Consider the following 57,671-nt stretch of genomic DNA (forward strand, 5'->3'; position numbering starts at 1 on the left):
AAATTGCTTCTCTAAATGCATTACCTCCACCAATTGGTCCATCCGGATGACCATGAACACCTCCGCCAGCGTTGATGACTTGCTCAATTCCAAAATCTTGAATTAATTGAGGCACAAGTGCTGGGTGAATTCCTGCAGAAGGTACCGGGAATGTCTCTTTTAATCCATTTGATACTGTTAAATTTTCAGCAATTTTTAAAGCTGTCTCTTTTTCTAATGCAACTGATCCATATGGTGAAGGGAAAAGACTAAAATCTGCACCAGCAATTCGTAAAAGTTTACCAAGTAATAATCCTGCGTCAATACCATAAATTGGAGAGGAACTAAACGCACCCGATACAGCAGGATGAGCCATAATTGGAATATTAATTGATGGATCTTCTGCCAAACCTTGCAGTACATCAATTCCATACGAGAACACATTTAATAAAAATACATCAGCACCAGCTTCGGCAGCACGTAATGCTTTTTCTTTTAATTCATATGTACGGCCAGTTAAATTCACCGCGTATAATGTTTTGTGTCCTGTTTTTTCATAAACTTGGTTCAAAATATTTTTTCCGTGAGTGACGCGATCCGTAATAGATGTAATTGTGTCAAAAAGGATCTCGTCATCTTTTATTAAATCTACGCCACCTAAAGCTTGCTTTTTTAATTCCTCTGAAATGTATTGAATATCTCTGCCGATAATTGATTTAAAAATGCTCATTAATAAAGGTCGATCATATACATCCAATTTCTCTCGAATACCTTTAATACCAAATTTTGGACCCGGAAAAAGAGCTAAAATGTCATCCGTAAAATTTAAATCAATTAGTTTAATTTCACCATCAAGGGATAGCTTACCGAAAACGGTTGTTAAAATTGCTGGTAGATCAGCTGAAAAATTTAAGCTAGGATAATAGATTTCAATAATCCCTTTTGTCGGTTTATAGCCTAGAAAGTTAACGACATTTTCTTCGCATTCTATTTCACGTACTGAAAGAACTTTGCCTTTATGCTTTTGTAATTGAATTTGATCATTTTGAGGTAAATTCGTCCATGAACCAACCGTTAAACCTAGCGCGATTGACTCTGCCTTTTTTTCTAAATGATGATTTTTATCATAAACTTGGTAAGTTGCTATTACTCCACTCATTTCAAAACCTCCAAAAAGTTTTAGTCAAACAAAAAACCTCTCCACTAAGGAGAGGTTTACCTACACCTTATCTGCCAGCAAATGCTGCGAGAATTAGCACCGTACTAGTTAACTAGCCGGTTGCCGGGTTTCATCGGGCTCGGTCCCTCCACCTACTCTGAATAAAGTAATATTTAATTTTGAATTCTTAATCTAATCGAATTATTTCATGAACAATCACAATTGTCAAACATTAAATTTTGAAAATATTTCAATCTCTTTTAATCTAGCAACTGCTTCCTTCAATCGATCAATATCTGATAGTAGGCCGACTCTTACATACCCTTCTCCATATTCTCCAAATCCATTTCCGGGAGCGACTGCAATATGAGCCTTTTCAAGTAAAAGATCAGCAAATTCCTGTGATGTAAAACCTGATGGGATTTTTAACCATGCAAAAAACGAACCTGCAGGTGCAGTTACTTCCCATCCAATTTCGTGACAGCCACTAATAAATACATTTCTACGCTCTTCATAAAGTGCTAATAGTTGTTTTACACTTTCTTGAGATTCAGTTAGCGCAGCAGCTGCAGCTTTTTGAACAGCAGGGAAGATGCTAACATAAAGATGATCCTGTAATAGATTAATTGCTGAAATAACCTCTTTATTTCCAACTGCAAAACCAATTCTCCAACCAGCCATATTATAAGTTTTAGAAAGGGTATAAATTTCAATCCCGCATTCCTTTGCTCCTGGAGTTTGAAGATAACTTAAAGGTTTTTTGCCGTCAAAACCAAATGCGCCGTAAGCAAAATCATGACAAACGGTAATCTGATTATTTTTTGCAAGCGCAACTGTTTCTTTAAAAAATTCTTCAGTTGCTATAGCACCTGTGGGATTATTTGGATAATTGATAAATAATATTTTACTAGCACCCAAAACATCTTGAGGAATTAATTTATAATCTGGTAAAAATTGATTTTCTTCAAGTAATGGAAGCATGTATGGAACTGTTTTTGAAAGAGATATACCAGACAAATAGTCTGGATAGCCTGGGTCTGGAACTAAAATTGTATCTCCTTCGTCACATAAACAAAGTGGTAGCTCTACTAATCCAGCTTTTCCACCGAATAATATGGCTACTTCTTCCTCTGGGTCTAAATCAACATCATACTCTCGTTTATAAAATTCTACAACAGCATTTTTTAAAGAGCTCATTCCTCTAAACGGAGAATAACGATGAGTTAAAGGGTTTTCAACAGACTTTTGTAGTGCTTTTATAATATGGTCGGGTGTAGGTCGATCGGGATTTCCTTGTCCAAGATTAATGACATCATGACCATTATTAATTGACTGATTCACTTTTTGGACTAGTGAAGCAAAAAATTGTTTTGGTAAATTGTTTAATAGTTTACTATGATTCAAGTTAATCACTCCAAAAATATAATAAAATTAATTTGAATAGATCGTTTCTTAATCGAATGATTTTCATGAACGACTGTTGCAATAACTTTCACCATCATATATGCTCGATTTAAAAATGTCTATAAAATTTAGAATAGGGTGAATAAATTGTGATTAAAATTGCGTGTATTCAATCTGACGTTATTTTAGGTGAATCAAAGACTAATTTAGAGAAAATGAAAACTCAAATAAACGAAGCTGTTAAAGAAAATATTCGTGTAATTGTACTACCTGAGCTATGGACAACAGGCTATTGTCTGGAAGAAATTGGTTTGCACACAGGTGAACAAGAAGTGATTATTTCTGAACTTCAGTCCATCGCAAAATCAAATAATGTAATATTGATTGCTGGTTCGTTCCCAATTGCAAGAGAAAATGGTGTTACGAATACATTAATTGTTATTAGCAGTACTGGTGAATTAGTAAAAACTTATGATAAAGTTCATTTGTTCCAGTTAATGAACGAGCATCACTATCTTCAATCAGGGGAAACAGATGGACTTTTTGAAATCGATGGATTAACAGCTGCAGGATTTGTTTGCTATGATTTGCGTTTTCCTGAATGGATTGGAGCACATTCTCAAAAGGGTGCAAAAGTTTTATTTTTTGTTGCCGAATGGCCAATTCAAAGAATGAATCATTGGGAAATCTTATTAAAAGCAAGAGCAATCGAAAATCAGTGTTATGTTGTTGCATGTAATCGAGTAGGAAAAGATTTAGCAAATACATTTGGTGGAGGATCAATGATCATTGACCCTTGGGGAGAGGTAGTAACCAAAGGTAGCATGAATGAAGAAATCGTTTATGGCGAAATTGATCCAAAAAAAGTCGATGAAGTACGCGGTACAATCCCTATTTTTGAAGACAGAAAAGAAGGAATTTACAAAAAGTTTTGAAAAAGTAATTGACAAATTAAAAATCAATAAACTAAAATACGAATATAAAATCAAATATGCGAACTCTTATTTCGAGTAGGCGGAGGGATTTGGCCCGACGATGCCCAGCAACCGACCATAATACCATTGTGAAATGGGGCGTATTGTTTACGCCTGAGCTTAAATGCTCAGTAAGGCACGGTGCTAATTCCAACAGAAAAGAAATTTTCTGGTAGATAAGAGACGAAAGCCAATTAGTATTGCCTCTTTTCGTCTCGGAAAAGAGGCTTTTTATTTTGCAAAATTCAAGGGGGATGAATTTAGTGACTGTCATTGAACGAAAAGAATATAGACCTTTAACAGAAGCAACTGCAATTACTTATTTACAAAAACTTGGCTATTTTAAAAATGAACTATGTGAATGTATAGAAATTGGGGATGGGAATTTAAATTTAGTATTTAAAGTTAATCCAGTAGGAAGCGAGAAAGGGTTAATTATAAAACAGGCTCTACCATATGCAAAAGTTGTTGGTGAAAGCTGGCCACTTACATTAAAGCGAGCTACGATCGAGAGTAATGCGACAAAAATATACAATGAGTTAATCCCATTACATGCACCAAAAATTTTAGAGCATGACGAAGATCAAGCCATAACTGTAATGGAGGATCTTTCACACTTACAAATTCTACGAAAAGGTTTCATTGAGAAAAAAAGCTATCCGTTTTTAGCTGAACATATCGGTGAATTTTTAGCAAAGTCATTATTTTTCACTTCAGACTTTGGAACTTCACCAGCTAAGAAAAAAGAGCTAGAGTATCTTTTTAATAATCCTGACTTATGTGATATAACAGAAAATCTTGTGTATACAGATCCATTTTTTAACAGTGAAACAAATAGTTTTGAAGAAGAATTAACAGAAGAAATTAAAGAACTATGGAATGATGCAGATTTACAAATTGAGGTTGCGAAACTAAAATTAGATTTCTTATCGAAAAAAGAAGCTTTATTACATGGTGATTTACATACGGGAAGCATTTTCGTATCTGAAACAGAAACAAAAGTAATTGACCCGGAATTTGCATTTGTCGGACCAATCGGATTTGATTTAGGGCAAATTCAAGCAAATTTACTTTTTCAACTTTTCAGCCGTACTGAACTAAAAAACGAAATTGTTGAACACATTTTAAACATTGAAAAAGTGTTTAATGAAACATTTATTCGACTATGGGAAGCGCATAGCGTTAGACCATTTAACCAAAAAGCTCTAATAAAAGAAAAGTTAGAAGGATATTGGGTGGATGCAATTGGGGTTATTGGATGTGAATTAATCCGAAGAAGTATCGGTCTTGCTCACGTTGAAGATATTGATTCACTGGAACATAATCAAAAAATTGAAGCAAAGAAAAAAGTCTTAAAATTCGGAGTTTATTGCATAAAAAATAGATTTACTATTAGGAATATTAGAAATTTACTTATTGGATTGGAGTAATAATCGATGACTACATTACAGCAAATACCTGAATCATTACAATGGAACGGTGAAAGTTTAAAAATTTTAGACCAAACTAAACTACCAACTGAAATACACTATTTTGATGCAACGACATTATTAGATGTACGTGAAGCAATCGTAAAATTACAAGTAAGAGGAGCACCAGCGATTGGTTTAGCAGCTGCATATGGACTGTATTTAGGTGTTCGAGAACTTGAAACTGAACAAATTGATGAATTTCATCAACAAGCTAGATTATTAGCAGATGAACTAATTAGTGCTAGACCAACTGCAGTAAATTTAGCATGGGCTGTTGAAAAACTAATTAGCTCTAGTAAAGAAGCAGTAACTGTATACGAAGCTAAATTATTCATCATGGAAGAAGCAATTAAATTACATGAAGCAGATGAGGCAACTTGCAAAGAAATCGGTGAAAACGCCTTAACATTATTACATGACGGAGCAGCAGTATTAACTCATTGCAACGCAGGGAGTATCGCGACAAGTCGATACGGAACAGCTTTAGCTCCACTTCACTTAGCAAAAGAAAAAGGCTGGGAAATTTCGGCTTATGCAACTGAAACAAGACCAGTATTTCAAGGTGCAAGACTGACATCTTGGGAATTGAACCAAAGTGGTATCCCAGTTACATTATTAACTGATAATATGGTCGGCTACTTATTACAAAATAAAAAAGTAGATGCTGTTATTGTTGGTGCTGATCGCATTACTGCTAACGGAGACACTGCAAATAAAATTGGAACATTACAATTAGCGATTTTAGCTAACTTTTACCAAATTCCATTTTATGTAGCTGCTCCTTTATCAACAATCGATTTAACAATCGAAACAGGGAATGAAATTGTAATTGAACAACGCGATCGTACTGAAGTAACGCATATCGGAAATGTTCAAATTGCCCCTGAAGGAATCAATGTACTAAACCCAGCGTTTGACGTGACGCCGAATGAATTAATAACAGCGATTATTACGGAAAAAGGCATTGTTTCTAGCGATTATAAAGAAACGTTTAAAAGTTGGGAGGAAGAGTAATGAAAAAAATTATTGCAACACTATCAATTGCATCAGTATTATTAACTGCTTGTGCAAATGAACAAAATGTAGTTTCAACTAAAAAATCTGAAAATGCTAGTACTGAAGTAAAGAAAGTATCCGCAAGTAGCAATGCTGAAATTCCTAAAGCAATAAAAAAGAAAACAAAAATTGCTTTAATTATGGAGTTTTCAATTGGAACTTTTTCTTCACAATATATCGATGGCGTAAAAAAACAAGTTGGGAAATTTGGCGGAGAGGTACAAGTATATAATGCTGATAATGATTTAGCAAAGATGGCCTCCAATTTAGATACAGCCGTCAATTCTAAGGTTGATGGAATTTTAATCGATCATGGGCGAAAAGAAACATTAGAAAAAGGTGTGAAAAAAGCGTTAGCTGCAGGCATTCCAGTTGTTTCTTTTGATAGTGATTTAAATATTCCTGGTGTTACAATAATTGACCAAGATGACTACAGTTTAGCATGGAAAAGTTTAAAGAGTTTAGCAGAAGGATTAAACGGAAAAGGGAATATCGCAACAATTTGGGTAGGTGGTTTTACACCGATGGAGCGCAGAAAAGTTATTCTTGATGCATTTTATAAACGTTATCCGAATATAAAAGAGGTTGCCAGATTCGGAAAAGCAAGTAGTAATACGATGCTAGATACACAAGCTCAGGTAGAAGCTTTATTAAAGAAATATCCTAAAGGTCAACTTGATGCTATTTTTGCAACTTGGGATGAGTTTGCAAAAGGAGCTACAAAAGCAATTCAACAAGCTGGACGTAATGAAGTAAAAGTTTACGGAATTGATTTAAGTGATGAAGATCTTCAATTAATTCAGGAAAAAAATTCACCGTGGGTTACTTCAGCTGCAAGTGATCCGGGAGAGATTGGAGAAGTTCAATCTAGATTCCTATATCAAAAAATAGCTGGAGAAGAAACGCCAGATATTTATTCTTTAGAACCTAAATTAATAGAGAAAGAGGAGCTTCCAAATACTCCAATTAAAGTTAGTGATCTAAGAAAATATAGTAATAACTGGATACCTTCACAAGCTGCAACTTCACCATGGATGGAGAAATTAGATAAGGGGAACTAAAGATGACTATTAAACTAGAATCTGTATTTTTTAGTTATGGAGAATCAGAGGTACTAAAAGATATTAATTTTACAGTCAAACCTGGAAAAATAGACGGTATGGCTGGTTTAAATGGTGCAGGTAAAAGTACGTTAATGAAGATTCTAGCTAATAGAATTCAACCAACAAATGGTAAGTGTAAAGTAACTGAAAATTCAACAATAGCATATGTCCCTCAAGAAGTTGATGAGGGACTTGTGCAAGGATTAACTGTAATTGAAAATTTAACAATTGCTTTGAATAGAGAAATTAAGAAATTCTTCTTCTCAAAAAAGAAAAGTGTTGAATTTGTTCAAAATCGACTATCAAAATGGAATTTGAATCTACCATATTACAAACAAGTAAGTGATTGTTCAATTTATGAAAAACAATTTATTTTAATTGCAAAAGCACTACTAAATGATGCATCCTATTTCCTATTTGATGAGCCCACTTCTTCCCTAGGAAATACTGAAAAAGAGCAATTTTTCTCATTCTTACATAATTTGAAAAAAATGGGGAAAGGTATTGTCGTCATTTTACACTCAATTGATGAACTTATTAAATTTACTGATGAATTAACAGTATTAAGAAGTGGAGAAATCGTGTATCAAGGTATCTCATCGACATTATCTGTTGAAGAAATAATTGGACAAATGTCTTCTGGTAAATTTACATTTAAAAAAACAATAAAAGAGTGCAATGAACCAGCTTTTCAGTTTCGTAATATCCGATTAAGTGAAACGAAACCTTCTATTAATATAGAAATAAATAAAAATGAAGTAATTGCCATTTATGGTGCAAATGGAAATAAGAAAACGAGTTTAGCAAAAACAATATGGGGCAATCGAAGCCAATATGAATTAATAATAGGAAGAAACTCATTTTTGATCAAGTCTCCTCAGCATGCATTTAAAAAAGGAATTGCATTTGTACCAGAGGATCGAAGAAAAGAAGGCTTATTTCTAAATCACTCGATTAGAGAGAATATCTCGTTCAACAAAAGAGGTTGGATAAACAAAAATCTCGAAATTGAGAGTTCTCAATTCTTAATCAATACTTTAAGTATTTTTCCAAAGGACACTGAAAAAGGAATTTTACATCTTAGTGGAGGAAATCAGCAAAAAGTAAGTATAGCAAAATGGATCTCACCGAATTTAAAGTGTCTTATATTAGATGAACCACTAAAGGGTGTTGATATTTATGCTAAACAACATATTTTCCAATACATTGATGAATTTTGTGCTAACGGTGGTTGTGTTATTTATTTCACGAATGATATTGAAGAAGCTAATGTGATAGGAGACAAAATATATACAATTATACAAGGTGAGTTATTGGAGGGTATACAATGACGCAATGGGCACAAACACAAGGTAGAAGATTATTTTTGGATTTTGGAGCGGTATTCCTACTTCTAGTCGTTATTGCATTTTTTTCAATGACATCGAATTCCTTCTTATCTTATAGTAATATTACTGATATTTTAAGATCGATTTCAATCGTAACATTACTGGCGATTGGAGTTACGTTTAGTTTAATCATTGATGGTTTAGATTTATCAGTTGGATCAACCGCGAGTTTAAGTACAGTTACAGCAGCTTATTGTTTAATTGTTTTTAGACAAGAGCTATTAATTACACTTTTAATTCCAATTGTTTTTGGTTTAATAGTTGGATTATTAAACGGTCTGTTTATAACGAAAGGGAAATTACCGGACTTATTAGTTACTCTTGCTATGATGTTTGTTGTAAATGGTTTACATTTAACCTTAACAAAAGGTTCATCGATCTATGAAGGAATGACAATTAATAATAAAGCAACTACAGGTCATTTTATTCCTTCGTTTTTATATCTTGGGCAAGGGTCATTTTTTAATATCCCAGTTGCAGTCATAATAATGATAATTTGTATTTTGAATACACACTTATTTTTAGAAAAGACAACTTGGGGAAGAGTATTCTTCTTTATTGGAGGAAATAAAACTGCTGCACACTTATCAGCAATACCCGTAAACAAATATCGAGTTTATGCTTATATTATTAGTGGGCTTTTTGCATCACTTGGTGGGATTTTACTTGCTAGTCGAGTGGGTACAGGGCAAGTTTCAGCAGGTACACCATTATTAATGGATAGTATTACAGCGGCATATATAGGAATCGCTATGTTTGGAAAAGGGAAACCAAATATAATCGGAACATTTTTAGGTGCGTGCTTAATGGGGATCCTTTTAAACGGATTCACGATGCTAAACGTACCATACTATGCGCAAGATATTATTAAAGGTATTTTATTATTAATTGCAATTTTGTTAGCCAAAAAAATTAAGAATTAGCTTTCAGACTGACCGAATTCGGATTAGCGGTGAATGATAAGCTGTCAAATCGAAGGACTAGTCAAATAACATAATATTTGAATACAAATCGTTATAATCTCCAAACTAATGGAGATTATTTTTTTTAAACAAAATAGTAGAATTTTAACTAAACTTGCATAGAATAAAAAACAAATATTTTCATGTTAGATTTTCTAACATCGTATTGACAGATTATCTAACATGAAATAAAATACTTATAGATGAACGAAAGGAGCATTGCTATGAATGATCAAGTAAGACGCTCAACGCCACTTTTCCCAATCGGAATAGTCATTTCGTTAACTGAATTATCTGCAAGACAAATTCGATATTATGAAGAACATGGTTTAATTCGTCCAGCTCGTACTGAAGGTAATCGTAGATTATTTTCTTTCAATGATGTCGATCGATTATTAGAGATTAAAACTTTTATAGAACAAGGCTTGAATTTAGCAGGAATTAAAGAAGTACTCAATTTAAAATCGTCAGAAAAATCCAAAGAAACAGTGGTTCAACAAGTCATTGTTGAAAAATCAATATCAGATGAACAGCTTCGAAAAATGCTTCGTCAAGAGTTATATCAAAATGGTAAATTAGGTAGAACTTCTTTACGACAAGGAGATATGTCTCGATTCTTTCATTAAGTTATTGATTAAGTCCGGATTATTCTAGCTTTTATATTTATATGGGGGGAAATATAAATGAAAAAGGAAACGATTTTAAATAGTGCCAAAGAACACAGTCTTGAATTTGTACAGTTATTTTTCACAGATGTAGAAGGGGTATTCAAACATTTAGAACTACCAATCACGCAAATTGAAAAAATACTTAATAATGAAACTATGTTTGATGGCTCTAGTATTAATGGATTCACAAAAATTGAAGCAAGTGATATGATGCTTTTCCCAGATTTGAATACTTGGAAAGTCGACACTAACGAAAAAGTTGGACTCTTCATTTGCGATGTTTATTATCCAAATGGTACACCTTTTGAAGGTGATCCAAGAAATGTGCTTAAACGAGCAATTGAAAAAGCGACTGACAAGGGATTTACTTCTTTTAATGTAGGACCTGAACCTGAATTCTTCCTATTTAATAAGGAGGGAAATCAGTTAGTTCCAAATGACAATGGTGGATATTTTGACGTAGCCCCCCTAGATAAAACAGTTACAATACGACGTGAAATTACAAAAGCACTTCAGGCTTTAGGGTTAGAAGTTGAAGCTTTACATCACGAAGTTGCAATCGGTCAACATGAGATTGATTGGAAGTACGCACCAGGTTTACAAACAGCTGATAATATTCAACTATTTAAATATACTGTTAAAACAATTGCTGAAAAAAATGGTTTAGTTGCTACATTCATGCCAAAACCAATTTTTGGAGAAAATGGCTCAGGTATGCATTGTCATATGAGTCTAGGAAATGATAATGGTAATGCCTTTTATGATCAGCATGATTCAATTGGATTATCTGAAACAGCACGACAATTTATTGCAGGTGTACTAACACATGCTCGTGCAAATGCTTCAGTTACAAATCCAACAGTTAATTCATATAAGCGTTTAGTTCCAGGCTATGAAGCACCAGTTTATGTAGCTTGGTCACAAAGTAATCGTACATGTACAATTCGTATACCTGCTGCTAGAGGTGCAGGTACAAGAATCGAAGTACGAAATCCAGACCCATCTGCAAATCCTTATTTAGCTTTAGCTGTTTTATTATCTGCAGGCTTGGATGGTATTGAAAGAAAATTAACACCTCCAGTCGAACGAAGTGAAAACCTGTATTTGATGGATGACGTAACTAGAAAAGCAGAAGGTATTGAAACATTGCCTGGAAGTTTACTTGAAGCAGTAACAGAACTTGAAAACAGTGAATTCCTGCAGCAAGTATTAGGGAAACACGTATTTTATTCATTCCTTCAAAATAAAAAAGAAGAATGGGATGCATATCGATTACGTGTATCAGAATGGGAAAAAGAAACATATTTAAACTGCTAATCACTAAACTTAAAATAAAAAAATAGAAAAGTGGAAGTAGGTTATCTCTACTTTTCTATTTTAAAGTGTGTTAGACTAATTTTGTTTGTTGCATACGAAAGGGGAACTTTTATAATGGCTAAGTTTACAAAAGAAGATATTTTCCGTATTTCAAAAGAACAAAACGTAAAGTACATACGTCTACAATTTACGGATTTACTAGGAATTATCAAAAACGTTGAAATTCCAGTAAGTCAGCTTGAAAAAGCTTTAGACAATAAAATGATGTTTGACGGTTCTTCAATCGAAGGATTCGTTCGTATCGAAGAATCAGATATGTATTTATTCCCTGATTTAGACACTTGGGTAGTATTCCCATGGACTGCTGAAAAAGGAAAAGTAGCTCGTTTAATCTGTGATATTTACAATGCAGATGGCACTCCATTTGAAGGAGATCCTCGTAATAACTTAAAACGTATGTTAAAAGAAATGGAAGCTCTAGGCTTCACAGATTTCAACTTAGGGCCTGAGCCAGAATTCTTCTTATTTAAATTAGATGAAAAAGGCGAACCAACTCTTGAGTTGAATGATAAAGGTGGTTACTTCGACTTAGCACCAACTGATTTAGGTGAAAACTGCCGTCGTGATATCGTTCTTGAACTTGAAGAAATGGGTTTTGAAATCGAAGCATCTCACCACGAAGTAGCTCCAGGACAACATGAAATTGATTTCAAATATGCTGGTGCAATTAAAGCTTGTGATGACATTCAAACATTTAAATTAGTTGTAAAAACAATCGCTCGTAAACACGGTTTACACGCTACATTCATGCCAAAACCATTATTTGGTGTAAACGGTTCAGGTATGCACTGTAACTTATCATTATTTACAAATGGTAAAAACGCATTCTACGATGAGACTGGTGAATTAGGTTTAAGTGAAACTGCTCGTCACTTCATCGCAGGGATCTTAAAACATGCTCCAAACTTTACAGCTGTTACAAACCCAACTGTAAACTCATACAAACGTTTAGTACCTGGCTATGAAGCGCCATGTTACGTTGCTTGGTCTGCAAGAAACCGTAGTCCACTAATTCGTATTCCTGCATCTCGTGGCTTAAGCACACGTGTAGAAGTACGTTCAGTTGACCCAGCTGCAAATCCATACTTAGCATTATCAGTATTATTGGCAGCAGGTTTAGACGGAATCAAAAATAAATTAGAAGCTCCAGCTCCAGTAGACCGTAACATCTACGTTATGTCTAAAGAAGAGCGCGAAGAAGTTGGAATCATCGATTTACCAGCAACTTTAGCAGCTGCACTAGATCTATTAAAAACTGACGAAGTAATCGTTGGTGCTCTTGGATCACACTTATTCGAACACTTTGTAGAAGCAAAAGAAATCGAATGGGATATCTTCCGTACTCAAGTTCACCCTTGGGAAAGAGATCAATACATGTCTGTATATTAATCAACTCAACCCTTGACGCTATTGGCGTTGAGGGTTTTTTATTTATGGGCAGTTTGTTGGTTTCATATTAATTAAATTACTCATGAATCGCCCACAGAAGAATATATACGAAATCAACTGCAAGATGATGAAGTGATGGAATAGTTAGGCATGATGTTAGCTCGATTTCTGATGAAGTGATACAGAAAAAGAAAAGAAAGTACAAAGAAGGCCTTTGAGGTCTAGCTAGTAAAAGTAATCCTTCAGGCGAACTGTTCAGCAGCCCTTTAGGGTTTGCCTAGTAACAAAGGCTTACACCCGCAGAGAAAACCACCCGTTATATGTAGTGACCCCATAAAGTTAGACTGGTTACTTCAATTAGGCAGCCTGTTGGGCATGAACTCGGTATTTTACTGGGCTCATGCCTTTTAATTTTGCCTTAATTCGTTTGTTATTGTAGTAATCTATATATTTAGCTTGTTCTTGTTTAAAGTGTTCGACACTGTTAAATTCTTTAAGATAGAGTAGTTCAGATTTCATGATACTAAAGAAACTTTCAATTACTGCGTTATCGTAACAGTTTCCTTTTCGTGACATACTCTGAGTGATTCCACGTTTAATAAGAGCACTACGATATTTTTTCATTTGATAGTGCCACCCTTGGTCTGAATGAATTAGTAGTGTATCGGAATCTGTTAAACGTTCAAGAGATTGTTCTAACATATTTGATACAAGTGAATAAGTTGGACGTGAACCAATTGTATAAGCAATTATTTCTCCATTATATAAGTCCAACATAGGTGAAAAGTATAGCTTTTCTCCAAATAATTTAAATTCAGTTATATCTGTAACCCATTTCTCATTTGGTTTTTCAGCTTGAAAATTTCGATTTAAAATATTGGGTGCAATCTTACCTACTTCACCTTTGTAAGAGCGATATTTCTTTACCTTCACAAGTGATTTTATCCCTAGTTCTTTCATAAGTCGTTGAACTTTTTTATGATTTACTTTATAACCACGATTCGTAAGCTCGTCTCGAATTTTACGATAGCCATAACGAAATTCGTGTTCCTCATAAATTTCTTTTATCAGCACTTTTAACTCTGCGTCTGGATCAGGACGTTCTAGATTTTTCATCCAATAATAAAACGTACTACGCGGAATACTGGCTAGCAGTAGAAGTTCTTTTAACGAAAACTCATGCCTTAATTCATAGACAACTTTTACTTTGTCTTGTTTCGTGATTTTTCCTTGTTTTGAACTAAGGCATTCAACTTTTTTAGATATGCATTTTCCATGCGTAAACGTTCTATCTCAGCTTGAAGTTCTTCAATTGATCCTACAACAGGTGTAGTTTTCTTTGTTTCTTTTTTCATGGAAAGTCGCCCCTTTTTCTTTGATTCTAGGGCGTCTTGTCCTTGTGTTTCAAATTGAGTCCTCCATTTTCGAATCGTTCTAGGGGAAGGAATACTGAAAATTGCAGCTGCTTCATTAGGTGACGTCCCGTGGTCATTCATATACTTTAATACGTTTAGTTTAAACTGTACCGAATAACTTGTATATGACTTTTTAAGCAATCCATTAATCCCATTTTCCTTATATTGAGCTACCCAGTTTCTCACTTCAGCATGGGACGTTCCAAATAACTTACCAATAGAACGAAAACTTTCCTTACCTTCTAAATAACGCATAACTACCGCTAATTTATGTTCAGTAGTAAATTTAGTCATAAAAAATGCACCTCCAAATGTTAGTCGTGTCTAACATTTGGGGTGCACTTCATATAACGGGTGGTTATGTTTGAATAAGTAGAATAATGTGTTTGAATGTTCACATTTATTTCTTAAATAATTAACTCTTAAGTATATATAAATATGATAAACTATTAGAAAATAATAATAAAGATTATGAATACGTTGTATTTACGAAAATTAGAATATGATATTCGGACTAGTACGAATCAAGTGGTGTGATATAACCCAATTTTAGATGTGATTGTGATTATAAAAATCATTGAAGTATATCGATCGTAAAAAATGTTATTAGAATCTCTGGAGTAGTAGTAACAAAAGATGTTTAAGTAAATATTAATTTGGTTGTACTATTGAAAGGGCAATTATAGCAACTTATATAATATTACGATATAAGAAAGTAATAGAAAGAAGTGAACAATTTGATTCTAGTCACAGGTGCAAATGGTACTGTAGGTAAAGAAGTTGTGAGAGAACTACTAAAGGTAAATGCTAATTTTAAAATATCCACAAGTAAAAAAAATACTAGTAATGTTTATTTAAACTTTGAAGATCCAAAATCGATTAGACCTGCTTTTCAAGGAATAACTAAGCTTTTTTTAATACGTCCTCCACATCTTGCGGATAAGAAATATTTTGAACCAGTTATTGAAATTGCAAAAGAAGTAGGGATTGAACAGATTGTTTTTATGTCTTTATTAGGTGCTGATAAAAATAAAGTAGTTCCGCATTCCAAGATAGAGGAATTAATTATCAACTCGGGGATACCTTATACATTTTTAAGACCTAGTTTTTTCATGCAGAATTTATTAAATCAACATGTTGAAGAACTGGTAAAGGAAAACATTATTTTTGTACCAGCGGGTAAAGGGAAAACGAGTTTTATCGATACAAGAGATATCGGTGTGGTGGCTGCAATAGCATTAACCGAAAATGGTCATAGGTTCAAATCTTATTCGTTAACAGGAAATGAAGCTATTAGTTATTTTGAAGTGGCTGAGATCTTATCGAAGCACCTACGAAAAGACATAATATATACAAATCCAAGTATTTTAACCTTTTGGAGAAAAATGAGAAAAAAAGGGTTAGCTCGCGATTTTATTATAGTTATGATCGGTATATACACAACCGCAAAATTAGGACTTGCAAAAAAAATTACAACAGATTTAGAGGGTTTATTAGGGAGGGAACCAATTAAATTTGAACAATTTGTTATAGACTATTTAGACTCGTTTAAATGATTGAATTGTATTTAAACTAGTAAATGAATTTAATTTTTTAATTTGGTAGAAGTTAACTTCAAAGTATTTAATCTACCGGTTCTATTTAGACTTAATATTGAAATTTCGTTATGTTGCTTGAAAATTGGTATCTCTCAAATTTTTAATATCCTGATTTATTTTCTAATGTTAAAAAGAAGTTTAGTGCACTTGGTCATATAGATGTATCTCGCAAATAGAAGAGCTTATTCTTATACCAGAAGAATAAGTTCTTTTTGTTCGAAACAAAACAACTTAACTGAAGAATTCGTTACGTTAAGTAAGGGGTAGTTAGTTACTGAAAAAGCATGGGAGAACCAACTTGTGGGTAGTCGTCAGTAAATGGAGGATTTACATATGGATATTTATATTTAATAAAGAAAATAATAAAATTATCATTCGCATTATGTTGTTTTTATGAAGAACAAATATACAGGCTACTTTCTTATACTTACTAAAGTATAGATAGTATATAACCATTTAACTATTCAATCTATTTAAAGAGTAAAATAGTTCAGTGCTTGCGCAGAATAATGGTTAGCTTAAGGAGAATTTAATGAACACATTTTCTAGAATAAAGTATTCAAATTGGAGATATGTAAGATTATTTCTGCAATTGACTGTAAGTTTTATTCCCATTATTATCCTAGTAATTTCTTTAAAAACTTTACTTTATGAATTTAGAATGGTTGGCATTTTTTTATCATTTATCATTGTGATATTTGCAATAACAGCATTTTTTAACAAGAGTGAAGAATTTCTAAAGTTAACTCGAATTCTAGTTTTTTATAACTTTGCGGTAGTAATTTTAATTTTTTTAATTTATTACATATCTAATATTATGGTTATAACTGATTATTATGGTTTTGAAGGACTATTTAGAAAAAATATAAAAATTGCTAAGTGGATCTATTTTTTAATCTGTTTTTTTCACCCAATTGCTTTGCCAATCCCAGAAGCAGTTACTGTCTTAGCTGCAAGTACAGTGTTTGGTTCTTTTTATGGTTTTATTATTGATTTTGTAGGTATCGTTTTAGGGAATATTACGATGTTTTTTTTAGCAAGATATGGAGGATTAAAGGTAGTAAATCGATTTATAAAAACAAAGCACCTTACAAAATATAATGAAATGGTTAAAAAAAATGAAACGCTATTTATCACAATTTTATTGATTGTTCCTGTTTTGCCAGATGAAATTGTCAGTGTTGGAGCAGGAATTACCAATGTTTCCACTAAAAAATTTATATTAATCGTATGTTTATCAAAATTAATAACATCTTCACTACTTGCATATTCAATAGAATTGACTAAGATATTTTCTTTATCAACAAACCAAATAATAATATTAATCTCAATAGTAGTTCTAGTGTTCTTTTTTCTTACTACATTTTTAAAAAAAAGAAAGCTTAATTAGATTTAAACTTAAAAAAGGAGCTTGAAGCTCCTTGTAATTAATTTCTATCTTAAATTAAGTGCGGCTCTTGTAAATATAAAATTAAATATTTAATGCGCTTATCTCAGCTAAATTACAATAATGGTGAAAATAAGCGCGTAAGTGATTCCGTTAACTTTTTAAATAAACTGCGTTCTATAAATTGCTTACGATCTAATTGAGTAGAAACAGAAAAATCATTTAAAAAAGATTGGTTCACTTGATTAACAGCATCTGATTCATATAAAAAAGAAGTTAACTCATAATTTAAATGCAAACTTCTTACATCTAAGTTAGCGGTACCAACTGAAGCAATTTCATTATCAATTAATATAACCTTTGAGTGCAGGAAGTTCTTTTTATATGTATAAATTTTCACGCCACTTTCTAATAGAGGAGCGAAATATGATTTAGATGCTGAATCACTCAAAATACTATCACTTTTTCCTGGATAAATTATTCGTACGTCTAATCCAGACATTGCTTTAAGTTTTAAAATCGTGAAAATTTCTTGGTCTGGAACGAAATAAGGAGTGGCAATCCAGATACTGTTTTCAGCGATTGTAAGCAGAGTATGAAAAGCATTCCTCATGGTTGGTTCCTTCGTGTCAGGTCCACTTCCGAAAATTTGAACAGCGCCTTTTACCTTATTAATTTCATCTTGAAGATATTGATCATTACTTCTTTCATGAATATAACTTAATCTGTTAATTTGAATTTTTTCACTTGAATTCTCAGATGTAGAATAATGCCAGTCTTGCAAAAATATGTTTTGAAGCTCTTCAACGGCACTTCCTTCTATGAATAAATGGGTATCTCTCCAAAATCCAATTTTTGATCTACCTAAATATTCATCACCTACATTTAGACCTCCAGTGAAACCTTTAATCCCATCTATCACAACAATTTTTCTATGGTTTCGATAATTTATTGTACCCATTGACCAAGGAGAAATAGGATCAAATATTGATACTTTAACACCAGCAGTCCTCAATTTTTTTAACAATTTCTTTTTTAAACTTTTACTTCCTAAACCATCAATTAATAAGCGAACTACAACACCTTCATTCACTTTCATTCTTAAGATGTCAAGTAATTCGCTACCGATTGTATCTGCACGAAAGATGTAGTACTGAATATAGATATAGTTTTTTGCATCTAGGAGAGTTTCTTTGAGTTTTGAAAACATTTCGTCACCATTAATTAATAATGAAGCACTTGAATTGCGGTTAATGGAAACCCCTGTAAACTTTTCGATGATCGTACTCAATTTTTGCGATTTTATTGAGAGAGAATTACATTTAATAACATTCTTTTCGCTCAAAATTTGAGGTGTTTTAAACTTTGAATGAATAATTAATTTTTTTCGCCTCATCTTTAACCGACCAAATAGAACGTATAAAATAACGCCGAAAGTAGGTGCTACGGAGAGGATTAATAACCAGGAAATTGTACTTTGAGGATTCCGATTTTCTAAAAATAAATTACATGAAATTCCAATTACACTTATGATAATAATCCAATGCATTGTTTGATAGAGTTCTTGTGACTGACTCATTAAAAGTTCCCAAAAAACCAGTAAGAATAAAGCAATTAATGTCTTAGAGATATTTGTGCTAATTATAAAACACCTACAATCTACTTATTACTTTGTATTACCTATATTAATTTTTCCAATCCTCAATTTGATATACATAATCAAAACACGCATAAAAATTTTAAAAGTTCTTTATGATTTCTTAAGAATTACTAATAAAAACGTATTGGAAAATTTAATAAGTATAGACGAAAATATGAATGCTTAATTATTAAACTATGAAATGAGGAAAGAAAGTGAAATATCGTGTAATCACTTTATTGAGTAGTTGGAGTATTCTTTTAGTAGGTTTGTATGAATTTGGAATTATACCATTTTCTAAGAATGAATTAATTCAATTTATAACGGATAGGCAGGACTATGCTCTTTTATTATACTTTGCTATTTTTTCATTAAGATTTGTATTAATGATACCAAGTTCTTTATTTTTACTGACGGGGATTTTTCTTTTTAATCCGTGGATTGTCTTATTATTTTCACTAGGATCTATGTTCATTACTGAAAGTATCATTTTCATCATTGGTAAAAAAATAAATAAGTCACTATGGTATAAAAACTTCCTAAACAAACATCCAAAAATAGGACAAAGAATAAAGAAAAACCAATATTGGATGCTCTTCATTTTAGGTGCAGTTCCAACATGTCCAACTGATGCTGCTTGTTTAATTTCATCTGCATCGGGAATGAGGTATAGACCATACATTATGATTGTCTTGATAAGTAACTCTTTTTATGCTTTATGGTATGTATTATTGGGAACATATGTCCACTTATAATAATTTAAGTTTGAATTTAGTCATCTTTAAAATTCTTAAGAAATTTAGTGACTTTTTCTTCAGATATTTATTTTAATATGATTTCATCATAAAAAGTTAAATATTTGGAGGTTACGTTTATGAAAAAATTATTATTTCTTTTCCAATATATATTACGACCAAGAACTGTTGGAGCTCTAATGCCAAGTTCATCGTTTTTGGCTGAAAAAATGTTAGATGATATTAATTTTGAGACAGCCAATACTATTATTGAATACGGTCCAGGCACAGGAGTTTTTACTGGAAAATTACTTGAGCTAAAATTACCAACTACAAAAATTATTTTAGTAGAAAAAAATTATGAGTTTTATAACCATTTAATTAGAAAGTTTGGAGATAATCATAATGTAACGATTATTAATGATAGTGCTGAAAGTATTATGAAGTATTTAGAAGAGTTCGGAATAGACAATGTCGATTATGTCATTTCTGGTCTGCCATTTACTAGTTTACCTTTAACTGTATCAAAAACTATTTTATTAAACACCAAAAAGATACTCGCAGATCAAGGAAGATTTGTTACATTCCAATATACTCAAAGAAAAATGAAATTTATTAATAGCTACTTTAAAAATATTGATATTAAAAGGGAATATAGAAATTTGCCACCAGCATATGTATTAAGTTGTAATAATTAGCTTAAAGTACCGCTATGAAAGGAGTAGTGAAACTTGATAAGTAAAATATTAGTTGTAGATGATGATGAAAAAATCAAAAAATTAATTTCAATTTATCTTGAAAATGAAGGGTTTTCTACTACTTTAGCAAACGATGCAGAGGAAGCTCTCGAACTTTTAAAAGATGAAGATTTTGATTTGATTATATTAGATATTATGCTTCCAAAAATTGATGGAATAGAAGCCTGCATAATGATACGAGAGGAAAGGACATTACCGATCATTATGCTTTCCGCAAAATCTGAAGACTTAGATAAAATACAAGGACTAAGCTCAGGTGCAGATGATTATCTAACAAAACCATTTAATCCACTTGAGTTGATTGCTAGGGTAAAATCCCAGCTAAGAAGGTATAAAAAATATAACAATATCCAAAAGAATGATGAAGTTTTATTAGAGTTTGGTGACTTGCAAGTAAATACAGAGACAAGGCAAGTTTGGATACGTAAGAACGAAAAGAGACTAACACCAAAAGAGTTTGATATATTAGAATTACTAGTCCGAAATAAAGGAATCGTACTAAGTGTTAGTAAAATTTATGAAGCAATTTGGAAAGAAGATTTTTTAAAATCTGATAATACCGTTATGGTTCATATAACAAATATTAGAGAAAAAATTGAAGATGATCCTAAACATCCTATTTATATTAAAACAGTTTGGGGAATTGGATACAAAGTATGAAGAATTTAATTCATAACTGGCAAAGAATTAGTATTCAGTTATTAGTAGCAATCACAATTAGTTTCGGTATTTCTTTAATTGTTACAATTTTTATTTCACAAATTTTTATAGGACCTTATTTTGTTTCTCATCAAAATAAGGTAAGTCCATTACAATATAATCTCATTATTATTCCAACTTTTGTGATTATCATATTAAGTTTCATTATTAGTTTTCTGTTACTAATTAGAAAAAAGATACTTTATTTAAAAGAAATTTCAAGTACTGTACAAATTATTTCTCAAGGTAAACTTGGGGTTGTGATTGAGTTAAAAGGACGAGACGAATTGACTCAGTTGAGTATGAATATTAATACAATGTCCAAAGAGTTGGAGCGTAAATTTAAAAATGAACGTCATATTGAAAATGTTAAAAATGAATTGATTACTAGTGTTTCGCATGATCTAAGAACGCCACTAACCTCAATATTAGGATATAGTAATTTGTTGAAGAATAGCGAGTACAAGAATGAAAATGAATTTAACGAATACTTGAATACAATTTATACAAAATCGCATGATTTAAAGAACTTAATTAATGAACTTTTTGAATTTACAAGGTTATCTAGTCCAGATATTATTCTATCAAAACAAAAGGTTGATTTAAGTCAGTTAATTGAACAAATAATTGGTGAGAATATACCGATCTTTCAAAAAGAAGGATTAAACATTAAAAAGGAGTCGATTGCAGAAGATATTGATATTACGATTGATGTCGAAAAAATGGTTAGAGTTTTTGATAACCTATTTATGAATGCAATGAAATATAGTGTTAAACCTTCAACTATTAAAGTAAGTCTAACTCAAAAATCCAATGAAGTATTACTTTCGATCTCGAACCATGGAATGAATGTAAAAAAAGAGAATCTTGAACGGTTTTTTGAAAAATTTTACCGAGAAGATTCATCAAGAAAAAGTGAAGGAAGTGCTGGATTAGGACTTGCTATAACTAAACGAATTGTTGAACTTCATAAAGGAAGTATCTGGGTCGAACTAAAAGATGATTGGATCACTTTTTTTGTAAAGTTAAATAAAAAAGTGTAATAACTTTTTTTGAAGGAGGTCCAGGTCATCCAATTACGTTTTTAAATGGAAAAGGGAGTCTGTGATTTCATGATTGTACTTTATCAATCTATTTGCAATAACATTTCCGATTTGACCATTCCCAATAATCCCTATTTTCATTATTTCTTCTCCTTATACTTATATCTAAACAAAGATAGATTAACCTAATTTTGATTTGAATATTCGAATAGAATAACCTGTATCGAGATGTAGATCAAAAATAAGTTTTTTCCTCAAATGAGGAGAAGACCGAACAATTAATTCATTTCTTTTGGGAGTACTTAGATGATTAAAAAAGAAGATTTACGTGGCGTAAATCTTCTTTTTTTACTTTAAGTTAGTAGCTTACATTCAGTACAACATTACTAACAGTATATTTACTATTGCTATAGTATCCTTTTGTATTTGCGTCTTTTATAAACTTTAATGTAAACTTGGGACCTGATTCATAACTATCACCATATAAATAAGAAACATTTGTATCTACCAATCTTGTAATTGTCGTAGTTGTTTCATACGCTGCAAAGATATCCGAAGAATCTCGAATCGTCGAATAGTATGGTGTTGTAATTAATGATTTAGATGATGTGATTGATTTCGTGCTCGTATTATAACTATCACCAGTTGTCAAATAACTTACTTTTACATTATTTGCCGTAAACGATGAAGCAGTTCCATATGTTGCATTTGTTGAGTCTACTATGAAAACACCGTGTTCACCATACACTTTGCCAGTAGTACCGTTCAAATAAAGTGCTGTGTTTTCGTCAATTCCATAGCCAACCTTCTGACCTAAGTCTCTTTCAGCTAAAAGAATACGACCTATGCGACCTCTTGCATCGAAATGTGTATCGATTGCAGCATTTACAAAACCGAATCCTGTTGTATATCCACCATTATCCGGATATTGAGAATCAGCTAGTGAGATGTCACTGATTTTCTTAGACAATAAACGATTGTAATATAAGTATCCATAACTGACACCTTCACCGTAAGTTTTCGGACTTTGAACAGCAGTTCCAGCACTTGTTCCTGAAATGATCGCTCCAGCTGCTGCTCTTTGTTGGATTGCTGCAAAAAGTGGGGTAGGCGTTCCATCGTCTTTTAGTAAACTTCTTACATGACGGGACTGATCACCACCGTTAAAGAATATAACTTCTGCTGTGTTGATTAGATCTATATTACTTTGCTTATAAGCTTCTGTTGTATAGTTATCAACTGCTACAGGGATAAATACAGGTTTAAACCCATAACTAGTAAATAAATTTTTATACGATAAGTGACCTGTTATATCATTTGTGTATGCATCTAATGCAGTTGCATAATCAGCAGCTGCACTACATACAATTGCAACTACTGGATTAGTTTTGCCGGTTGCAGCTTTTAGTGCATTGTAAATTTCGGCATTACTATCATCAATTGCACCACCCATTAAAAATACTTTTGGTGCAGCTGCAGCTTCAACACTTTTTTCAGCTCGTAAGAAAGAAGTTCCAAAAACTAACGAAAATACTAAAACTAATGATAATACGATTGAAAACTTAAACTTGTAATTCAACTTCATCATTAATACCTCCTGAAATGTGTTATTCAAAAGTGCCTTTTACAACCGGAATACCTTCTTCAACCATCTTTTTCCCAAGTGCAATTACTGTTTCAATTTCTAAAGTATCCTGATTCAACATGACAATATCAGCATCGTTACCAGGTTTTATATTACCTTTGTTTGGTAGTTTTAGTACTTGTGCAGGGTTTGAAGTAATGACTTGTAATGCTACTTCTAATGGAATTCCTTCATCAATTACTCCATCTCTTACTTCTTGATATAATGATGAAATTTTTCCTATTTGAAGTCCCAAATAGTCTCCATTTGTATCAAAAAAGGGAAGACTTGCCTGACCATCGGATGAAAAAGTTATGTTCTCGATCTGAACCCCTTCTTCAAGCATAACTCGTAATCCCTTGCTACACTTTACTTCGCCTTCCTCCAAAAACTGAGGGATTGTGCTAGTAGTAAAATCTACAAAACCACCTTTAAGTGCATAATCAATACCAGCTTTAAACAATTCTTCATTCCGATTAATATGAGTCGGGTGGAACTGACGAATTGGAATATTCGTCTGTTCAACTAGTTGATGTAGAAGTGAAAGTTGATCTTTGCCATCACCGACATGAATTTCTAAGATGCCAGCCTTTCCAGATAAAATTCCTCCATTACGTGCAGCAGATGCAATCTTTGCAAGTTCTTCAATAGTTGGTTCGGAGGAACGGTGGTCTGCAATAGCGATTTCACCTACTCCAATAATCTTATCAATTAGAATAATATCACTTTGAATTGATTCTGTTAGTGTCTTTACAGGGATTTGATAAGAACCAGTGTGAATATAACATGTAATCCCTTCTTCTTCTAAGCCACGTGCTTTTGCAAGCAAATTCTCCATTGTTCTTGTTGTACCATCTGTACCTAATACACCAACCACTGTAGTAACTCCAGCAGTAGTAACATTAGTAAGCATGAGTTCTGGAGTGCGTGTTTTATATCCGCCCTCACCACCACCTCCAATGATATGTACATGTGAATCAATAAAACCTGGTACAACTAAAGAGTTGGAGGCATCTATGACATCGCAAGAAGGAAAGTCAGGTGGAATTGTGATATAATCAGCTATCATTTCAATTTTTCCACCTGCTAAAAGTATATCTTTTCTGCCAATAGAGTGTGGTGTGTATACTTGACCGTTTTTTATTAAGGTTAACAACTTTTTTCTCCTCCTAAATCCTTTGTTAATTCATTAAAAAGGACCGTAGTTCATTAAGTGAGCGATTACAACTGCAACTAACCCAATTACATATTGTACTAATATTAATGGGAAAATCCATTTCGCCCATTTCGTCCAAGGGATCCCTGCGATTGCTAAACCTGCCATTAAAGTTCCTGCTGTAGGGAAAATAATATTACCAATACCATCAGCAAAAGAAAACGATAGAACAGCAGTTTGTCGTGTAATTCCTAGTAGATCAGCAAGAGGAGCCATTATTGGCATTGTTAACATGGCATGACCGCTACCTGAAGCTAAAATAAAGTGTATAGCTGCTTGGAAATTATACATCCCAATTACACTTAAAGAAGCAGGGATATGTTTAATGACTTCAGATACTCCGTGAAGCATTGGATCAACAATATGTCCTTGATTTAAAACAACTAGAATTGCTCGGGAAACACCTATAATAAGAGCACCACTAATTAAAGAAGCAGATCCTTGTGTAAATGATTTAACTACGTCATCGATTGATAATCTACCAATTATACCAATTGCAATTGTTAAGATAATAAATAAAGAAGCAATTTCAGTAATATACCATTGATATTTAATTACTCCAAAAGCTAAAATTATATAGTTTATAAGAAAAGCAGTTAAAATCCATTTATGTCTAGAGGATAATTTAGCTTTAGAAGTTACTAGATCGTTAGTTTGTTCAATTGAATATTTTCCATAGAATCCTATGTTCGGATTTTTCTTTACTTTCATAGCGTATCGATAAATAAATATAACAGATACTAAATAAACGATTACAAATAGAACAAGTCTAAAGCCCATACCAGAAAATGTAGGAAGTTCTGCGATTCCTTGAGCTATACCAACTGTAAACGGATTCATTATTGCTGTTGTAAAACCTGCTGACGCTCCAACTAATACGATTGCAGTACCCGTCATTGTGTCAAAGCCTAAAGCAAGTGCTAACGGAACCAGAAGTGGAATATAAGCTAAAGTTTCTTCAGCCATTCCCATTAAGGAACCTCCAACTGCAAAAAATAACATCATAATAGGAATTAATAACTTTTCTCTAGTAGCAAGTTTTCTAGCCATTGTTGAGATTAACACTTCAATTGTGCCAGTAGCACTTAATACACCAAAAAATCCTCCAATAATTAAAACGAAGAAAATGATATTGCCTGCTTCTACCATACCCGAATGAATGGCTTTTACCATATCGAAGAGACCAACTGGTGTAGCAGCGATTGATTTAAATGAGTTCGGATCGACTGATGAATGTCCGTCGACGTCGATATGGGCGTATTCCCCAGTAGGTAATACGTAAGTAAGAGCTGTCGCGATTAATAGAATTACTAAAAGTAATGCAAAAACATTAATTTTACGTTCTTTCATAACTTTTGTCTTAGGTGTCATTTTATTTGCGTTAATTTGTGACATAGGTTCATCTCCTTTTAATGATAAGTAGCTAATTAATAATAATAGAAATTGATCATTAAAACGCTTCCATATATTCCCTCCCCAAATTTAAATTCTCAAAATCTATTAAAATGGCTATAACATTCTATAAGCAAGTAGCGTGCCAATTTTAAATGTCTTATTTTTAAGAAAATTTGATAGATTCCTCAGAATAATTGGTTCTTTTTGGTTTATTTGGTGCTATAATAAAACCAATTTTATCAAATATGGAGAGAAATTAAAGATGAAAAATTCATTAACATTGATAACAGGCAGTTCAAAAACAAGACAAGCTTTGTCAAATCAACTAACTCAATTGCTAGAAGAATACATAACGATTAACTCTTATGCAATTGATGAGGGAGAACATAAAGTATTTCAAGATGAAATTATACTTTTTTCGTCGGAGGCAGTAAAAATTGAAACGGAAAAATTTGCACAATTAAGTGCTAAACAAATCATAGTTGGGAAAAGAACACTTAATCATGAAAATGTAGACAAATTATTGAGAATTGAGGAGGGGACAAAAGTTCTTGTAGTTAATGATGATTTTCATTCAACAGTTGAACTTATTCAATCTTTGTACCAATTGGGAATTCATCATTTGGAGTATGTACCATTTAAAAGTGATCAACTATATTATCCAGATATAAATCTTTCTGTTTCACCAGGTGAAACTCACTTAAGTCCGTCATATATAAAACATGTATTGGATATCGGCGTAAGACTTTTTGATATCTCTACAATTTTACACATTGTAGAATATTTTCAATTTAACGATAATATAGCAACATTAATTTCAGAAAAGTATTTACGCAATATTATTGACTTACATAGGGAACTTTTCAATGCAGAGCAAAGTGTAAAGAAAGTAAATAGACATATCCAAAGTGTTGTAAATACGGTTGATGATGGAATTTTAGCAATTGATGGATATAAAAGAATAACTGTGCTAAATGATCGGATTATTAGGTTGTTTAAATTAACTAAAAGTAACTATGAAGGTAAGCATATAGAAGAGATTATTAAGGAACAAAATATAAGAGACTTTATTTTAAATGGTACAGATGAATCTAAATTTTTTTCAATTGACAATATAGATAATGTTATCTATCGGACGTATAGTCATGAAGATGACAGGATCGTTGCTACTTTTAAGAGTGTTAATCAAGCATTTGAAATAGAAAAAACAGCGCAGAGAGAGTTTAGAAAGCAGGGCTTTTATGCAAGATATGACTTTGCGGATATTATTGGAGAGGATGACACAATTTTAGAATGTAAACGAATAGCAACAAAACTTGCAAAAGCTGAGCATCCTATTTTAATTCAAGGTGAAACAGGTACAGGTAAAGAACTTTTTGCACATGCAATCCATAAACAATCAAACAGGAAAAACGGCCCTTTTTTAGCTATTAATTGCAGTGCTTTTACTGAAAGTTTACTAGAAAGTGAATTGTTTGGTTATGAAGATGGTACGTTTACTGGGGCAAAAAAAGGTGGGAAACAAGGTCTTTTTGAAATTGCTGATGGAGGAACGATATTCTTAGATGAAATAGGTGACATCAGCTTAAATGTTCAATCTCATTTACTTCGTGTTCTCCAAGAACAAGAAATTCGTAGAATAGGTGGCAGAAAAATCATTCCTGTTAATGTTCGCATCATTGCTGCAACTAACAAAGATATCCATCATAAAATCTCAGACGGCTCATTCCGTTCCGATTTGTATTACAGATTAAATGTTTTAAATCTCATCATTCCACCTTTACGCTTAAGAAGAACAGACATACCGTTGCTCGTTCAACACTTTATCGCTAAAAGTGGAAAAGGGGTTACGATTGAGGAAGAAGCTTTAAATGAATTAATAGGTTTAAATTGGTTGGGTAATATTAGGGAATTGAAATCTGTTATTGATTATATGCTTACTGTTTGCGAAGGAAATACGATTTCCCAAAATGACTTTCCTCATTATAACTATTCAGAGCACAGAGAACACCCAAAAAGAGACTCAAATCAAATTGAACTTCCTACAAGTATTCTTGAGCTTGAAGAATCGATTACAATTCTTGAAACGATAAAAAAATGTAATGATTTAGGTAAAGCAGCAAGTAGGGATCTTATATCCAGCTCGAGTGAGGAAAAAGGAAGATACCTATCTCCACAGCAAATTAGACTTCGATTAGAAATTATGGGGAATAAGGGCTTGATAACGAAAGGGAGAGGAAGAGCAGGTACGAAGATTACTACTAATGGAATTGAATACTTGCATTTTCTAAAAGCTAACATACAAAATAAACATCTTTAAGATCTGTAAATAATACATATCTATTTGGTTAGAATTGGTGGTATTTATTCACCCAAAACTAGTTTTTAAATGGAATAAATAGTCTTGAAACCTTGTCTAGTCAAACTACTTATTTTTGGTATAAAACTTGCTTATATTCAGAAGTAAGCTAAAAAATAAGTAAAGGGGTTAAGAAATGAGAAAAAAATTTATTGCATTATTGGTTAGTTTTATTTTAACGTTTTCTGTTTCAGGGTTATCTTATGTAAGAGCTCAAAGTTCACAAGAAGATATTCAAGGAAACCTTGTCATTGTTGGCGGTGGGTTAGGATCTTCGAATAAAGGAGTGTATGAAAAATTTATTGAATTAGCCGGATCTAAAAAGGCGAAAATTGGTATTATTCCAGCAGCTAGCGGTAAATTAAAATCTTCTATAGATTTTAAACATGATTTAATAAATTATGGTGTAAGTCCAGAATCAGTAGAGATTTTACCTTTATCAAATCATGATTTTTCTGATACAGATGAAAATGAGTCTAATTGGAAGGATCATGCTAATAGTTCAGAAATTGCAAAGGAAATAAGAGGGCTGACTGCTATTTGGTTCGTTGGTGGAGACCAACAACGTATAGTTGATACATTACGATCAGAAGGTAAAGATTCAATAGTCTTACAAGAAATCTGGGGTATCTATCGAAATGGTGCAGTTATTGGTGGGACGAGCGCTGGAGCTGCAATAATGAGCAACACGATGATCACAGGCGGAGATAGCCTTGGTTCATTAAAGGGATATTATGAAAAAAATCAAAATCAAGGAGAAGGTAAAGAGTATGAACCTCTGTCAGTTGAAAAAGGACTAGGTTTCTTTCAAAATGGTTTAGTTGATCAGCATATGGATGAAAGAGCTCGTTTCGCTAGATTAGCAATTACAGCAATCCAGTATGAAAATGATGGGAATCTTGCTTATGGAATTGACGAAGACACTGCAATGGTTGTTAGCAACAAAGAAAAAACCATAGAAGTAATAGGACGCAGTGGTGTATCAGTTATTGATGTAAATGAAGCAAAAAGAAATGGAAATTTAGAAAATATTAAAATTAACTACTTAGCTCAAGGTGACAAGATCCATTTTGATACTAATACGATTGATTTTTCTAAAAATAAATATGAAACAAAAGGATATGAGTATTACTCTTTTAAAGCATTACCAAATACAGGGTTACTAACACCTTATGGAAAGTTAAAAGATTATTTAGCTTACTCGCTTGTTGATAACGAATCGTCACAGGAAGTAAAATCATATTTATATGATAAAGAAGGCAGAGGGTACGAAATCGTTTTCCGAAAATCAAAGGATACAAATGGTTACTGGAATTATACTGATGGACAAAAAGATGATTATTCGATTCAAAATGTAACAATGGATATTCATCCTAGAAAATTAGTCTTTAGTGAACAAGATTCGGAAATTGACTATAAGAAGTCAGATTTTAAAGTATCCAATCAGGCTAGCGAAGAACCGATAAAAGGGAATTTAGTCATTGTCGGTGGAGCGTTGGGAAGTAGTAATAGTGCAGTTTATAATAAATTGATTGAACTTGCAGGAGGACCTGAAAATGCAAAAGTAGGAATCATCCCTGCGGCTAGTACAAAACTGACTTCTTCGAATGATTTTACAAAAGATTTAATTAAATACGGAGTTAAAAAAGATTCTATTGAGATTTTATCAATTTCTAATCATGATTTTAAAGGTACTCCAGTAGACGAAAAGCAATGGATTAACAATATGAATGATGACCAGTTGGTTAAAAAGATTAGTAAATTAAATTGTATTTGGTTTGTTGGTGGGGACCAGACTTTAATTACTTCATCTTTATTAAATGAAAATGGTTCAAATTCAAAAGTTTTAGATGCCATCTGGAAGATTTACGAAAATGGTGCTGTTATAGGTGGAACAAGTGCAGGAGCAGCTATTATGAGCAATACCATGATCGCTGGCGGTGACAGTTATGGGGCTTTAAGATTTGGATTTACAAACTCTTATGATGATATGGAACAACAGGAAGGTGGACCAGTTTACCTAGAAAAAGGATTGAATTTCTTTCAAGAAGGAATTGTGGATCAGCATTTTGATAAGAAAGCTAGATTAGGACGTTTAATTGTTACAGCAAATGAAAAAGGAAAGAAAAATCAATTAGCATATGGGGTTGATGAAGACACGGCTATGGTTGTAAATAACAAAAAACATCAAGTCGAAGTAGTTGGACGTGGAGGATTAACTGTTATTGATTTATCGAAAGTAAAAACAAGTAAAAATATGCCAAACAAGTATAAAAATGTTATAGTTTCAGTTATTTCACCTGGAGATCATGTTAATTTATTAACGAATGAGGTAAGCGTAAGTAACCTAAAGTCATCAACAAAAGGATTTGAATATTATGACTCAAAAGTAGCCCCTTACACAGGAGTATTTTCTCCGCATGGATTGCTAAGAAATTTCTTAGCATATAATTTAGTTGATAATGATCAAACAAAAGAAGTAAATAGCTATAGTTTTAATGGTGATAAAGGATTTGAACTAACGTTTAGAAAAACAGCTGAAACGAATGGTTACTGGACCTACAAGGATGGTCAAAAAGATGATTATAGTGTGGTAAATGTTTCCTTAGATATTAAACCGATAAATGTAGTCATACGATAGGACTTACTGAATATTGTATTGCCTAAAAAAGAGTATTTAATAAAGTACTTTTTTTTTCATACTAAAGAATAAAATTAAACATATATATTGGTAGAGTACAAGTATAGGGAGGTACGAATGTGAGCTCAATTCTTATGTTTATATTCGAATTAATGCTATTTTCATTGTCTGGGATCTTATTTCCAATAGATCTTAAATGGTATAGCAAGTTGAAAAAACCTGTATGGACTCCACCTAGTAAATTATTTGGAATCGTATGGGGAGTGCTCTATGTATTAATTGCACTGTCACTCTCAATAGTACAGTACAAAGTTGGTCTAAAAAATACCTAAGTTACTTAATTGTTTATTTGGATCATAAATTATATAAGTAACCAGGTATTTAGTTATTTTCAATTTAAATTAAAGAGACTTGATTTAGCAGCATTAGATTGTTTAATTGTAGCAATTACAGCGGTTTTATTAATCATTTTAACTATACACTATTCGATGTTAGCCGCGGTATTATTAATTCCATATGCTGTATGGACTATCTTTGCAACCTATCTATCCTTTAATCTGTATTATTTAAATAAATAATACGTTTATCAAATTTTAAATTACATAGTAGAGAGATTTTGAAAATTTGTCCCAAAGATCTCCCATTTGTTCCTCAAAAAAGAAATTTAACGATAAAAAAATACCCCGAAACATGTTACTTGGCCTAACATTTTCGGGGCATTACTTTTTTTACACATACTCAATTAATTTGGTATTTCAGTATCTTGATAATTCACTGTTTCTTGATAGTACTTTACAGAAAACTAAATGAAGACCGCTCTTTTTATAGAAATTAAAATGTAAAGTGATATTTGAATGCTCTTCTTTGCTAAATAGCTTGTGGATCTGTTTATTATTAGAATTTTATAAAGAGGAGTATAGTAGATGGAAAAACGAATGGTTTCGTATGAAAATAGGATTGACATATTAGATGCAATTCGTGGATTTGCTTTATATGGAATTTTTACTATAAATATCGCTTCATTTACAATTGGTGGTCCACCTGGATTTGTTAAAAGTAGCAATGAAATTGATAATTGGATGACCACAATTTTACTATTACTAGTTGAATCAAAATTTTTTACTCTCTTTTCTTTCTTATTTGGAGTGGGGTTTTCAATCCAACTAATAAATGCGAATAAAAAAAATAAATTATTCATCCCACAATTTACTCGTAGATTATTTGGATTATTTTTATTTGGATTAGCACATATTTATTTTTTATGGGATGGTGATATTTTATTACTTTATGCACTTGTAGGTGGGATCTTACTTTTATTTAGGAATTCTAGTGAAAAAAAACTTATTAATTGGGTAGGTGGGCTACTAATCATACCTATTTGTTTACTTACAGTAGTAATGATTGGAATAACAGTGTTGAGAAATATACCAGAATATGGAATTCAAATACATCATATTGATGTTTCCTTTCTGAATGAATTTAGAAAAGGACAAATTGCGTCCAATAACCCTTTAACAACTAGTTCTTTTTTTCAAGCAGCTAAAGAAAGAATAGTAGGTTATATTGAAATTTTCCCTTTACTATTTTCAAGAGTCCCCTCGGTATTATCTATGTTTTTATTAGGTTATTTTGTAGGGAAAAAAGGATACATTTATATATAGAAAACAATAAACAACTTTTTTCCAAAATTGCAAAATGGGGTTTAATCATTGGTTTATCCTTAAATTCCATTATCATTTTTATGTTTGAAATGCTTCCTCCGTTATCAAGTGTAATTGTTTTGTTTTTCAACCAATACTTAACAGGTCCAATATTATCATTAAGTTTTGCATCATGTTTTATCCTATTATTTAAAAATAAGCGCTTTAATAAATTATTAAAAAACTTTGAGTATACAGGACGATTAGCTCTTTCAAATTATATTTTCCAATCTATAATATATTCTATTTTATTCTATGGTTACGGTTTAGGTTTATATGGGAAAATAAGTACTTGGCAAGGAATTTCAATTACGTTTGTCATTTATACGATTCAGATTTACTTAAGTAAACTTTGGTTAAAATATTTTAGAATAGGACTGTTAGAATGGTTATGGAGAGTAATAACGAAACTAGAAATTCAACCCATAAAAAGATAAATATTAATATTAAATTTAAAAACTCCCTTATTTGATGGATCAACATGTTAAATAAGGGAGTTTTTGTCTTTTTGTAATTTGAAAAGAAGATATTTTTAAAGTTTATATCCAAGTTATCATTCCTAATTTTTCGCTTAAAAAATGTAATCTAATTTACCTAAAAAATTAAGTCATAGTACAGCTTATATTTTACTGCCCAAAATAGAAAAGAGGCTGATTAACCATATTTTTAATATATTGAACAAAATAATCAGTAACCAGATGAAATCATCCATTGTTGAAAAATATATACATTAAATATCGGTAAAGTCCTGTCCTTTTTTGACCAGAAACCGCTGCTAAAGGAAAGATGCAAAGTTTGTAATATCAAAAAAGGAAATAGAATTGAATCATCTGAAATTTATAACAATATTAAATTTAGATTTTATACTTGATTCATGTAGGACTACGGTGTATATTAATTGACATATCAATGTTTGACCCGTCAACTATTGATAGGTCAATAATTATTAACTGTTAATAAAATTTCATCATATTTTTTTGGAGGTAGCGCGTGCCTAAAACAAAAGAAACAAAAGTACTATCACTATTAAAAGAATTAAAAGTTCAAATTGAAACAACATTTGAAAAGTGTATGGGTATTAGTCAATCGCGATTAGAAATTTTGAATCAATTGTTTGAGTACGGTGAAGTTAGTCAATCCCAGCTTCAAAAAACATTAAAGATTGATAGTGCTGCTATTACTAGACATTTAAAACAACTTGAGTTAAATGGAAAAATCACTAGAAGAAAGTGTGAGACTGATAACAGAATAACCTTAGTTAGATTAACGCAAATAGGACAAGATCAAATGTCTAGTTTATGGAAGGAAAAGGTAGAGTTTGTAAATAAGATGCTTATTGGCTTTTCCGAAGAAGAAATTGACTTAACGATTGAATATTTAAACCGTATACAAGTAAATATGAACCAAATTAATTCAGGTCGCGATGACTAAATAATACTTAAAAATTAGTAAAGAGGAGAATACAACAATGACTACGACAACATTAACTAATAATTTTAATGAAATTTTAAAAGGAAGACGTTCAATCCGCAAATATGATCCAAATGTTAAAATCCCAGTGGAGGAAATGCATGAAATAATAGAAACAGCTACTTTAGCTCCTTCTTCAGTAAATATGCAACCGTGGAGATTCTTAGTAATTGAAAGTGATGAAGCAAAAGCTACATTAGCTCCATTAGCTAGATTCAATCAATCACAAGTTGAAACTTCGTCTGCGATGATTGCTCTTTTTGGGGACTTAAATAATTTTGATAATGCTGAAGAAATATATGGTCGTGCAGTTGAATTAGGTTTTATGCCAGCAGACGTTAAAGAGAAGCAACTAGAAACACTTAGTGGTTTCTTTGCAAACTCTACTACAGAGCAAATGAAAGATACTGTTTTAATTGATGGTGGGTTGGTAGCAATGCAATTTATGCTAACTGCTCGTGCGTATGGTTATGACACTTGTCCAATTGGTGGCTTCGAAAAAGACAAAATTGCAGAAGCATTCGGTATGGATAAAGACCGATATGTCCCTGTTATGTTGATATCAATAGGTAAAGCTGTTGATGCAGGATATCAATCTGTGCGTTTACCAGTTGAACGTGTAGCAGAGTGGAAATAAAAATATAAAAAAAACAGTGAAAAGAAGGTAAATATTATGATTATTATTCATGCGAAAATGACAATTGATTCAGCAAAAGAAACGAAATTTTTAGAGGAAATGACTTCGTTATTAGAATTATCAAGAGCAGAAGAAGGTAATATTTCATACGATTTGACAAAACAAACGGATAGCGAAAATGAATACATCATGGTCGAAATTTGGCAAGATTTAAATGCTGTAAATGCACATAATACAAGCGCTCATTTTACAGCGTTTGCTGAAAAAGCTTCAGATTACCTTTCAGCGCCAATTCAAATAAATCTTTTTGAAGCAAATAAAATAAAGTAATTTATCAAAAATGGAATAGTGTTTAGAAAATATACCAGGCGAAAAAAACATATTTGTAACGTATAAAAATTAATCTATAAGAGCCTGTTAAGAATTAGTTCATATAATAAATGAAACCTATCTTAACCCTTGTGGTAAGATAGGTTTTTTTCTTCTCAAAAAATAACTTAGTAAGAGTAGAACATTAGTGGACTTGAATTTCATCTTAAGTCATTACCTAGTAGGATTTAGATTCATGTTGCTTTTTGAATTCTTACATACATAGAATTATTATAGCGGATACTAAGATTATGGTGTAAATTACATCATAAACTTCGATGTGGGGGTAAACTTATATGAATATTCGTGAAGGTTTAATTCCAACAGTTTTAGGTTCTGCTGTAACAGCTACTGGTTATGCATTAAAACAAAAACGAGGAACGAATAAAATGATCGCCAATACAGTTTTTGGTTTTGGTTTAGCCCATATTGTATTAGGTGCCATTGACTTAGTTGAACATCGAAGTTAGATTGAAAAAAGAGAGCGTTAATTTTTAAACACTCTCTTTTTTCAATCTTACATTTATCAGCATTTTTACTGGTCAAATTTTTTAGGTTTATAAAGATGAAAGCATTTTGTGACACCCTCATATCTTCTTTTTAGTAATTAGTAGTTTTCGCTACTTCTGTATTATTAGGTTCAGAAACACGAGTTAAAAAGAAAATACCAATAACAAATAGAATAATTAGACTAAATACACCCATATTAGAACGGCCTGTAATTTGAGCTGTCAAACCGACTATTAATGGTCCCATGATCGATGCAAATTTACCGAAAATATTATAGAAGCCAAAAAACTCATTTGATTTTTCTTTAGGTACAAGTTTTGCGTAATATGAACGACTTAATGCTTGGATTCCGCCTTGAGATGTGGCAACAAGCATAGCCAAAATCCAAAAGTCTAAAGTGGAATTTAAAAAGTAAGCATATATACAAACAATCATATAAATAATGATTCCAACATAAAGCATAATTTTACCTGAAAATTTATCAGCAAGTTTTCCGTAAATAATTGCAAATGGAGCAGCAACGACCTGTGTGACAAACAAAATAATTAATAGATTTGTTGAACTGATTCCAAGGTCAGTTCCATAAGCTGTTGACATTGTAATGATCGTTCCAACGCCATCAATATAAAAGAAATATGCCAGTAAAAATATAAATAAAGCACGATATTGTCGGATATTTTTAAAGGTTTTTCTTAGCCGTTTAAAGCTACTTAATACAGGATTTTGTTCAGGTTCAATAAAATAATTTTGACGAACGTTTCGTAACAAAGGAATAGTAAAAATGCCCCACCAGACAGCAGTTATAAGAAAGGCAATTTGACTTGCGAGAGTTGTTGAAATTGAAATTATCTCCTTTTGAGCTAATACGATTATTGCAATACTAATGATAAATGGAATTGTACTACCTATATATCCAAAACCAAAGCCTCGAGCGGATACCTTATTCATTCGTTCTTCTGACGTTACATCTACTAAAAAAGCGTCATAAAATACATTCGCACCAGCAAAGCCAATAGCTGTAATCGTGTAACAAATCAATAGTAAAAGCCAGTTATCATTAGGAATAAATGCAAGTAGTGCAGTAAAAGAAACACCGAGAGTAAAAAAGAAAGAAAATAGCTTCTTTTTAAATCCTTTATAGTCGGCAATTGTTCCAAGGATTGGACCTAACATAGCTAATATGAATGTAGAAATTGCGATTGTATAACCTAAATAAGCAGTAGAATCAGAGGCACTTATTCCGGCTTTTGTAGCAGAAGCTTTATAAAAAAGAGGGAATACGGCAGTGCTAATAATAATAGAATAAGCTGAATTGGCCCAATCGTAGAAAATCCAACTATTTTCTTGCTTCGTAAAACTCTTCATGAGTTTTTTCCTCCTAATGATTAGTAACTGCTATTTTTAGATTAGATACTACTAATATTTTATTTATCCTCTACAGTTTTCAGTATATTATCTAAAAATTCCCTGTATAAGTAGTAGATTTTGGACACCGGGCTAAAGAAAAACACGAAAAAGGTAAAAAAGTAGTAGATGTTAATACATAAATTACCACTTCTATGTTATCTTAGTTATATACACAATTCTTGGAGGTTACGAGTAATGAAATCTACTTTAAACGATACTACAAATGACAAACTACCATATTCAAGGACCAATCCATTTCAAGCGAAGGTTCTCAAAAATATTAATTTAAATGGAACAGACTCAAACAAGGAAACAAGGCATATTGAATTATCATTGAAAGGGTCAGAACTTACTTATGTACCAGGTGCTGCACTTGGCGTGATTCCTTCAAATGATCCAGAGTTAGTGGCTGCTCTTATAAATGAAATGAAATGGGATGAAGAAGCAAATGTAACAGTTGGTAAGCAAGGTGAAACACTATCTCTAAAAGAAGCGCTTACATCCTACTGTGAAATTACACTGTTGACGAAAAAAATCTTACAACAGGCAGCTGCATTTACCGAAAACGAAGAGCTGAAAAACCTTGTGTTGGTTGAAAATGCAACTCAATTAAAGGAATATTGCTATGGACGAGATTTACTTGATATGTTACGTGATTTTGGTCCATGGAGTGCATCTGCTCAAGAAATCGTTTCATTATTAAGAAAAATGACTCCAAGACTATATTCAATCGCAAGCAGTATTGCTGCAAATCAAGATGAAGTTCATCTAACAATCGGTGCTGTACGCTACACTGCACACGGACGCGAGCGTAAAGGTGTTTGTTCTGTTTTATGTTCAGAACGTATTAAAGAAGGAGATACTCTTCCAGTCTTTGTTCAAGTAAATAAACACTTCTATTTGCCAGAGTCTGGGGACAAAGATATTATTATGGTTGGACCTGGGACGGGTATTGCACCATTCCGTTCGTTTATCCAGGAAAGAGCAGTTAATAAAGTCTCTGGCCGTTCATGGTTATTTTTTGGAGACCAGCATGAAGCGTCTGATTACCTTTATAAAGACGAGTTAGAAAAATATCAACAAGATGGAGTATTAACAAAAATTGATACTGCATTCTCCCGTGATACAGATCAAAAAGTTTATGTGCAGCATAAAATGCTTGAAAATAGCAAAGAATTGTATGAGTGGATTGAAAAAGGAGCTTATTTCTATGTTTGTGGAGATAAGGAATATATGGCAAAAGACGTCAACGAAGCGCTAATTACGATTCTTGAAAAAGAAGGTGCGATGGAACGCGAAGCAGCTGAAGCACATCTTAAAGATATGCAGAAGCAAGGGCGTTATCAACGTGATGTGTATTAAGATTAAAAGGTAATAATTAGATAGGTATTTTGTAAAAAGAAGTAACCCTTCGTTCCAGTTGGTACAAAGTGTTACTTCTTTTATTGTTTTTAAGGTTAATTTTTTGCTCTGATGCCTAATATAGAATCACTTCTTTTAATCATTGTTAATCCAATGTTTAGCCTACTGTTCTATTCAAATACTTGGCGTAGCTCAATCTGTCCTTCTCCAAGACCATGTGGGTCTGGCGCGCGCATCGCCCACTCGATGGCTTCCTCTCGAGATTTCACATCTATGAACCAGTATCCTGCTATCAACTCATTGACTTCAGCAAAAGGCCCCTCTGTAATGGTCGGCGGTTCTCCGGGAACAGGGTAAGTAATACGAATACCATTGGAACTTGGATGGAGTCCACCGACTGACACCAGAACTCCAGCTTTCCTCAATTCTTCATTATATTTCTTCATCTCAGCAAACATCTGATCCATCTGCTCTTTTGGCATTGTCCCTGCTTCAGAATCCTTTGATGCTTTTACAACCATCATAAATTTCATTAGTAACTCCTCCTCGGGGTTATGTCTTTCTAATGTTAAACCCTTATACATTGGTAACATTCATACTGCCTACAGCTATATTATTATATCTTGGTTCAAGCTTTTATTGGAGGAGGTATGATTATTTCAAATTCAGATCATCTTCAACATACTCATAAAGTTCTACATGTTAATTATTTTGCCAATAGAAGCTTTTTCCTTTATAAATTATTTGACATCTGAGTTGAAAAAGCAAATCTTGTTGTTTAACTAAAGCACTGTTAGTTCAACAAGAAAAAATGGAATGCTCTTTTTAAATCCCCAAATGATATAAATAAAAATTACCTTCTGATAATTTCTCTGCCATTGTTATCATTTTTTCTATATTGATAATTAATTCGTCGCGATTGATGATTAACTTTTCATATTCTCCATCTTCATCATCTTCCCCATAAACAAAATTACCTCTAAGTTTTAACACTTTAGGTCCATTTCTAAATAAGTCTTTCCATGAAGTAAATATTGCAATTATCTTTTCTGAAGACTGTTGTTCAAATAGAGTCTCTCCATGATAATTAATTCCTTTTCTATTCAGGTTCCCACTAGTTGATGGATTTTTACTTGGTATCCAATTTAAAGAGTCCATTATATATTGGATAATATCATCATGTATTCTAACGCTTTCAATTACATTATTGTATTTTCTCAATTTCCAAATTTGGTTTACGCTAACTGTATCTGGAATAAGATAAAATTCATGCTCTAACCCATTAATTCCTCCTAAAAATAGTTTTTTTGTTAATTTTATAATACCATTTCTTATTTGACTAAACTGCCATTTAACTTAATAAAAAAACGTCTTTTCAGACAATCTATTACTAATTAAAATGAATGGGAGTGAAATTTTGAAAAAAATAATTGTTATATTTTCATTTATCTTAGGTTTTAACTTTCATACCAATACGTATGCAAAATCCTTTTATAGCTTACCTATATCAAAGTCATCCAATCAATGGAGCATTAAAATTGATCAAGCCGACCAAGATACGGTTAATAATCCTAAACTTACAAAGGCAAAAAAGGGTGTTTTTAATGTTTATAGTTTAGATATAAGCAATATTGGGGAAAGAAACATAAATAACGTTAAGATTGAGGCTTATAGAAATGAACCACATTCCAAAACTTATTACGAGTTATTTACTCAAGAAGGGGATATTTTAATTAAAGATGGTAGCTCTTATCACCATGCAAACTTTCCTATATCGGTAAAAGCTAAAGTATTTAAAGTGTACATTACTTGGGAAAAAACAATAAAAGGAAAGCAAATCAGACATTTTAAAGAAACTTTTGTTTTTCATCAAAAATAACTACTAAAAAAGAGGTAAATCAAAAGATTATCCTCTTTTTTTTGTATAACTAATGTAGGTGTTAGTTGCATTAAATACTATCATTTTTAAATATAATAAAGGCTATTTCTGACCCAACCACCGTTATTAAGCCAGAGAAAAGGACATAGAAATACCTGTTACCCCATTGAATTTCAGGGGTTAAGAATGTATTTAATGTTGCTGAAAAAGCTGCCATAAATACTAGGTGAGAAGTTCTTATTTTCCCAATTATTGAATGCATTAGTTGTTCAGACTGTTAATACGTTGCTTAACCAAAAATTCTATTAATAAGAGGAATTACAACGCTGAATATCATCGGAAGTATAAAAAAACCAATGCATAAGGCAACTAATTTAACTGGAGAAGATAGTCCTTTATTTTGATCATTTACTAATCTTTCTAGCTTTACATTTATTTCTTTTAATTCTTTTAGAATCTCTTTATTTATTTCATCCGACATAGTTCAATTCTCCTTATAAATTAATTGAATGTGTTACCAAATATTTCTATTTTTATTGTAAGGAGTCCTTTTTTATTTTCAAAAATTACCTGAGAAGTAATTAGGAGTAGTTCATAGCTATCAAATAAATATTAATGTTTAAAGTTAATACTTTTACACAATAAAAAATGAGCAGCCACTGGCTACTCATATCGTTGCACTACCGCTTTCTTCAGTTTAAGTGTAATACTTCAGAGTTCTATTGAAGTATATATTCATTTATTATTCTGAAGTACTATAGAGTGGACATTCTTCTGGTTGCTTTTCCTTGCTAAAAATAAAGTATATTCCAAGAATAAAAGTAATTATTAAAATGACAAAAATTGCCCAATACTTCGTAGGATAGTCATATGTTACTGTTGTAACTCCATTAGATATTATTGTATCCTCAAGAGGATCATAAAGGGCATCTATTTTTAGGTATGTTAGTATTGCTGAAAAACTAAGGAATATTCCTATTGCACGTTTCATCATTTCCACCTCTTACCACTTTGATAAATAAAGCTTAACATAAAAAGAAAATCATTTTTCCACTAATCTGCCAACCAGTTGAATAAGAAAATTAACATTCTACTTTAACTCAGCAAAAAAATAAGGCAAAATTGAGCGATTCCATTCTAAAGTTAAAAATTAAATGTTTTTTCACATATTCAATCAACTAATCACATTTTTTAAATGCATATCTTAATTAATAAAAGAATAAAAGTAAAACTGTAGAAATAAATAAAGTACGATTAATGGGTAGCAATTAATTTACCTTTTATAAAAGGAGAAGGTTTTTACTTAAAATATAAAAGGGGGGAGAAAAGGTGAGTTATATAGATTCATTACTAAATCGACAAGTATTCGTACTTCTATCTGGAGACTTAGGTTTTGAAGGTATTTTAACTGATGCAGGACAAGACATACTTGTATTATATAATGGTCAGAAATATTATTATATCCCCTGGATTCATGTTCATCGAGTACATTTATGCCAGCATATTAAAGATAAGATAGATACTCCTAAAGAACCTTCAATTGCAAATGAAATAGAATCAATTTCCTATAGAAAAGTATTAACAAATGCGAGAGGGATCTTCTCAGAAATATATGTTACAGGGAATTTGACGTTTCATGGCTATATTACAAGTGTTTTAAGTGACTATATCGTTTTTTATTCACCTGTTTTTAAAATGATGTATGTCTCATTATCTCATCTAAAGTGGCTCTCACCTTACCATCAAAATGTAACACCTTATTCAATTGATAATGCAAACTTTCCAATTAATCCATCGAATATCTCCCCTGTGCGCTCGTTTGAATCTCAATTAAAAAAAGAAGAAGGGAAACTGGTTATTTTTGATGGTGGAAATGATCCGATGAAGATTGGTTTGCTGAATACGATTGAAAATAGTGTAATTGAATTATCAGTCGCAAGTGGGGAAGTAGTTTATTTAAGGCTTAATCATATTAAGTCTGTACATTTGCCTTAATTGAATTTATGTTTTTATGAAAAACTAACCGATTAGGAAGCTCTTATTCTAGAGCTTCCTTTTTTTCGGTTTCTTATAGTGAAAAATATTTTAAATTAATTAATCTGAATGAAAGATATTTCTAGTTTTTCTAATTAGAAAAAATATCCATCGGAGTAGTTCAATTCAAATGTAAGTTGAATACCCACTTAATGTGATATATATTGTGATTTTTCAATAAGGATAAGTGGACAATTGTTACCATAGTTATTTATCTTTAGGGGGTATTTGAATTAGATAGGTAAAACAACCATCTTCTATAAAATAATGAAATCATCTAAAACATCATTATTATATTTGAATATTAATATAACAAATGGACAAGTTTCATTGGAAAATATTTTATAAGAAGGTGAGTTTTATGAATTTCGAAATTCTAATGAGTGCTTCAGTTTTTCTATTAACGATGGCGGTTATTTTTTGGAGACCAAAAGGTATAAATGAAGCATGGCCTGCTGCATTTGGGGCAGTAATTATTTTAGTGACTGGGATCGTAACAAAAAGTAATTTAATCGATATTGTACACAAAATAGGTGAAGCTTCTATTACAATTATCGCAACGATTGTCATGGCGATTATTTTAGAAAGTTTTGGATTTTTCCATTGGTCTGCTGCTAGACTTGCAAGTTTAGCGAAAGGGTCTGGGCGTAGATTATACTGGTATATCCAGCTTTTATGCTTTTTAATGACATTACTCTTTAATAATGATGGCAGTATATTAATTACAACTCCGATTTTAATTCTCCTACTAAAAAATTTACGGTTAAAACCACATCAACAAATTCCATATCTTCTTAGTGGAGCATTAATTGCCACAGCTTCAAGTGCACCAATCGGTGTAAGTAATATCGTAAACTTAATTGCATTAAAAATTGTTCATATGACACTTTATATGCACACAGCTATGATGTTTGTCCCTGCTAGTACAGGATTGCTATTTATGTCATGGCTAATGTATATGGTATTACGAAATAAATTACCAAAACAATTGCCGGTGTCTACCGATGACATAGAAGAGTCATTTTTTATGAAAAATTTTCATCCTTTAAAAGGGAAAATGTCAGTAGAAACAAAACAAAAAAGAACAAAATTTATGTTAAAGGTATTGGGATTTGTTTTCCTAATGCGCTGCTTATTATTCGTCGCTTCATTTCTTGGAATACCGATTCAATATGTAGCAGTTTTAGGTTCACTCGTCTTGTTAACTTGGAGATGGTATCACTTACGGACAAGCCCTGTTGATATCTTAAAAAAGACACCTTGGCATATTTTAGTCTTTGCTTTTTCGATGTATGTGATTATTTATGGTCTCCATAATGCTGGTTTAACGGCAGCTTTAGTAAAATACTGTGAACCAATCGTAAATCAGGGCTTATTTCAAGCAAGCTTTATCATGGGAGGATTAGTTTCAATCTTATCAAATCTGTTTAATAATCATCCAGCTTTAATGGTTGGAACCATTACACTAACGGAAATGGGGCTTGATCCAATTACTTTAAAGACAATTTATCTAGCTAATATTATCGGTAGCGACATTGGATCGTTATTACTTCCAGTAGGTACTTTAGCATCCCTAATTTGGATGCACATATTAAAGCAAAATAAAATTAAGGTGAAATGGAAGGATTATCTAAATGTATCATTAATTGTCATTCCATTAACAACAATCGTAACGCTGTTTCTACTATATTATTGGGTGCAATTAGTTTTCGCCTAAGAAACAATTTCAATCTACTAGAAAGAGGAGATGCAAGTGAGTGATGTACAATCATTAGTTGGAGAAAAAATTTATGTACAATTATCAGGTGATAATTATTTTGAAGGAATACTAACAGATTATGGTAGAGACGTCCTAGTATTATACAACGGACAAAAATACTATTATATTCCATGGCTTCACGTTCACAGGGTTAGTCAAAGTAGCAACTATAAGGACAAAATAGATCAACCGACTGGACCTTCAATCGCTGAAGATATTGGAACGATCTCTTATCGTAAAATATTATCAAATGCAAAAGGAATTTTTGCAGAGATTTATGTTACAGGTAATATCACATATCATGGAAATATTATAAACGTATTAAGTGACTATATCGTGTTTTATTCACCAGTATTTAAAATGTTGTATATCCCTTTATCACATTTAAAATGGTTAACACCATACAATTATAATGCCAACCCCTATAACTCTGAAATCAATCTATTACCTGAAAATGCAAATACGTCATTTTCACGCTTGTTTGATACACAATTAAAAAAAGAAGAAGGAAAATTTGTCGTATTTGATGGGGGAATTGACCCAATGAAAATTGGAGTACTCAAGAGCGTGGAAGATGGTGTCATTGAATTAAAAGTTGCAAGTGGGGAAGTCACTTTATTGAGGTTGAATCATATTAAATCGTATCACTTACCGTAGCTAATTATGTTTTTAATAGATTTTTTGTGCTCAAGTTCATCCTAGGTATCGTGAGGAAACTATGTCAGTATATTTAATAAATCTACCCTTGACGTTTTATGCGTAAGGGTTTTTCTATTATAGGTCATCATTCTATGAATGAAGACTGGGCAAGTTATTGGCATATAAGAATTATGCGTTAACTAAATCTTGATTCAAATGAAGCAATCGAATACGCGAAATTAAACGCAGGAGTAGTTCAACCCTCTAAAACAAGTATTAATCGTACTACTTATGACTAAGAATGTTTGAGGATATTGAAGAGCGATTGATACCTTCTCTATTCTTTAGATGGATTAAAAAAAGGAGGAATGTTTATGTTTTGTAAAGTATGCGGTAATTCATTAGTAGAAAATGACCGTTTTTGTGGAAATTGCGGAACAAAGGTTATTTCTTTGAAAAAGGAAGATTTAAATCATCAATGTTAGACTTTTGGAGTTTCTTTAAATTAGCTATTAAAAACTCTTATGGTGTTGCACAAGGAGTTACTGAGAAATATTTTTTAAAAGGGATTATTATTTTAATTTTATTTTCGCTATTAATTCCAGCAACTTTCTATAACGTACTAAAAATTAGTATTAAATCCACAGAGAGTGTTCTAAGAGATTATACTAACCTCAGTAGCCAAATAAGCTTTAGTGCCTTGGTTATTAGCCCATTTGTTATGATTTTAATTGTTCATTTGTTAACAGTCATAACATCTTACATTTTTTTAAAAGGTAAAAAGTCAAAACTTCAATTAAAAGAAGTTATTGCGAGATATGGAACTTTATATTCTGTTAGTTTAGCCTTAGTTTGCTTTGCATTTATTTTAAGTTATGTCTCGATAACACTTTGTTTAATATTCGTCTTAGTATCAGTATTTATGAGTATTAGTGTTGTACCATTAGTGATAAGTTCGTTCCAAAATACCAAAACAAAAGGAATCGATAGTTTATATATCATTTCGATAGTATACATTGTAATGGCAATTACACAGATGATTTTATTACGAACCATGATCATAAATACCATTCATAGAATTAGTGACTTACTATTAGGAAAGCTATTTTAAGAGATATTGAATATTTTTAATAGCAGTAATTAATAGCCAAAACTTAATAGGTAGGACAAAACTAGAAATTATACCTAAGATTTATTATATTATCCCATTTAAGTAGAAAGTGAAAACATCACATATTCAATTTGTGGATGCTACTCTTTTACTTGGAGGGGATTTTTTTTCTGAATATTAATGGACAAGCATTCCGATCTCTGTTTAGAGTGGAATATTAATAAAAGACAATTGATGTTTAAAAAATGGGGTGAGAAGTTGAAATAAACATACTAAAGATTATAAATTCGTATTTAACCCAATAAAGATCTAACGATATAATGTAAAGAAATGGACCTATCAATAAAAAACGTGTAAGGTATACAAGGATATCCATACACGTTTAGAAAGAAAAGAAGTTCGGTTTAATAGATCTTAAAATATGTTATTTACCTACCTGTACATTTGACCCATCATCATTAATCGGAACTATATTGATCTATTCCATCTGCTATCTTCATCATCAAATTTGTTAAATATTGTGGATCCGATAGTTTTCGATCTTCTTCAGGATTTGTCATAAAACCAAGTTCAATTAAAGTAACTGGAATCTTTGACCAATTAAATCCTGAAATATCGTCTCGAAAAGATATTCCTTTTACATCTGTAGATTGCTCTTTTTTTACTTCTTCAACAATATTCTGTGAGATTAGTAAACTATCCTTATATAGTTTAGGAATATATGGATTATCTTTAGACGGAGTTAAGACAGAAAATCCTTTTGTTGAATGATCATTCGACCCGTCGGCATGGATTCTTATAAATAAATCTGCATGGTTTTTATACGCTATTTCTGCTCTTTCTTTATTACTTAAATTTACATTATTTGTTGTACGAGTGAATATGACATTGTAACCTCTTTTTTTAAGGATTTCACCTAATTTAAGTGATGCTTCTAAACTTAAAATATACTCGGGCTTCTTCGTCACTACTCCAGTTGTACCACCAGCTACCTTTATCTTCATTTCACTAGAGCCTGGTCCTAATGGTTCAAGCGCTGTATTTGCCTTACTTTGGTGACCTGGATCTATACAGATTACAAGTGGTTTTGTGGATTTCTTCTTTTCATATGTTTGAATGTCTTTATTAGGTTTTTCTTTAACGTTTTCTATTTTAGGCTGCTGACTTAGTGATGTTTTGTTCGGTATAATATCAGAATGATCTTTTGGATAAAATAAAAAACTTAAAATACAGATTGTAAAGATCATAAAAAAAATAATGCTCTTTTTATTAACTACCAACTTCAATTAAGGAACTCCTCCCTAGCTTTGATTAGGTTTACATTATAAGTTTCAATCTCACTTAAAGTACCATTATAATTCACATTTGGACTATACCATGATTGAGCTAAAAAATAGTTGCGCATTTTAACCGTTTTAAAAATGTATCCATGACGTGCATAAATTTCGTTTCTAGCTATACCCAACTCATCTTTGGTCAAATAATCTATATCATCTTGAGTTAGTTTTCTTATATTACTCATTGGCAAGATAAACTCATTCGCAGTAGATACTTCACCATATACCATTGTATGGATTACGATGGCTAAATCATCTTTCGAATTTCCTTCCAATACAGGTATTGAAACACCGCAAGAGCCTGAATAATACGCTAAATCATCATTAGATAACGTATGTGGATACTGTGCAACACATTGATCGCCTACATAAATATGCCATGATGTATTATTAGACATTGCTACTTCATCTGCAATGTTTGCTACTTTAATCGCCCAGTCCCTTATTGGAGAAATATCTCCACTATCATATAAATTAAATATTAATTGAAGATTTTGAGGAGAAATATTATTAGCTGTTAAATTAATGACACCATCACTTTGTGTTATGTCCCAACTACCAACAGACAGACTTTTACTACCATTGTAAATTTTTAATTGTTCTAATCGATCTATATAAGAAGGAATTGTTGGGGTGTTAGTTGGTTTGTTTTCAGAAACTTTAACTTTCTCTTTTACTTTATCTTTTTTTTCTACCTGATTCGATACATGTTGTGAGTGTTGATTTTTATTTGTAAGTTTTGGATAAATTAAATAAATTGCGACAGCCAATATAATTAATACGGCAATTGAAAGTAATATACCTTTCATTCTATTATACTTATTTTTATAATTACTTTCCTGCAAATTCCGATTTTCCGAACGAGTTTCAATCTGATTAGTCACTTCTGGAATACTAGTTTTTTCACCACAATTTGTACAAAATATTGCCCCTTGCTCTAAGTTTCCACCGCATTTAGTACAGTAAGCCAAATTGTCTCACTCCCTTTTTAATAGCTAAAATTATTCTAATGTTGTCTTTAAGAAAAAATGCATTTTTTTTTGTAGGAAAGAATGGGATAGGGTGGGGTGTAGGAAAGTCGGTTGGATTGTCTATATTTATTAAAAAAACGACTATGAGGAATCTCTTTAGTCGCTTTGAATTTATTTGCTTAATTGCAATAAACATTTTGTTAAATAAATGAAATTTACACAATAATAAATATATGATTGATCTCAATTTCAAAGCACAAAAAAATGTACTTCTAATAATGCATACATAAAAATTATAAAAATATCCTAAAATGTGGTGAATTCCCCCAATTATAAAATTCAACTAATTAAATATAATGATTAGAGTGCCTTTCTATTTATAAAATATAAATTAGGTAGGGGGGAGAAGTCTTTTTTAAACAGAGTTTTTTTCTTTTATATGCCAACACAAGTATACTCTAGAAATAATCCAACCTATTAATATCCCAATTACATTTAAGATTACATCATCGATATCCATTACTTTATTAGGATATCCTGTTACATAATTGATACCGAGCTGAATAGTTTCAATTGATAGTGACAGCAAAAGACCCTTTTAAAAAATTTTATAATAAAGTACAATTTTCCTTTTTAGTACTACATAGAGAACTGGTATTGGTAGCAACAAAAGAAAATTACCAATTACTTGCATCCATAGATCATGTTCAATCGACTTAAGAATTGTATTAAAAGGTGAAAATTGATAATATAGCTTACTAGTTATTTCAGGATTTTTTTTATAGAAATACGTAATTGGAAAGAAAACAACTTTTACTAAAGAGAAGTAGTAAAAAAACCATAATGTAAAATGAACGAATTTTTGTTTTGTAATTGATTTACTAATCCATTTTATCTTAATGAAATATGCTATTAATCCTAGCAAAAATACAAATAAAAATTCAATAGGATCTAATGATATTGAATAGCCGAACATGTTAGTATTTCCAAGATATAGATGTTTTTCCTTCTATTTGAAGGCTTGTGTAGTTACGGTAATAAATATAATATTTACCCTTTGTCTTATTTGTAAATGTTTTGTTTCCACCAGTTACTGTTGGTACATTTGTTACATCTATTATCGGATCTAAGCCAAAAACATCCATTTTAAATTGTAGTTCTATATTAGCTTGTTTTGTTTTCTTAGTATCTACCCAAATACCCTTGATAGGATTAACTGCAACAATAAAGGTAGGATTACTACCAACATCAAGTCTTTTACTTTCGACGCCACCTGTCATGCTATATGTAGTAGTGTATTTACCATTTGCTGCAAAAGCTGTTCCACATATTAATAATAATGAAGATACTATACAAATAGCTAAACCTTTTTTAATTCTAATTATTGTATTTCCTCCTTAAATTTAGTAATTGGAAAGTCCCTTAACTATTAAATCGGAGGAATTTAAAAGTAAATAAAGTAATCTATGTGAACAATAATTGAACTTTAATTTAATATATTGGTGGGGTAGTTAATTTCGCCAAAAAAGGAAATATTTACGATTATGCCGAAATAATATAAAACACTACCTGAAAGGCTGGTCTAACATGCTAAATTTTGTTTTTCCTGGTTTAGTCCTAATTATATTAGTAGCTGTTTTTGTATTATTTAATAGGATCGTTAAGAAATCTAAAAGATCATAGTTTTATAAAGAAAAGAATCTACAATTTGATTCTTTTTTTATTTGGCATAAGTTCACCTTCCTAACCTCAAAATATATAAAAATTTAATAATTAATTCCTACCAGAAGTTAGTTTTAATTAATAAATAATCTAGTCAATTAACATAGAAAATATTAAAAACGAAAATCGAAAGAACCACTTTAACAAAGATTACAAAATAATCATACAAATTTATCAAGTATTTACAGTAACTATACAGTTCCTAAATACTCTTCCGTTATATTGAAAGTACGAAAATATTCAGGTAGGGAGTGTTTTTCATAGGGAACAAGAAAACGATTATTAGTGCTGCTTTAACAATTGCAACTGCAACAACATTGGGATTTAATCATTTCGTAGATGCAAAAGAATCCGATAATAGTCACAAACAAGGAAAGGCTAAAAATGTGATTGTTTTTGTTGGAGACGGAATGGGGGCTGCACACCGTGAGGCGATCCGACTGGCTACTGTTGGACAAACTGGTAAACTAGCAATGGATGATATGCCTTATGCTGGATTAGTACATACTAGCTCAACTACTGCTATAACAGATTCGGCTGCTGCGGCTACTGCTATGGCGTCAGGGGTCAAAACGTATAATGGGGCAATTGGTGTTGATGCAAACAAGAATTCGGTAAAAACAGTCTTGGAAATGGCAAAAGAAGCTGGAAAATTAACTGGGTTAGTCACAACTAGCCAGATTACGGATGCAACTCCAGCAGCATTTGGTGCCCATGTGACAGATCGTTCTAAACAAAGTGACATTGCTAAGCAGTATCTTGAAAACAGCAAAGTCGATGTTCTACTAGGTGGAGGAGAGGACTTTTGGTATCCTGCAGGAAATGCTGGAAGCTACGAAGACCACCCAGTAAAGGACCCTTCTGAACAAAGTAAAGGTACACAAGGAAATCTTGTAGATGAAGCGAAAAAGCTTGGCTACAATTACGTAACAAATGCTAATGAGCTACAAAAAACGAAAAATGGTAAGTTGTTAGGTCTTTTTGCAAATGAAGAAATGTTTGAACAAAGAGAAGAGGGAAAAGGTGATCTTTATGATCCAGTAGTATCTCTTCCTGAAATGACTAAAAAAGCAATCGATACTTTATCAGATAATAAAAATGGTTTCTTCTTAATGGTAGAAGAAGAGGGCACAGACGAAATGTCTCATGAGAACAATGCTGAAAAAATGATCAAGGCTGGTCAAGAACTAGATAAATCAGTATCTGTAGCTAAGGAATATGCCAAGAACCACCCTGACACTCTTGTTCTAGTAGTAGCAGACCATGAATGTGGCGGCTTATCAATTGAAGATGTGAACAGCAAAGATGAGTCAGGCGATGGAATTTCTAAAGAAGACGGACCATTTAATGTGGCAAACAGTAGCAATCAATTCATGATTGACTGGACAACAAGTGGACACGGTGGCGTATCTGTTCCATTAACAGCAATTGGTGCTGGAGCAGAGCTATTATCAGGAACATATGAAAACACTTATATCTATGAGGCTATTAAACAAGCAATGGGTTTAAAAGAATAATTTTGTTGAAAAACATTCCATTTATCAAATGGGATGTTTTTTTATTGTGCGCCCGAAAAACTTAACAACAAAAAGAAGATCATCATTATTTATTAAATGAAAGAAATAAATCAAAGAAGGGTAATTACATATACAAAGAGAATTAATGTTTTAAGGTAAACTACAGAAGAAATAACTAGATTATGTTAAATCTTTAATTTCACTGAAATAAGAAAATAATTAATTAAAGGTAGTGTTATATTGAGAAAATGGGTTATAGTACTTTTTTTAATATGTTTTGTTTTAATTGCTTGTATACAGATTAATAAAAAAAATCTGAATACGTTTAAATTATTTAATTTCAATTCGCAAACAGAATCGGGAATTCCAAAAATTGATCACATTGTAATAGTAATTGAGGAGAATCATGCGAAACAGCAGATTATGGGGAATCATTCTGCACCTTATATTAATTCACTAATGAACCAAGGGGCCAACTTAATTAACTATCATGCAATTGAACATCCTAGCCAACCAAATTATTTGGACCTGTTCTCTGGATCAAATCAAGGTGTCACAGACGATGCTTTACCAAAAACAAAATTCTCAACAGATAATTTAGCGAGTGAGCTTATTGAAAAAAAATTAACATTTGCCGGTTATTCAGAAGATTTGCCTTCAATTGGTTTTAATGGAGAATACTACAAAAATTATGCACGTAGGCACAATCCTTGGGCTAATTTTACAAATGTCCCTAAAAAAGCAAATCAGCCATTAGAAAATTTCCCAACAAATTTTAGTAAACTTCCAACTGTTTCGTTTATAATCCCTAATCTCCAAAATGACATGCACGATGGAACAATTAAACAAGGAGATCAGTGGTTAAAAAAACAAATTGGTGCTTATGTCAAATGGGCAAAAACGAATAATAGTTTGTTAATTGTAACATGGGATGAAGATGACCTTTCACATAATAACAAAATTCCCACCTTTTTTGTCGGACCCATGGTAAAAAAAGGACAATTTAACGAAAATTTAAACCATTTTGATCTTTTACATACAATAGAGGATATTTACGGATTAAAACATGCAGGGACAAATAAATCTGTTAAAACGATTAAAAATTTATGGAAATAGTTGGTCGATTATTGAAGTAGACAACAAAGTTGAGTCTAGTGATGTGATTTCATAGAAGACAGTCTATTTAATATGTAAAACAGTGGCAATCAATTTAGGATTGACTGGACAACAATTGGTGAATTTAAGAACATTCCATTTTTAATTATGGAATGTTTTTTTGCGCTAAAAATTAAGTGGTTAATTTAATTGTAAAAAAGTTGACAAAACTTTTAAAAAGGGTTTTGTAGAAAAATGTAGAATTTTATATTCATAATCAGAGAGGAGGTGTTTTCATGTACTTAGATGAAATACGCTCAAGAGCAAGGGATACCTTGAGTGGGAATTGGAAAAAATTTATTGGATATACGATCATAGTGCATCTATTAACTACATTAGTTGAAAATAGACTTTCTGTATATTTTCCAAATCCCATTCAAAATGAATTGACAAAATACATATCCTATGTAATTAGTTGGGATGACTACCTATCGTTTATTTATAGCCTATTTATTTCGGCAATAATTACGATCGGGAGTACACGGCTCTTTACATTTGCGACAAAAGAAAATGAGCAACCTTATTCCTTACAAACAATATTTTATTATTTTACAAATTTGAACCTCTATTTAAATGCATTTTTACTAAATTTCTTAACTTATTTATATACTACGCTTTGGACATTGCTTTTGATTATTCCTGGCATTATCAAATCATATTCATATAGAATGGCACCATACATATTGATTGAAGAACCACATTTGACTCCTAATGATGCCATTACAAAGAGTAGAAGAATGATGGATGGATATAAGTGGAAATTGTTTTGTTTAGACCTTTCTTTTCTTGGTTGGATCTTATTATGCATTTTAACAGTTGGCATTGGGTTTTTGTGGTTGTTTCCTTATATGAATGCAAGTGAGGCACATTTTTATCATGAATTAAAAAATAATGAAAATGACTCTAATATTGTACAAGGTTAATAGTTTAAAATTAAAAACGGCTATCCTATTCAAGACGATAAAGGATAGCCGTTTTTTACTTATTAACAATCTGATTTGAAGTACGAACTGTTAAAATAAAATAACCGAGATAAATAATATCAATAGAATAATCCTAACCTATATACGATATGTTATTACAGCATATTTAATAGCTATAATATTTTCTAGTTTAATTGGTTTATGGATTGGTAATAAAACTTGGGACGTAAATGAGAATAAATATAATCGTTAGCACTTCTAAGAAATATAGCTTAAAAGGAAAGTGTAAATTTAATAGCTAATATTTATCATAAGAGGTGTTCGGACAATGTTGTTATTAAAGAGATATGGGAAATGGCTTTTCAAATTTGAGAATAAAAGGAATGATCTAACAGAATTCATCTTGGAGATAATTTTTTTACTTTCTCTTTTTTTTGGAACGAAATTTCTTCTTAAGAATTAATCTTTTATCATTGCTTTATTAGTTGTGTTTTTAGCTATAAATCTTTATTCTTTATCGGATGGCTTATTTAGAAAAATTTTAAATGAATTTAATGTCAACATACCAAAGTGGATTAGTATTATTCCGACTACTTTGATCTTTGCTTAAATAATTTTTATAGATAATTAGAAATGTTCCCTAATATGAATATTGTGTGGAACCTAATAACTAAATAGGAGGAATAATTATAAAAAAAGCGCTGAAATATCCCCTAGAAAAATTAGTATCAAATACATACTCATCACCGCAATAGTACTTCATCTTGTAATTTTTTTGTTTCATTCTTTGCAACTTGAAGATTTTATTATTTCCATAGTATTATTTTGGGCAATCATTCAGCATAACAGAGAGATAGATAAACTAAATAAATCTAGTAATTAAAAATTATGTATTTTAAAGGTAGATAGTATTTATGAACTTTCATAAAAAGGAAGTGATTTGTTGTCAGAAAATAGTATTAAATGTGAACCAAATGTATCAAAAAAGGAAATCTTTGCATCTCTTTTACTTGTTCCAGGTTTTTATTTGATGGTTTTATTTACAACTGGATTAATCGTATTTGTTGGAAGTGGCTTAATCTTTATCATTCATTATTTTGTAGGAAAATTTTTAGGTGAATTAGGATTTGCATATTTTGGATTAATTTTACTCGATGCTTTACCTTTTTTTGGAATGATATTTGGAGTGGTGAGTTGTTTTATTGCAATTATTTCTATGTTTTTTAAAAATAAACAATTTGAGCCGGCTATATTAATTAATCCTCATGATCATCCAAAACTTCAAGATTTAATTTCTGAACTTTCTGGAAAAATGGATTCACAAATGCCAGACGCAATCATTTTGCATGTGAAATCAAAATTTTTTGTCTCTGAAGGCAAAATTAATGTCTTTAATGGAATTGCAAAAGGTAGAATACTAGCTATTAGTTATCCTTTACTTCATGTATTAACGGTAAATGAATTACGTGCGATTATTGCCCATGAACTTTCTCATTTTACGGGTAGAGATTTAGTTTTTAAACGATTCGTTTCGCCAGTCTATAAAGGTGCAAATAATTATTTAGACTATATTACATCCCTATTTAATCAAAATGGTCGTCGTCGTCCAATATTTATATCGATTCCAATGATTTTACCAAAAGTGCTTATGGAGTATTATCTTAGAATTTTTCACAAATATAATATGAAAATTTCTCGAGAAATAGAGTACAGAGCCGATTATATTGCATCTAAAATGTGTGGAAATGAAATTTTTAAAGAGGCATTATCTAAGTTAATAAGTCATGGTAATGTTTTTAATCGATTAATTGATGAACAAATGATCGAGAAAATTGTTCATGGTTTTCAATTTGAAAATTACTTTAGCTATTACCGTGAGCATATTGAAACTTACAATATGCAAATAGAAGAGTCATTAAGTAAAGCTTTAAGTGATCATGTAGAAGAATACGCTTCACATCCTACATTGAACAATAGGATAGTAAATTTACCAAGGGTTGATACAATATATAGTAACAATGAAAAAGCATTAGAGTTAATAAATTCGTTTGATTATTTAGAAGTAAGTCTGACAAAGCATTATAATTATTATTTAAATGACAATGCTATTCATTTCTGATGGTTCATAACTCTACTAAAATTAGATTTTAATATGTAATTGAAAAACTCGTAAAAACTATGAGCTAAAAATAGTTCTTCATGCTAAAAAACAACCTTGTCAATTAAATTACCAAATTTTCGTGAAAGGAGTAGAGTGCTGTTGATTTCCATTACAGGATGCTTGCTTTCCATGGGGCGAGATTCTTTCACCTCCTCGGCAGCCTGCGGGGTCTATCGCCTTCCCGCTAATCCCATAGGAGTCGAGCATCCCTCCATTCCAATCAACTTATTCATCAAAAAATGTCTTCGATAAACCCTAATCAAGTAGCCTTTACTTAGTCGTAATCTAACTGTGGTATATTAATCAGATTGTAGATCAATCAATTATGAAATTGCTCAAACATATTAACATTTAAAACTATTAAAAGATCAACAAAAATGCTAATTTTATCATTATAAATGTTCACTTAAAGTCCGCTTTCCCTATTGACGATTTTATATTTCAACACTCTGAGGAGCTAAAAATAGCTCCTTTTTTCTTTTATGGTAACTTTATAAGGCAGGATTAATATTCTTTTAAATTGAATATTTTAATGGTTAACAAATATGAGAAGATCACTTTAACAATTTCAATCCAAATAGATGTTTGCTAGTTTATAAGGTATAGTTAGAATGGGTCTTTGTTGTAAAATGCAAATGTTTGAGAACAGGAGGAAGCATCATGACAAAAATAGCAATTATTTCAGATATACACGGAAATAAAACTGCGTTAGAAGCAGTTTTGAAAGACATTCGCTCTAGAGAAATTGAGAGGATTTTTTGCTTAGGTGATCTAATTGGTAAAGGGCCTCAAAGCTCAGCGTGTATAGAGCTCGTTCAAAAAAATTGCGAAAAAGTAGTCCGTGGCAATTGGGATGTATTTATTCAGTCACCTGCAGAAAATGATTTTATTCAATGGTTTAGAGACAGATTAACAGAAGAAGACTATCAATTTCTAGCTTCTTTACCATTTCATATTGACCTTGAATTAAATGGACAATTAATCAGGTTTTTTCATGCTTCACCAAGGAGTGAATTTGAGAGGATTTTACCATTTCATCCAATTGAAAAACGGTTAAGTATGTTTGAAAATAGTGAGATAACAAATTCAAACAAAAACGATAAGACTCCTGATATCATCTTTTATGGAGATATACATACTACCTTTTTGGAAACTTTCAAAAACGGAATTTTATGCAATGTTGGAAGTGTTGGAAATTCCCTTGATTTAACTTCAGCGTCATATGCGATTCTTGATGGTTCTTATTCAACGAATTCAATCCAATTTGTAAGGGTGGAATATGATAGGGAAGCTGAACTTATGATTGCCGAAGAGTTAAAATTACCGGATCTAGATAAATATCATGACGAAATAATTTTCGGTAAATACAGAAATTCATAATCTAAAATTAAAAACAGTGGGAAATCCTAACTTCCCACTGTTTATTTTATTATTTAGCTGTTTTTTTCAAAAATGGTTTTGACAGTTTCAATGAATTGTTTTCACTGACAAATGTTGAACTTAATAGCAAGACCCCACCAATCATTTGAACAATTGTCATTTTCTCTTGTAAGAAAACAGTTGAAATTA

At 31.7% G+C, this 57,671-nt stretch carries 54 protein-coding genes, 2 pseudogenes and 2 riboswitches (2 of these 58 cut by a window edge); of the genes and pseudogenes, 37 read left to right on the forward strand and 19 right to left on the reverse strand.

The genetic code is table 11. From position 1 onward, the window contains the following. Both V5E38_RS06665 and V5E38_RS06670 read right to left on the reverse strand, forming a co-directional pair. A protein-coding gene (locus V5E38_RS06665) for a 2,3-diketo-5-methylthiopentyl-1-phosphate enolase (protein WP_499212638.1) crosses the window boundary here: on the reverse strand, window positions 1-1,138 show its 5' portion. It extends 83 nt beyond the left edge of the window; 1,138 of the gene's 1,221 nt are visible here — the first part of the coding sequence; the start codon lies at window positions 1,136-1,138; its stop codon lies beyond the left edge, outside the window. Between the two features lie 64 nt (window positions 1,139-1,202). Beyond that, a riboswitch (SAM riboswitch) is annotated at window positions 1,203-1,306 on the reverse strand. A gap of 57 nt (window positions 1,307-1,363) precedes the next feature. Beyond that, window positions 1,364-2,551, reverse strand: coding sequence for a pyridoxal phosphate-dependent aminotransferase (locus V5E38_RS06670; protein ID WP_499212639.1), 1,188 nt, complete (start codon window positions 2,549-2,551; stop codon window positions 1,364-1,366). Window positions 2,552-2,694: 143 nt separating this feature from the next. Here V5E38_RS06670 and V5E38_RS06675 point away from each other — a divergent pair, with 143 nt between their 5' ends. The 9 genes from V5E38_RS06675 to glnA all read left to right on the forward strand — a co-directional run bounded on the left by V5E38_RS06675 (window position 2,695) and on the right by glnA (window position 12,931). After that, on the forward strand, window positions 2,695-3,477 hold the full coding sequence (locus V5E38_RS06675) for a carbon-nitrogen family hydrolase (protein WP_499213528.1): 783 nt from the start codon (window positions 2,695-2,697) through the stop codon (window positions 3,475-3,477). Between the two features lie 63 nt (window positions 3,478-3,540). Next, window positions 3,541-3,699, forward strand: a riboswitch (SAM riboswitch). An 80-nt stretch (window positions 3,700-3,779) separates the two neighbouring features. Next, window positions 3,780-4,946 carry an S-methyl-5-thioribose kinase gene (mtnK, locus tag V5E38_RS06680; RefSeq protein WP_499212640.1) on the forward strand — a complete coding sequence of 389 codons (1,167 nt, stop codon included), beginning with the start codon at window positions 3,780-3,782 and terminating at the stop codon, window positions 4,944-4,946. Window positions 4,947-4,952: 6 nt separating this feature from the next. Further along, window positions 4,953-6,002 carry an S-methyl-5-thioribose-1-phosphate isomerase gene (gene mtnA / locus V5E38_RS06685; RefSeq protein WP_499212641.1) on the forward strand — a complete coding sequence of 350 codons (1,050 nt, stop codon included), beginning with the start codon at window positions 4,953-4,955 and terminating at the stop codon, window positions 6,000-6,002. Next, window positions 6,002-7,105 carry a sugar ABC transporter substrate-binding protein gene (locus V5E38_RS06690; protein ID WP_499212642.1) on the forward strand — a complete coding sequence of 368 codons (1,104 nt, stop codon included), beginning with the start codon at window positions 6,002-6,004 and terminating at the stop codon, window positions 7,103-7,105. The genes mtnA and V5E38_RS06690 overlap by 1 nt, the downstream gene beginning before the upstream one ends. Window positions 7,106-7,107: 2 nt before the next feature. Beyond that, complete coding sequence (locus V5E38_RS06695) at window positions 7,108-8,478, forward strand: sugar ABC transporter ATP-binding protein (protein WP_499212643.1); 1,371 nt, start codon at window positions 7,108-7,110, stop codon at window positions 8,476-8,478. Further along, entirely contained in the window at window positions 8,475-9,458 is a 984-nt protein-coding gene (locus tag V5E38_RS06700) for an ABC transporter permease (protein ID WP_499212644.1), read from the forward strand. Before V5E38_RS06695 ends, V5E38_RS06700 begins: the two co-directional genes overlap by 4 nt. A 263-nt stretch (window positions 9,459-9,721) precedes the next feature. Next, window positions 9,722-10,123, forward strand: coding sequence for a MerR family transcriptional regulator (locus V5E38_RS06705; RefSeq protein WP_331220101.1), 402 nt, complete (start codon window positions 9,722-9,724; stop codon window positions 10,121-10,123). A 57-nt stretch (window positions 10,124-10,180) separates the two neighbouring features. Further along, the gene (locus V5E38_RS06710) at window positions 10,181-11,482 is read left to right on the forward strand and encodes a glutamine synthetase family protein (RefSeq protein ID WP_176522666.1); all 1,302 of its coding nucleotides are present in this window, start codon (window positions 10,181-10,183) and stop codon (window positions 11,480-11,482) included. Window positions 11,483-11,596: 114 nt separating this feature from the next. After that, window positions 11,597-12,931, forward strand: a complete 1,335-nt coding sequence (gene glnA, locus V5E38_RS06715; protein ID WP_056470085.1) for a type I glutamate--ammonia ligase — start codon at window positions 11,597-11,599, stop codon at window positions 12,929-12,931. Between the two features lie 357 nt (window positions 12,932-13,288). On the opposite strand, the gene V5E38_RS06720 is transcribed toward glnA, so the two are convergent. Beyond that, a protein-coding gene (locus tag V5E38_RS06720; RefSeq protein WP_499212645.1) for an IS3 family transposase occupies window positions 13,289-14,640 on the reverse strand; the annotation gives its coding sequence in 2 pieces (ribosomal slippage) (window positions 13,289-14,193 and window positions 14,193-14,640; 1,353 coding nt in all). A 443-nt stretch (window positions 14,641-15,083) separates the two neighbouring features. On the opposite strand from V5E38_RS06720, the gene V5E38_RS06725 reads away from it, so the two are divergent. Continuing rightward, window positions 15,084-15,902, forward strand: coding sequence for an SDR family oxidoreductase (locus V5E38_RS06725; protein ID WP_499212646.1), 819 nt, complete (start codon window positions 15,084-15,086; stop codon window positions 15,900-15,902). A 574-nt stretch (window positions 15,903-16,476) separates the two neighbouring features. Then, a complete protein-coding gene (locus V5E38_RS06730) occupies window positions 16,477-17,334 on the forward strand; it encodes a TVP38/TMEM64 family protein (protein ID WP_499212647.1) in 858 nt (285 codons plus the stop codon). 112 nt (window positions 17,335-17,446) lie between these two features. Here V5E38_RS06730 and cls read toward each other — a convergent pair whose 3' ends face one another. Beyond that, on the reverse strand, window positions 17,447-18,910 hold the full coding sequence (cls, locus tag V5E38_RS06735) for a cardiolipin synthase (protein WP_499212648.1): 1,464 nt from the start codon (window positions 18,908-18,910) through the stop codon (window positions 17,447-17,449). Window positions 18,911-19,185: 275 nt separating this feature from the next. On the opposite strand from cls, the gene V5E38_RS06740 reads away from it, so the two are divergent. From V5E38_RS06740 to V5E38_RS06755, 4 genes are all read left to right on the forward strand, one after another. Further along, window positions 19,186-19,725 carry a TVP38/TMEM64 family protein gene (locus V5E38_RS06740; RefSeq protein ID WP_499212649.1) on the forward strand — a complete coding sequence of 180 codons (540 nt, stop codon included), beginning with the start codon at window positions 19,186-19,188 and terminating at the stop codon, window positions 19,723-19,725. A 119-nt stretch (window positions 19,726-19,844) separates the two neighbouring features. Continuing rightward, window positions 19,845-20,402, forward strand: coding sequence for a class I SAM-dependent methyltransferase (locus tag V5E38_RS06745; protein ID WP_499212650.1), 558 nt, complete (start codon window positions 19,845-19,847; stop codon window positions 20,400-20,402). Between the two features lie 33 nt (window positions 20,403-20,435). Then, window positions 20,436-21,122 carry a response regulator transcription factor gene (locus V5E38_RS06750; protein ID WP_499212651.1) on the forward strand — a complete coding sequence of 229 codons (687 nt, stop codon included), beginning with the start codon at window positions 20,436-20,438 and terminating at the stop codon, window positions 21,120-21,122. Then, a complete protein-coding gene (locus V5E38_RS06755; protein ID WP_499212652.1) occupies window positions 21,119-22,204 on the forward strand; it encodes a HAMP domain-containing sensor histidine kinase in 1,086 nt (361 codons plus the stop codon). Before V5E38_RS06750 ends, V5E38_RS06755 begins: the two co-directional genes overlap by 4 nt. A 33-nt stretch (window positions 22,205-22,237) precedes the next feature. On the opposite strand, the gene V5E38_RS06760 is transcribed toward V5E38_RS06755, so the two are convergent. The 4 genes from V5E38_RS06760 to V5E38_RS06775 all read right to left on the reverse strand — a co-directional run bounded on the left by V5E38_RS06760 (window position 22,238) and on the right by V5E38_RS06775 (window position 26,439). Continuing rightward, window positions 22,238-22,345 (reverse strand): NAD(P)-binding domain-containing protein, encoded by a 108-nt coding sequence (locus V5E38_RS06760; RefSeq protein ID WP_499212653.1) that lies wholly within the window; start codon window positions 22,343-22,345, stop codon window positions 22,238-22,240. A gap of 217 nt (window positions 22,346-22,562) precedes the next feature. Then, window positions 22,563-23,792, reverse strand: a complete 1,230-nt coding sequence (locus tag V5E38_RS06765) for a cyanophycinase (protein ID WP_499212654.1) — start codon at window positions 23,790-23,792, stop codon at window positions 22,563-22,565. 19 nt (window positions 23,793-23,811) lie between these two features. Beyond that, window positions 23,812-24,984, reverse strand: a complete 1,173-nt coding sequence (gene iadA, locus V5E38_RS06770; RefSeq protein WP_499212655.1) for an amidohydrolase family protein — start codon at window positions 24,982-24,984, stop codon at window positions 23,812-23,814. A 33-nt stretch (window positions 24,985-25,017) separates the two neighbouring features. Further along, window positions 25,018-26,439 (reverse strand): YfcC family protein, encoded by a 1,422-nt coding sequence (locus tag V5E38_RS06775; protein WP_499212656.1) that lies wholly within the window; start codon window positions 26,437-26,439, stop codon window positions 25,018-25,020. Between the two features lie 262 nt (window positions 26,440-26,701). Between V5E38_RS06775 and V5E38_RS06780 the strand changes: the two genes are divergently transcribed. The 9 genes and pseudogenes from V5E38_RS06780 (at window position 26,702) to V5E38_RS06820 (ending at window position 36,085) form a co-directional block, all read left to right on the forward strand. Further along, window positions 26,702-28,759, forward strand: coding sequence for a sigma-54 interaction domain-containing protein (locus tag V5E38_RS06780; RefSeq protein WP_499212657.1), 2,058 nt, complete (start codon window positions 26,702-26,704; stop codon window positions 28,757-28,759). Between the two features lie 175 nt (window positions 28,760-28,934). Then, a complete protein-coding gene (locus V5E38_RS06785) occupies window positions 28,935-31,439 on the forward strand; it encodes a cyanophycinase (protein ID WP_499212658.1) in 2,505 nt (834 codons plus the stop codon). A 152-nt stretch (window positions 31,440-31,591) separates the two neighbouring features. Continuing rightward, window positions 31,592-32,017: pseudogene (locus tag V5E38_RS06790) on the forward strand (TspO/MBR family protein). 345 nt (window positions 32,018-32,362) lie between these two features. Continuing rightward, on the forward strand, window positions 32,363-33,100 hold the full coding sequence (locus V5E38_RS06795; RefSeq protein ID WP_499212659.1) for a DUF418 domain-containing protein: 738 nt from the start codon (window positions 32,363-32,365) through the stop codon (window positions 33,098-33,100). A 47-nt stretch (window positions 33,101-33,147) separates the two neighbouring features. Beyond that, a complete protein-coding gene (locus V5E38_RS06800; protein ID WP_499213529.1) occupies window positions 33,148-33,576 on the forward strand; it encodes a DUF418 domain-containing protein in 429 nt (142 codons plus the stop codon). Window positions 33,577-34,129: 553 nt separating this feature from the next. Further along, on the forward strand, window positions 34,130-34,570 hold the full coding sequence (locus V5E38_RS06805; protein ID WP_499212660.1) for a MarR family winged helix-turn-helix transcriptional regulator: 441 nt from the start codon (window positions 34,130-34,132) through the stop codon (window positions 34,568-34,570). 37 nt (window positions 34,571-34,607) lie between these two features. After that, the gene (locus V5E38_RS06810; protein ID WP_499212661.1) at window positions 34,608-35,246 is read left to right on the forward strand and encodes a nitroreductase family protein; all 639 of its coding nucleotides are present in this window, start codon (window positions 34,608-34,610) and stop codon (window positions 35,244-35,246) included. Between the two features lie 36 nt (window positions 35,247-35,282). Then, a complete protein-coding gene (locus V5E38_RS06815) occupies window positions 35,283-35,576 on the forward strand; it encodes a putative quinol monooxygenase (protein WP_097978790.1) in 294 nt (97 codons plus the stop codon). A gap of 335 nt (window positions 35,577-35,911) precedes the next feature. After that, window positions 35,912-36,085 carry a hypothetical protein gene (locus V5E38_RS06820; RefSeq protein ID WP_025671792.1) on the forward strand — a complete coding sequence of 58 codons (174 nt, stop codon included), beginning with the start codon at window positions 35,912-35,914 and terminating at the stop codon, window positions 36,083-36,085. A 130-nt stretch (window positions 36,086-36,215) separates the two neighbouring features. On the opposite strand, the gene V5E38_RS06825 is transcribed toward V5E38_RS06820, so the two are convergent. Further along, on the reverse strand, window positions 36,216-37,490 hold the full coding sequence (locus V5E38_RS06825) for an MFS transporter (protein WP_499212662.1): 1,275 nt from the start codon (window positions 37,488-37,490) through the stop codon (window positions 36,216-36,218). 237 nt (window positions 37,491-37,727) lie between these two features. Between V5E38_RS06825 and V5E38_RS06830 the strand changes: the two genes are divergently transcribed. Then, window positions 37,728-38,894, forward strand: a complete 1,167-nt coding sequence (locus tag V5E38_RS06830; protein ID WP_499212663.1) for a diflavin oxidoreductase — start codon at window positions 37,728-37,730, stop codon at window positions 38,892-38,894. A gap of 170 nt (window positions 38,895-39,064) precedes the next feature. On the opposite strand, the gene V5E38_RS06835 is transcribed toward V5E38_RS06830, so the two are convergent. Next, window positions 39,065-39,427 carry a YciI family protein gene (locus V5E38_RS06835; protein WP_499212664.1) on the reverse strand — a complete coding sequence of 121 codons (363 nt, stop codon included), beginning with the start codon at window positions 39,425-39,427 and terminating at the stop codon, window positions 39,065-39,067. A 292-nt stretch (window positions 39,428-39,719) separates the two neighbouring features. Further along, a complete protein-coding gene (locus V5E38_RS06840) occupies window positions 39,720-40,115 on the reverse strand; it encodes a hypothetical protein (RefSeq protein WP_499212665.1) in 396 nt (131 codons plus the stop codon). Between the two features lie 196 nt (window positions 40,116-40,311). Here V5E38_RS06840 and V5E38_RS06845 point away from each other — a divergent pair, with 196 nt between their 5' ends. Continuing rightward, the gene (locus tag V5E38_RS06845) at window positions 40,312-40,773 is read left to right on the forward strand and encodes a YozF family protein (RefSeq protein WP_499212666.1); all 462 of its coding nucleotides are present in this window, start codon (window positions 40,312-40,314) and stop codon (window positions 40,771-40,773) included. A 289-nt stretch (window positions 40,774-41,062) separates the two neighbouring features. Here V5E38_RS06845 and V5E38_RS06850 read toward each other — a convergent pair whose 3' ends face one another. Together V5E38_RS06850 and V5E38_RS06855 are read right to left on the reverse strand one after the other, a co-directional pair. Further along, the gene (locus V5E38_RS06850; RefSeq protein ID WP_499212667.1) at window positions 41,063-41,254 is read right to left on the reverse strand and encodes a hypothetical protein; all 192 of its coding nucleotides are present in this window, start codon (window positions 41,252-41,254) and stop codon (window positions 41,063-41,065) included. 261 nt (window positions 41,255-41,515) lie between these two features. Beyond that, a complete protein-coding gene (locus V5E38_RS06855; RefSeq protein ID WP_499212668.1) occupies window positions 41,516-41,767 on the reverse strand; it encodes a hypothetical protein in 252 nt (83 codons plus the stop codon). Between the two features lie 335 nt (window positions 41,768-42,102). On the opposite strand from V5E38_RS06855, the gene V5E38_RS06860 reads away from it, so the two are divergent. From V5E38_RS06860 to V5E38_RS06885, 6 genes and pseudogenes are all read left to right on the forward strand, one after another. Continuing rightward, window positions 42,103-42,768, forward strand: coding sequence for a YwrJ family protein (locus V5E38_RS06860; RefSeq protein WP_499212669.1), 666 nt, complete (start codon window positions 42,103-42,105; stop codon window positions 42,766-42,768). Between the two features lie 400 nt (window positions 42,769-43,168). Next, window positions 43,169-44,524, forward strand: coding sequence for an arsenic transporter (locus V5E38_RS06865; RefSeq protein ID WP_499212670.1), 1,356 nt, complete (start codon window positions 43,169-43,171; stop codon window positions 44,522-44,524). 36 nt (window positions 44,525-44,560) lie between these two features. After that, a complete protein-coding gene (locus V5E38_RS06870; protein WP_499212671.1) occupies window positions 44,561-45,223 on the forward strand; it encodes a YwrJ family protein in 663 nt (220 codons plus the stop codon). A 134-nt stretch (window positions 45,224-45,357) separates the two neighbouring features. Continuing rightward, window positions 45,358-45,497 (forward strand): annotated as a pseudogene (locus tag V5E38_RS06875) (SpoVR family protein); the annotation flags it as partial. 82 nt (window positions 45,498-45,579) lie between these two features. Further along, window positions 45,580-45,690 carry a zinc-ribbon domain-containing protein gene (locus tag V5E38_RS06880; protein WP_499212672.1) on the forward strand — a complete coding sequence of 37 codons (111 nt, stop codon included), beginning with the start codon at window positions 45,580-45,582 and terminating at the stop codon, window positions 45,688-45,690. Continuing rightward, window positions 45,684-46,316 (forward strand): hypothetical protein, encoded by a 633-nt coding sequence (locus V5E38_RS06885; protein WP_499212673.1) that lies wholly within the window; start codon window positions 45,684-45,686, stop codon window positions 46,314-46,316. Before V5E38_RS06880 ends, V5E38_RS06885 begins: the two co-directional genes overlap by 7 nt. 458 nt (window positions 46,317-46,774) lie before the next feature. Here V5E38_RS06885 and V5E38_RS06890 read toward each other — a convergent pair whose 3' ends face one another. The 5 genes from V5E38_RS06890 to V5E38_RS06910 form a co-directional block, all read right to left on the reverse strand. Further along, window positions 46,775-47,602, reverse strand: a complete 828-nt coding sequence (locus V5E38_RS06890) for an N-acetylmuramoyl-L-alanine amidase family protein (RefSeq protein WP_499212674.1) — start codon at window positions 47,600-47,602, stop codon at window positions 46,775-46,777. Then, on the reverse strand, window positions 47,599-48,624 hold the full coding sequence (locus tag V5E38_RS06895) for a YARHG domain-containing protein (RefSeq protein ID WP_499212675.1): 1,026 nt from the start codon (window positions 48,622-48,624) through the stop codon (window positions 47,599-47,601). The genes V5E38_RS06890 and V5E38_RS06895 overlap by 4 nt, the downstream gene beginning before the upstream one ends. Window positions 48,625-49,039: 415 nt before the next feature. Beyond that, window positions 49,040-49,213, reverse strand: coding sequence for a VanZ family protein (locus tag V5E38_RS06900; protein ID WP_499212676.1), 174 nt, complete (start codon window positions 49,211-49,213; stop codon window positions 49,040-49,042). Window positions 49,214-49,222: 9 nt separating this feature from the next. Further along, complete coding sequence (locus V5E38_RS06905) at window positions 49,223-49,600, reverse strand: hypothetical protein (protein WP_499212677.1); 378 nt, start codon at window positions 49,598-49,600, stop codon at window positions 49,223-49,225. Between the two features lies 1 nt (window position 49,601). Further along, the gene (locus V5E38_RS06910; protein ID WP_499212678.1) at window positions 49,602-49,904 is read right to left on the reverse strand and encodes a hypothetical protein; all 303 of its coding nucleotides are present in this window, start codon (window positions 49,902-49,904) and stop codon (window positions 49,602-49,604) included. Window positions 49,905-50,663: 759 nt separating this feature from the next. On the opposite strand from V5E38_RS06910, the gene V5E38_RS06915 reads away from it, so the two are divergent. The 5 genes from V5E38_RS06915 (at window position 50,664) to V5E38_RS06935 (ending at window position 57,482) form a co-directional block, all read left to right on the forward strand. Then, entirely contained in the window at window positions 50,664-51,863 is a 1,200-nt protein-coding gene (locus tag V5E38_RS06915; protein WP_499213530.1) for an alkaline phosphatase, read from the forward strand. 240 nt (window positions 51,864-52,103) lie between these two features. Further along, window positions 52,104-52,979 carry an alkaline phosphatase family protein gene (locus tag V5E38_RS06920; protein WP_499212679.1) on the forward strand — a complete coding sequence of 292 codons (876 nt, stop codon included), beginning with the start codon at window positions 52,104-52,106 and terminating at the stop codon, window positions 52,977-52,979. Window positions 52,980-53,254: 275 nt separating this feature from the next. Beyond that, the gene (locus V5E38_RS06925) at window positions 53,255-53,941 is read left to right on the forward strand and encodes a DUF975 family protein (protein ID WP_499212680.1); all 687 of its coding nucleotides are present in this window, start codon (window positions 53,255-53,257) and stop codon (window positions 53,939-53,941) included. A gap of 943 nt (window positions 53,942-54,884) precedes the next feature. Beyond that, window positions 54,885-56,060, forward strand: a complete 1,176-nt coding sequence (locus V5E38_RS06930; RefSeq protein WP_499212681.1) for a M48 family metallopeptidase — start codon at window positions 54,885-54,887, stop codon at window positions 56,058-56,060. A gap of 702 nt (window positions 56,061-56,762) precedes the next feature. Continuing rightward, window positions 56,763-57,482, forward strand: coding sequence for a metallophosphoesterase family protein (locus V5E38_RS06935; protein WP_499212682.1), 720 nt, complete (start codon window positions 56,763-56,765; stop codon window positions 57,480-57,482). Between the two features lie 49 nt (window positions 57,483-57,531). Here V5E38_RS06935 and V5E38_RS06940 read toward each other — a convergent pair whose 3' ends face one another. Beyond that, window positions 57,532-57,671, reverse strand: the 3' end of a protein-coding gene (locus V5E38_RS06940) for a DMT family transporter (RefSeq protein WP_499212683.1). Its footprint extends 757 nt past the window's final position; only the last 140 of its 897 coding nucleotides appear in the window; the start codon falls outside the window, past its right edge; the stop codon is at window positions 57,532-57,534.

Source organism: Rossellomorea sp. GAMAL-10_SWC (assembly GCF_049568075.1).
Taxonomy (GTDB): Bacteria; Bacillota; Bacilli; order Bacillales; family Bacillaceae_G; genus Gottfriedia.

Excerpts from the sequence above, each read along its gene's own strand:
- mtnA (WP_499212641.1), top strand. The coding sequence starts at position 4,953 with ATGACTACATTACAGCAAATACCTGAATCATTACAATGGAACGGTGAA.
- V5E38_RS06690 (WP_499212642.1), top strand. The coding sequence starts at position 6,002 with ATGAAAAAAATTATTGCAACACTATCAATTGCATCAGTATTATTAACT.
- V5E38_RS06695 (WP_499212643.1), top strand. The coding sequence starts at position 7,108 with ATGACTATTAAACTAGAATCTGTATTTTTTAGTTATGGAGAATCAGAG.
- V5E38_RS06700 (WP_499212644.1), top strand. The coding sequence starts at position 8,475 with ATGACGCAATGGGCACAAACACAAGGTAGAAGATTATTTTTGGATTTT.
- V5E38_RS06705 (WP_331220101.1), top strand. The coding sequence starts at position 9,722 with ATGAATGATCAAGTAAGACGCTCAACGCCACTTTTCCCAATCGGAATA.
- V5E38_RS06710 (WP_176522666.1), top strand. The coding sequence starts at position 10,181 with ATGAAAAAGGAAACGATTTTAAATAGTGCCAAAGAACACAGTCTTGAA.
- glnA (WP_056470085.1), top strand. The coding sequence starts at position 11,597 with ATGGCTAAGTTTACAAAAGAAGATATTTTCCGTATTTCAAAAGAACAA.
- V5E38_RS06730 (WP_499212647.1), top strand. The coding sequence starts at position 16,477 with ATGAACACATTTTCTAGAATAAAGTATTCAAATTGGAGATATGTAAGA.
- cls (WP_499212648.1), bottom strand. The coding sequence starts at position 18,910 with ATGAGTCAGTCACAAGAACTCTATCAAACAATGCATTGGATTATTATC.
- V5E38_RS06745 (WP_499212650.1), top strand. The coding sequence starts at position 19,845 with ATGAAAAAATTATTATTTCTTTTCCAATATATATTACGACCAAGAACT.
- V5E38_RS06755 (WP_499212652.1), top strand. The coding sequence starts at position 21,119 with ATGAAGAATTTAATTCATAACTGGCAAAGAATTAGTATTCAGTTATTA.
- V5E38_RS06760 (WP_499212653.1), bottom strand. The coding sequence starts at position 22,345 with ATGAAAATAGGGATTATTGGGAATGGTCAAATCGGAAATGTTATTGCA.
- V5E38_RS06765 (WP_499212654.1), bottom strand. The coding sequence starts at position 23,792 with ATGATGAAGTTGAATTACAAGTTTAAGTTTTCAATCGTATTATCATTA.
- V5E38_RS06775 (WP_499212656.1), bottom strand. The coding sequence starts at position 26,439 with ATGTCACAAATTAACGCAAATAAAATGACACCTAAGACAAAAGTTATG.
- V5E38_RS06780 (WP_499212657.1), top strand. The coding sequence starts at position 26,702 with ATGAAAAATTCATTAACATTGATAACAGGCAGTTCAAAAACAAGACAA.
- V5E38_RS06785 (WP_499212658.1), top strand. The coding sequence starts at position 28,935 with ATGAGAAAAAAATTTATTGCATTATTGGTTAGTTTTATTTTAACGTTT.
- V5E38_RS06795 (WP_499212659.1), top strand. The coding sequence starts at position 32,363 with ATGGAAAAACGAATGGTTTCGTATGAAAATAGGATTGACATATTAGAT.
- V5E38_RS06810 (WP_499212661.1), top strand. The coding sequence starts at position 34,608 with ATGACTACGACAACATTAACTAATAATTTTAATGAAATTTTAAAAGGA.
- V5E38_RS06815 (WP_097978790.1), top strand. The coding sequence starts at position 35,283 with ATGATTATTATTCATGCGAAAATGACAATTGATTCAGCAAAAGAAACG.
- V5E38_RS06820 (WP_025671792.1), top strand. The coding sequence starts at position 35,912 with ATGAATATTCGTGAAGGTTTAATTCCAACAGTTTTAGGTTCTGCTGTA.
- V5E38_RS06825 (WP_499212662.1), bottom strand. The coding sequence starts at position 37,490 with ATGAAGAGTTTTACGAAGCAAGAAAATAGTTGGATTTTCTACGATTGG.
- V5E38_RS06830 (WP_499212663.1), top strand. The coding sequence starts at position 37,728 with ATGAAATCTACTTTAAACGATACTACAAATGACAAACTACCATATTCA.
- V5E38_RS06835 (WP_499212664.1), bottom strand. The coding sequence starts at position 39,427 with ATGAAATTTATGATGGTTGTAAAAGCATCAAAGGATTCTGAAGCAGGG.
- V5E38_RS06850 (WP_499212667.1), bottom strand. The coding sequence starts at position 41,254 with ATGTCGGATGAAATAAATAAAGAGATTCTAAAAGAATTAAAAGAAATA.
- V5E38_RS06855 (WP_499212668.1), bottom strand. The coding sequence starts at position 41,767 with ATGATGAAACGTGCAATAGGAATATTCCTTAGTTTTTCAGCAATACTA.
- V5E38_RS06865 (WP_499212670.1), top strand. The coding sequence starts at position 43,169 with ATGAATTTCGAAATTCTAATGAGTGCTTCAGTTTTTCTATTAACGATG.
- V5E38_RS06880 (WP_499212672.1), top strand. The coding sequence starts at position 45,580 with ATGTTTTGTAAAGTATGCGGTAATTCATTAGTAGAAAATGACCGTTTT.
- V5E38_RS06885 (WP_499212673.1), top strand. The coding sequence starts at position 45,684 with ATGTTAGACTTTTGGAGTTTCTTTAAATTAGCTATTAAAAACTCTTAT.
- V5E38_RS06905 (WP_499212677.1), bottom strand. The coding sequence starts at position 49,600 with ATGTTCGGCTATTCAATATCATTAGATCCTATTGAATTTTTATTTGTA.
- V5E38_RS06910 (WP_499212678.1), bottom strand. The coding sequence starts at position 49,904 with ATGACAGGTGGCGTCGAAAGTAAAAGACTTGATGTTGGTAGTAATCCT.
- V5E38_RS06925 (WP_499212680.1), top strand. The coding sequence starts at position 53,255 with ATGTACTTAGATGAAATACGCTCAAGAGCAAGGGATACCTTGAGTGGG.
- V5E38_RS06935 (WP_499212682.1), top strand. The coding sequence starts at position 56,763 with ATGACAAAAATAGCAATTATTTCAGATATACACGGAAATAAAACTGCG.